General features: G+C 72.8%; 55 protein-coding genes and 1 tRNA gene (1 of these 56 only partly in view). 32 read left to right on the plus strand and 24 right to left on the minus strand.

The window, feature by feature from the left end:
• Nucleotides 1-230 precede the first annotated feature (230 nt).
• Complete coding sequence (locus tag ACK4LS_RS00005) at nt 231-1,517, minus strand: extracellular solute-binding protein (protein WP_409711820.1); 1,287 nt, start codon at nt 1,515-1,517, stop codon at nt 231-233.
• Nucleotides 1,518-1,738: 221 nt separating this feature from the next.
• Between ACK4LS_RS00005 and ACK4LS_RS00010 the strand changes: the two genes are divergently transcribed.
• The 3 genes from ACK4LS_RS00010 (at nt 1,739) to mmuM (ending at nt 4,350) form a co-directional block, all read left to right on the plus strand.
• Nucleotides 1,739-2,740 carry a LacI family DNA-binding transcriptional regulator gene (locus tag ACK4LS_RS00010; protein WP_409711822.1) on the plus strand — a complete coding sequence of 334 codons (1,002 nt, stop codon included), beginning with the start codon at nt 1,739-1,741 and terminating at the stop codon, nt 2,738-2,740.
• A 240-nt stretch (nt 2,741-2,980) separates the two neighbouring features.
• Nucleotides 2,981-3,487, plus strand: a complete 507-nt coding sequence (locus ACK4LS_RS00015) for a MarR family winged helix-turn-helix transcriptional regulator (RefSeq protein ID WP_409711824.1) — start codon at nt 2,981-2,983, stop codon at nt 3,485-3,487.
• Nucleotides 3,484-4,350, plus strand: a complete 867-nt coding sequence (gene mmuM, locus ACK4LS_RS00020; protein ID WP_409711826.1) for a homocysteine S-methyltransferase — start codon at nt 3,484-3,486, stop codon at nt 4,348-4,350. Before ACK4LS_RS00015 ends, mmuM begins: the two co-directional genes overlap by 4 nt.
• A 98-nt stretch (nt 4,351-4,448) precedes the next feature.
• On the opposite strand, the gene ACK4LS_RS00025 is transcribed toward mmuM, so the two are convergent.
• Both ACK4LS_RS00025 and ACK4LS_RS00030 read right to left on the minus strand, forming a co-directional pair.
• Complete coding sequence (locus tag ACK4LS_RS00025) at nt 4,449-5,363, minus strand: hypothetical protein (RefSeq protein ID WP_409711828.1); 915 nt, start codon at nt 5,361-5,363, stop codon at nt 4,449-4,451.
• Nucleotides 5,364-5,517: 154 nt separating this feature from the next.
• The gene (locus tag ACK4LS_RS00030; RefSeq protein WP_409711830.1) at nt 5,518-5,991 is read right to left on the minus strand and encodes an Lrp/AsnC family transcriptional regulator; all 474 of its coding nucleotides are present in this window, start codon (nt 5,989-5,991) and stop codon (nt 5,518-5,520) included.
• Between the two features lie 153 nt (nt 5,992-6,144).
• Between ACK4LS_RS00030 and ald the strand changes: the two genes are divergently transcribed.
• On the plus strand, nt 6,145-7,230 hold the full coding sequence (gene ald / locus ACK4LS_RS00035; RefSeq protein WP_409711832.1) for an alanine dehydrogenase: 1,086 nt from the start codon (nt 6,145-6,147) through the stop codon (nt 7,228-7,230).
• A 141-nt stretch (nt 7,231-7,371) separates the two neighbouring features.
• Here the strand turns inward: ald and ACK4LS_RS00040 are convergent, their stop codons facing one another.
• Together ACK4LS_RS00040 and ACK4LS_RS00045 are read right to left on the minus strand one after the other, a co-directional pair.
• Nucleotides 7,372-8,055: a response regulator gene (locus ACK4LS_RS00040; protein WP_409711834.1), complete on the minus strand. Its 684-nt coding sequence runs from the start codon at nt 8,053-8,055 to the stop codon at nt 7,372-7,374.
• On the minus strand, nt 8,052-9,656 hold the full coding sequence (locus ACK4LS_RS00045) for an ATP-binding protein (protein ID WP_409711836.1): 1,605 nt from the start codon (nt 9,654-9,656) through the stop codon (nt 8,052-8,054). Before ACK4LS_RS00045 ends, ACK4LS_RS00040 begins: the two co-directional genes overlap by 4 nt.
• A gap of 138 nt (nt 9,657-9,794) precedes the next feature.
• On the opposite strand from ACK4LS_RS00045, the gene ACK4LS_RS00050 reads away from it, so the two are divergent.
• Nucleotides 9,795-11,264 (plus strand): cation:dicarboxylate symporter family transporter, encoded by a 1,470-nt coding sequence (locus ACK4LS_RS00050; RefSeq protein WP_409711838.1) that lies wholly within the window; start codon nt 9,795-9,797, stop codon nt 11,262-11,264.
• The gene (locus ACK4LS_RS00055; RefSeq protein WP_409711840.1) at nt 11,261-12,091 is read left to right on the plus strand and encodes an aldolase/citrate lyase family protein; all 831 of its coding nucleotides are present in this window, start codon (nt 11,261-11,263) and stop codon (nt 12,089-12,091) included. Before ACK4LS_RS00050 ends, ACK4LS_RS00055 begins: the two co-directional genes overlap by 4 nt.
• Nucleotides 12,092-12,173: 82 nt before the next feature.
• Here the strand turns inward: ACK4LS_RS00055 and ACK4LS_RS00060 are convergent, their stop codons facing one another.
• From ACK4LS_RS00060 to ACK4LS_RS00075, 4 genes are all read right to left on the minus strand, one after another.
• On the minus strand, nt 12,174-12,749 hold the full coding sequence (locus ACK4LS_RS00060; protein WP_409711842.1) for a DUF1992 domain-containing protein: 576 nt from the start codon (nt 12,747-12,749) through the stop codon (nt 12,174-12,176).
• Nucleotides 12,746-13,678, minus strand: coding sequence for an oxygenase MpaB family protein (locus tag ACK4LS_RS00065; RefSeq protein ID WP_409711844.1), 933 nt, complete (start codon nt 13,676-13,678; stop codon nt 12,746-12,748). Before ACK4LS_RS00065 ends, ACK4LS_RS00060 begins: the two co-directional genes overlap by 4 nt.
• Before the next feature lie 75 nt (nt 13,679-13,753).
• On the minus strand, nt 13,754-14,284 hold the full coding sequence (locus ACK4LS_RS00070; RefSeq protein ID WP_409711846.1) for a hypothetical protein: 531 nt from the start codon (nt 14,282-14,284) through the stop codon (nt 13,754-13,756).
• Between the two features lie 2 nt (nt 14,285-14,286).
• The gene (locus tag ACK4LS_RS00075) at nt 14,287-14,697 is read right to left on the minus strand and encodes a DUF4383 domain-containing protein (protein WP_409711848.1); all 411 of its coding nucleotides are present in this window, start codon (nt 14,695-14,697) and stop codon (nt 14,287-14,289) included.
• A gap of 250 nt (nt 14,698-14,947) precedes the next feature.
• Here ACK4LS_RS00075 and ACK4LS_RS00080 point away from each other — a divergent pair, with 250 nt between their 5' ends.
• Nucleotides 14,948-15,376: a YdeI/OmpD-associated family protein gene (locus ACK4LS_RS00080; protein ID WP_409711850.1), complete on the plus strand. Its 429-nt coding sequence runs from the start codon at nt 14,948-14,950 to the stop codon at nt 15,374-15,376.
• Between the two features lie 43 nt (nt 15,377-15,419).
• Nucleotides 15,420-16,061 (plus strand): asparagine synthase, encoded by a 642-nt coding sequence (locus ACK4LS_RS00085; RefSeq protein WP_409711852.1) that lies wholly within the window; start codon nt 15,420-15,422, stop codon nt 16,059-16,061.
• A gap of 236 nt (nt 16,062-16,297) precedes the next feature.
• Here ACK4LS_RS00085 and ACK4LS_RS00090 read toward each other — a convergent pair.
• A tRNA-Arg gene (locus tag ACK4LS_RS00090) sits at nt 16,298-16,370 on the minus strand.
• Between the two features lie 147 nt (nt 16,371-16,517).
• On the opposite strand from ACK4LS_RS00090, the gene ACK4LS_RS00095 reads away from it, so the two are divergent.
• Entirely contained in the window at nt 16,518-18,014 is a 1,497-nt protein-coding gene (locus ACK4LS_RS00095) for an L-serine ammonia-lyase, iron-sulfur-dependent, subunit alpha (protein WP_409711854.1), read from the plus strand.
• A 33-nt stretch (nt 18,015-18,047) separates the two neighbouring features.
• Here ACK4LS_RS00095 and ACK4LS_RS00100 read toward each other — a convergent pair whose 3' ends face one another.
• The gene (locus ACK4LS_RS00100; protein WP_409711856.1) at nt 18,048-18,479 is read right to left on the minus strand and encodes a MarR family winged helix-turn-helix transcriptional regulator; all 432 of its coding nucleotides are present in this window, start codon (nt 18,477-18,479) and stop codon (nt 18,048-18,050) included.
• A 384-nt stretch (nt 18,480-18,863) separates the two neighbouring features.
• Here ACK4LS_RS00100 and ACK4LS_RS00105 point away from each other — a divergent pair, with 384 nt between their 5' ends.
• From ACK4LS_RS00105 to ACK4LS_RS00120, 4 genes are read left to right on the plus strand one after another with little or no spacing between them, the layout of a single operon-like run.
• Nucleotides 18,864-21,797: a hypothetical protein gene (locus ACK4LS_RS00105; RefSeq protein WP_409711858.1), complete on the plus strand. Its 2,934-nt coding sequence runs from the start codon at nt 18,864-18,866 to the stop codon at nt 21,795-21,797.
• A complete protein-coding gene (locus ACK4LS_RS00110; protein ID WP_409711860.1) occupies nt 21,794-24,307 on the plus strand; it encodes a hypothetical protein in 2,514 nt (837 codons plus the stop codon). Before ACK4LS_RS00105 ends, ACK4LS_RS00110 begins: the two co-directional genes overlap by 4 nt.
• A complete protein-coding gene (locus ACK4LS_RS00115) occupies nt 24,304-25,335 on the plus strand; it encodes an ABC transporter ATP-binding protein (protein ID WP_409711862.1) in 1,032 nt (343 codons plus the stop codon). Before ACK4LS_RS00110 ends, ACK4LS_RS00115 begins: the two co-directional genes overlap by 4 nt.
• Nucleotides 25,332-26,012, plus strand: a complete 681-nt coding sequence (locus ACK4LS_RS00120; RefSeq protein WP_409711864.1) for an ABC transporter ATP-binding protein — start codon at nt 25,332-25,334, stop codon at nt 26,010-26,012. Before ACK4LS_RS00115 ends, ACK4LS_RS00120 begins: the two co-directional genes overlap by 4 nt.
• A gap of 28 nt (nt 26,013-26,040) precedes the next feature.
• Here ACK4LS_RS00120 and ACK4LS_RS00125 read toward each other — a convergent pair whose 3' ends face one another.
• A complete protein-coding gene (locus ACK4LS_RS00125; RefSeq protein WP_409711866.1) occupies nt 26,041-26,661 on the minus strand; it encodes a histidine phosphatase family protein in 621 nt (206 codons plus the stop codon).
• A 354-nt stretch (nt 26,662-27,015) separates the two neighbouring features.
• Between ACK4LS_RS00125 and ACK4LS_RS00130 the strand changes: the two genes are divergently transcribed.
• Both ACK4LS_RS00130 and ACK4LS_RS00135 read left to right on the plus strand, forming a co-directional pair.
• Nucleotides 27,016-27,687, plus strand: a complete 672-nt coding sequence (locus ACK4LS_RS00130) for an excalibur calcium-binding domain-containing protein (RefSeq protein WP_409711868.1) — start codon at nt 27,016-27,018, stop codon at nt 27,685-27,687.
• 168 nt (nt 27,688-27,855) lie between these two features.
• The gene (locus ACK4LS_RS00135) at nt 27,856-29,178 is read left to right on the plus strand and encodes a flavin monoamine oxidase family protein (protein WP_409711870.1); all 1,323 of its coding nucleotides are present in this window, start codon (nt 27,856-27,858) and stop codon (nt 29,176-29,178) included.
• Nucleotides 29,179-29,183: 5 nt separating this feature from the next.
• Here the strand turns inward: ACK4LS_RS00135 and ACK4LS_RS00140 are convergent, their stop codons facing one another.
• A complete protein-coding gene (locus tag ACK4LS_RS00140; protein WP_409711872.1) occupies nt 29,184-30,044 on the minus strand; it encodes a sulfurtransferase in 861 nt (286 codons plus the stop codon).
• A gap of 17 nt (nt 30,045-30,061) precedes the next feature.
• Nucleotides 30,062-30,562, minus strand: a complete 501-nt coding sequence (locus tag ACK4LS_RS00145) for a DUF4188 domain-containing protein (RefSeq protein ID WP_409711874.1) — start codon at nt 30,560-30,562, stop codon at nt 30,062-30,064.
• Nucleotides 30,563-30,632: 70 nt separating this feature from the next.
• Between ACK4LS_RS00145 and ACK4LS_RS00150 the strand changes: the two genes are divergently transcribed.
• Nucleotides 30,633-31,241, plus strand: a complete 609-nt coding sequence (locus ACK4LS_RS00150) for a MerR family transcriptional regulator (protein WP_409711876.1) — start codon at nt 30,633-30,635, stop codon at nt 31,239-31,241.
• Nucleotides 31,242-31,287: 46 nt separating this feature from the next.
• Here the strand turns inward: ACK4LS_RS00150 and ACK4LS_RS00155 are convergent, their stop codons facing one another.
• On the minus strand, nt 31,288-31,578 hold the full coding sequence (locus tag ACK4LS_RS00155) for a DUF4287 domain-containing protein (RefSeq protein WP_409711878.1): 291 nt from the start codon (nt 31,576-31,578) through the stop codon (nt 31,288-31,290).
• Nucleotides 31,579-31,677: 99 nt separating this feature from the next.
• On the opposite strand from ACK4LS_RS00155, the gene ACK4LS_RS00160 reads away from it, so the two are divergent.
• Complete coding sequence (locus tag ACK4LS_RS00160) at nt 31,678-32,652, plus strand: GNAT family N-acetyltransferase (protein ID WP_409711880.1); 975 nt, start codon at nt 31,678-31,680, stop codon at nt 32,650-32,652.
• Nucleotides 32,649-34,433, plus strand: coding sequence for a S16 family serine protease (locus tag ACK4LS_RS00165; protein ID WP_409711882.1), 1,785 nt, complete (start codon nt 32,649-32,651; stop codon nt 34,431-34,433). Before ACK4LS_RS00160 ends, ACK4LS_RS00165 begins: the two co-directional genes overlap by 4 nt.
• 126 nt (nt 34,434-34,559) lie before the next feature.
• On the opposite strand, the gene ACK4LS_RS00170 is transcribed toward ACK4LS_RS00165, so the two are convergent.
• A complete protein-coding gene (locus ACK4LS_RS00170) occupies nt 34,560-35,342 on the minus strand; it encodes a siderophore-interacting protein (RefSeq protein WP_409711884.1) in 783 nt (260 codons plus the stop codon).
• Nucleotides 35,343-35,422: 80 nt separating this feature from the next.
• Here ACK4LS_RS00170 and ACK4LS_RS00175 point away from each other — a divergent pair, with 80 nt between their 5' ends.
• The 4 genes from ACK4LS_RS00175 (at nt 35,423) to ACK4LS_RS00190 (ending at nt 39,278) form a co-directional block, all read left to right on the plus strand.
• Nucleotides 35,423-36,391 carry a siderophore ABC transporter substrate-binding protein gene (locus ACK4LS_RS00175; protein WP_409711886.1) on the plus strand — a complete coding sequence of 323 codons (969 nt, stop codon included), beginning with the start codon at nt 35,423-35,425 and terminating at the stop codon, nt 36,389-36,391.
• 101 nt (nt 36,392-36,492) lie between these two features.
• Complete coding sequence (locus tag ACK4LS_RS00180) at nt 36,493-37,449, plus strand: ABC transporter permease (protein WP_409711888.1); 957 nt, start codon at nt 36,493-36,495, stop codon at nt 37,447-37,449.
• Nucleotides 37,442-38,458, plus strand: coding sequence for an iron chelate uptake ABC transporter family permease subunit (locus tag ACK4LS_RS00185; RefSeq protein WP_409711890.1), 1,017 nt, complete (start codon nt 37,442-37,444; stop codon nt 38,456-38,458). The genes ACK4LS_RS00180 and ACK4LS_RS00185 overlap by 8 nt, the downstream gene beginning before the upstream one ends.
• A 61-nt stretch (nt 38,459-38,519) precedes the next feature.
• On the plus strand, nt 38,520-39,278 hold the full coding sequence (locus ACK4LS_RS00190) for an ABC transporter ATP-binding protein (protein WP_409711892.1): 759 nt from the start codon (nt 38,520-38,522) through the stop codon (nt 39,276-39,278).
• 3 nt (nt 39,279-39,281) lie between these two features.
• Here the strand turns inward: ACK4LS_RS00190 and ACK4LS_RS00195 are convergent, their stop codons facing one another.
• A complete protein-coding gene (locus tag ACK4LS_RS00195; RefSeq protein WP_409711894.1) occupies nt 39,282-39,503 on the minus strand; it encodes a hypothetical protein in 222 nt (73 codons plus the stop codon).
• A gap of 74 nt (nt 39,504-39,577) precedes the next feature.
• Between ACK4LS_RS00195 and ACK4LS_RS00200 the strand changes: the two genes are divergently transcribed.
• The gene (locus ACK4LS_RS00200; protein ID WP_409711896.1) at nt 39,578-40,408 is read left to right on the plus strand and encodes a siderophore-interacting protein; all 831 of its coding nucleotides are present in this window, start codon (nt 39,578-39,580) and stop codon (nt 40,406-40,408) included.
• A 9-nt stretch (nt 40,409-40,417) separates the two neighbouring features.
• Here the strand turns inward: ACK4LS_RS00200 and ACK4LS_RS00205 are convergent, their stop codons facing one another.
• Nucleotides 40,418-41,407 (minus strand): DNA-3-methyladenine glycosylase family protein, encoded by a 990-nt coding sequence (locus ACK4LS_RS00205; RefSeq protein ID WP_409711898.1) that lies wholly within the window; start codon nt 41,405-41,407, stop codon nt 40,418-40,420.
• Nucleotides 41,408-41,528: 121 nt separating this feature from the next.
• Nucleotides 41,529-42,254 carry a winged helix-turn-helix domain-containing protein gene (locus ACK4LS_RS00210; protein WP_409711900.1) on the minus strand — a complete coding sequence of 242 codons (726 nt, stop codon included), beginning with the start codon at nt 42,252-42,254 and terminating at the stop codon, nt 41,529-41,531.
• A gap of 435 nt (nt 42,255-42,689) precedes the next feature.
• Between ACK4LS_RS00210 and ACK4LS_RS00215 the strand changes: the two genes are divergently transcribed.
• The 7 genes from ACK4LS_RS00215 (at nt 42,690) to ACK4LS_RS00245 (ending at nt 49,965) form a co-directional block, all read left to right on the plus strand.
• Entirely contained in the window at nt 42,690-42,989 is a 300-nt protein-coding gene (locus tag ACK4LS_RS00215) for a GNAT family N-acetyltransferase (protein ID WP_409711902.1), read from the plus strand.
• A gap of 92 nt (nt 42,990-43,081) precedes the next feature.
• Nucleotides 43,082-43,291, plus strand: a complete 210-nt coding sequence (locus ACK4LS_RS00220) for a hypothetical protein (RefSeq protein ID WP_409711904.1) — start codon at nt 43,082-43,084, stop codon at nt 43,289-43,291.
• A 1-nt stretch (nt 43,292) separates the two neighbouring features.
• A complete protein-coding gene (locus ACK4LS_RS00225; RefSeq protein WP_409711906.1) occupies nt 43,293-43,610 on the plus strand; it encodes a hypothetical protein in 318 nt (105 codons plus the stop codon).
• A 125-nt stretch (nt 43,611-43,735) separates the two neighbouring features.
• On the plus strand, nt 43,736-44,890 hold the full coding sequence (locus ACK4LS_RS00230) for an exonuclease SbcCD subunit D (protein WP_409711908.1): 1,155 nt from the start codon (nt 43,736-43,738) through the stop codon (nt 44,888-44,890).
• A complete protein-coding gene (locus ACK4LS_RS00235) occupies nt 44,887-48,030 on the plus strand; it encodes an AAA family ATPase (RefSeq protein WP_409711910.1) in 3,144 nt (1,047 codons plus the stop codon). The genes ACK4LS_RS00230 and ACK4LS_RS00235 overlap by 4 nt, the downstream gene beginning before the upstream one ends.
• 89 nt (nt 48,031-48,119) lie before the next feature.
• On the plus strand, nt 48,120-48,302 hold the full coding sequence (locus ACK4LS_RS00240) for a hypothetical protein (RefSeq protein WP_409711912.1): 183 nt from the start codon (nt 48,120-48,122) through the stop codon (nt 48,300-48,302).
• Between the two features lie 160 nt (nt 48,303-48,462).
• Entirely contained in the window at nt 48,463-49,965 is a 1,503-nt protein-coding gene (locus ACK4LS_RS00245; RefSeq protein WP_409711914.1) for an MFS transporter, read from the plus strand.
• A 182-nt stretch (nt 49,966-50,147) separates the two neighbouring features.
• Here the strand turns inward: ACK4LS_RS00245 and ACK4LS_RS00250 are convergent, their stop codons facing one another.
• From ACK4LS_RS00250 to ACK4LS_RS00265, 4 genes are all read right to left on the minus strand, one after another.
• Nucleotides 50,148-50,705, minus strand: coding sequence for a nucleoside phosphorylase (locus tag ACK4LS_RS00250; RefSeq protein ID WP_409711916.1), 558 nt, complete (start codon nt 50,703-50,705; stop codon nt 50,148-50,150).
• Nucleotides 50,706-50,816: 111 nt separating this feature from the next.
• Entirely contained in the window at nt 50,817-51,761 is a 945-nt protein-coding gene (locus ACK4LS_RS00255; protein ID WP_409711918.1) for an aldo/keto reductase, read from the minus strand.
• Between the two features lie 76 nt (nt 51,762-51,837).
• Complete coding sequence (locus tag ACK4LS_RS00260) at nt 51,838-51,972, minus strand: hypothetical protein (protein WP_409711920.1); 135 nt, start codon at nt 51,970-51,972, stop codon at nt 51,838-51,840.
• Complete coding sequence (locus ACK4LS_RS00265) at nt 51,969-52,163, minus strand: hypothetical protein (RefSeq protein ID WP_409711922.1); 195 nt, start codon at nt 52,161-52,163, stop codon at nt 51,969-51,971. Before ACK4LS_RS00265 ends, ACK4LS_RS00260 begins: the two co-directional genes overlap by 4 nt.
• A 101-nt stretch (nt 52,164-52,264) precedes the next feature.
• On the opposite strand from ACK4LS_RS00265, the gene ACK4LS_RS00270 reads away from it, so the two are divergent.
• Nucleotides 52,265-52,762 carry a DUF427 domain-containing protein gene (locus ACK4LS_RS00270; RefSeq protein WP_409711924.1) on the plus strand — a complete coding sequence of 166 codons (498 nt, stop codon included), beginning with the start codon at nt 52,265-52,267 and terminating at the stop codon, nt 52,760-52,762.
• Nucleotides 52,763-52,780: 18 nt separating this feature from the next.
• Here ACK4LS_RS00270 and ACK4LS_RS00275 read toward each other — a convergent pair whose 3' ends face one another.
• Entirely contained in the window at nt 52,781-54,841 is a 2,061-nt protein-coding gene (locus ACK4LS_RS00275; RefSeq protein WP_409711926.1) for an NAD(+) synthase, read from the minus strand.
• Nucleotides 54,842-54,951: 110 nt separating this feature from the next.
• Between ACK4LS_RS00275 and ACK4LS_RS00280 the strand changes: the two genes are divergently transcribed.
• Nucleotides 54,952-55,086: the 5' portion of a TM0106 family RecB-like putative nuclease gene (locus ACK4LS_RS00280; protein ID WP_409711928.1), read on the plus strand. 3,408 nt of this gene lie beyond the right edge of the window; the window shows 135 of its 3,543 coding nt (coding positions 1-135); the start codon lies at nt 54,952-54,954; the stop codon falls past the right edge of the window.

Consider the following 55,086-nt stretch of genomic DNA (forward strand, 5'->3'; position numbering starts at 1 on the left):
CTTGGGACAAGGCCTCGCGTAGGGTCATGCCCCCTCTTTACCCCAAGGCCGCATATCGGTCAAGTCTGGCTTCCCCCCCCCCGGGGGTGCGGGGGGGGGCGCCCGGCGGGACGGGGTGCCGGGGGAGCTGCACGAGCGGGGGAGGGGGGGGTGCGCCCCCGCCCCGGCGGGGCGGCGAGACCCCGCGTCGACCGCCGAAGCGGTGAGTTGGGTGGTCATGACCGGTGTCCTCAGCGGGAGGCGGCGGCGTTGACCGCGTCGACGATGCCCTGCGGGCTGCCCTTGCCGGCGAACATGTCCACGACGGCCACGTTCAGCGCGTTGCCGACGTTCTGGCCGTACAGGGTGTCGAGCCAGACCGAGACGTAAGGCGCCTCGGTGTAGGCCTCGAGCGCCGACTGCAGCGCGGGGGTGGTGACCGCCGCCGTCGCCTCGCTCGAGGCGGGGATGGTCTGGAACGCCTCGGCGTACGCTTCCTGGTTCTCCTGGTTCACGAGGAAGTTGAGGACGTCGGTGCACTGCGCGGGAGCGTCGACCCAGCACGAGTAGCCGTCGACGCCGCCCATGATGGCGCCGGGCTCACCGTCACCGCCGGGGACCTCGGGGAAGGGGAACCAGCCGAGGTCGGCCAGGGGCTGCTCGTCGGGGGTCAGCGAGGCGATCACGCCCGGGTTCCACGCACCCATGAGCTCCATCGCGGCCTGGTGGTTGGCGAGCAGACCCGCCGACGAGCCGGCGCCCTGCTGGGCGGCGGTGGTGAGGAAGCCCTCGTTGAACGGCTCGGTCGCGAGGAACGACTGCAGGTTCTCGCCCGCCTCGATCCAGCACGGGTCGTCGAAGCTGCGGCTCTCGGCGGCGGCGTCGAGGGTGTCCTTCGTGCACGCGCGGAGGGCGAAGTTGTAGTACCAGTGCGCGGCGGGCCACGCATCTTTGGCGCCCACGGCGATCGGGGCGACCCCGGTCGCGCGGATCTTGGCGTTGGCCGCTTCCAGCTCGTCGATCGTGGCGGGCGGTGTCGTCACGCCGGCGGCGGTGAGGAGGTCCTGCGAGGTGAAGATGCCCGAGGGGAGCACGGCGACCGGCATGCCGTAGTTCTTGCCGTCGACCTCGAAGGCGTCGAGCGAGGTGCCGAGGGCGGTCTTGACGTCCGCGGAGATCTTGTCGGTGAGGTCCATGGCCTGCCCGGCCGTGACGATGTCGGCGAGCTTGCCGCCGCCGCGCGCCATGAACAGGTCGGGGGCGTCGCCGGAGTTGAGGGCGGTCTGCAGCTTGCCGTCCATCTCCTCGTTCTGCACGGCCTGGATCTCGATCGTGACGTCGGGGTTGGCCGCCGTGAACGCCGCGGCGGTGTCCTCCCAGTACTTCTTGCCGTCGCCCGTGGTGGAGTTGTGCCAGAGCGTCAGGGTGACGCTGCCGTCGGCGTTCTGCCCGCCGCCGCCGCCCGCGGCGCAGCCGCCGAGCGCGAGGGTGCCGGCGACGGCGAGGGCCGCTCCGGCGATGATCTTGCGCGTGTTCATGTGATTCCCGTTTCTCTTCGTCGAGGTGCGTCGTCGCGGACGCGTCGGTTGTCCGGCCGCTCTGCCGTCGGTTCACTGCCGTGCGTTCACGGTCGTGCGTCACGGCCGTTCTTTCACTCGCCCCGGGGTCTGCTGCCCGCCGAGGTGTGAGCAGTGTCGCCCGGATCCCGCGGGGTCGTCAAACGTTTTCGAAAATGATTTCCACGCTAGGGTCGGATGCCATGACGAGGCGCGCCACCATCCACGACGTCGCCGCGGCGGCCGGTGTCTCGGTGGCCACGGTGTCGAAAGCCGTCAATGGTCGCTACGGCGTGTCGCCCGAGACGGTGGGGCGCGTGCTCGACGCCGTGAAGACCCTCGGCTACGAGTCCAGCCTCGTCGCGAGCAGCATGCGCTCGCGTCGTACCGGGGTGATCGGCGTTCTCGTGGCCGACATCGAGCCGTTCTCGGCCGAGATCCTCAAGGGCGTCGGTGGCGCTCTCAGCGACACCGGATACGACCTGCTCGCCTACACGGGCGCCCGCCGGGACGGCGACGGCTGGGAACGACGTTCGCTCAGCCGGCTCAGCGGCACGCTCATCGACGCGGCGATCATCGTGACCCCGACGGTGGTCAACGTCTCCAGCGACGTCCCGATCGTGGCGATCGACCCGCACACGGGGCGGGGAGACGTCCCCACGGTCGAATCCGACAGCTTCACCGGCGCGCAGCAGGCGGTGCACTACCTCGTGCAACTCGGGCACCGCCGCATCGGGTTCATCGCCGGCCGCCCCGACCTGCGCTCGGCGGTGGCACGCGCGTCGGGGTACCGCGCGGGACTGTCGGCCGCCGGCATCCCGTTCGATCCGGCCCTCGTCGGCGTCGGCCGCTACGAGCAGGACGTCGCGCGCGAAGCCGCTCACGCCATGCTTTCGCTGGCCGACCCGCCGACCGCGGTGTTCGCCGCCAACGACCTGTCGGCGCTGTCGATCGTGGAGGTCGCCACCGAGCGCGGACTGCGCGTGCCCGAGGATCTCTCGGTCGTCGGCTTCGACGACGTGCCCGAGGCCGCGCGCGCCCAGCCCGCCCTGACCACCGTGCGTCAGCCGATGAAGCGCCTCGGGGTCGAGGCCGTGCGCATCGTGCTGGCCCTGCTCGCCGGCGACGACCTGCCCGAGACGCACGTGCAGCTGCCCACGCGGCTGGTGGCGCGCGGCACGACGGCCCCGCCGCCCGCGCGCTGAGTCGCGGCGGCGCCGCCCGCATCCGGTGCGGCCCGCGGCGTGCCGGACTCCGGAGTCTTCCCGCCGTATCGAGTACCTGCCGCCGCGCTGACGCCCGGCCCGGCGGTTTTCTCCGGAGCCCGGCACACGGCCGGCGTCCGGTGCGCTCGAGCGGGGCGCGGTGCGTCGCGCGGGAGAGGGAAAGGGCCCGCACCGCCCGTCGCGCGCCGTGCGGCCCCGCGGCTCCGGTACCGTCGAAGAATGCCTACCGCCAGCAGCAAAGACGACGAGGTCGACCTCCTCATCGACGCGTGGTCGCAGTTGCTGCCCGAGGTCGACCTGACGCCCCTCGACGTGATGTCGCGCCTGCGCCGCGCGGCCTTCCACCTGTCGAAGCTGCGCGCCAAGGCCTTCGCCAGCGCCGACATCGCCGTGTGGGAGTTCGACGTGCTGGCCGTGCTCCGCCGAGCGGGCACCGAACTCAGCGCGACGCGGCTGATCACGGCCACCATGATCGGCAGCGCGGCGATGACCAACCGCCTCGACAAGCTCGCCGACCGGGGCCTCGTGCACCGCCGGCCGAACCCGTCCGACGGGCGGGCGATCCTCGTCGCGATCACGGCCGAGGGCATCGAACGCGTGGATGCCGCGATGACCGAACTCGTGCGGCTCGAGGCCGAGGCGCTGCGCGACGTCAGCCGCGCCGACCAGGCCCTGCTGGCCAGCGCGCTGCGCGTGCTCGCCGCGGGCGAGACGCACGAGGCGTGATCGACCTCCTCGATACGCTGGCGCGCCGGCCCGTCGTCCTCGACGGCGGTCTCGGGACCCTGCTGGCGGCCCGGGGCAACGACGTCACCTCCGAGCTGTGGTCGGCGCGGGTGCTGCGCGACGAGCCCGCCGAGGTGCGCGCGGCCCACGCCGCGTTCGTCGAGGCGGGCGCCGAGGTCGTGATCACCGCCTCGTACCAGCTCGGTTTCGGAGGGGCCATCCCGGATGCCGACGTCGAGACGCTCCTGCGCCGCTCGGTGACGCTCGCCCGCGAGGCGGGCGACGCCGTGGTCGCGGCATCCGTGGGTCCGGTGGGCGCGCTCCGCGCCGACGGCAGCGAGTACACCGGCGCGTACGGGCTCACCGTCGACGAGCTGCGCATCGCCCACCGCCGGCGTCTCGGTGTGCTCGCCGACGCGGGGGCCGATCTGCTCGCCGTGGAGACCATCCCCTCGCCCCTCGAGGTCGAGGCGCTCGCCCGCGAGCTCGCCGCCCTCGACATCCCCGCCTTCGTCAGCCTCTCCGCGGACAGCACCGGGTACGGCGAACCCGGGTCGCTCGCCGCGGCGCTGGACACCGCGGCATCCGTCGCGTCGGTGGTCGCGGTGGGCGTCAACTGCTGCGCGCCCGACAGCGTGCCCGGCGCCCTGGCCCGGACCCCCGGCATCCCGCTCGTCGCCTACCCTAACTCGGGGGAGCGGTGGGATGCCGAGTCCCGCGCGTGGCGTGGGGGAGCCGAGCCGCTGGCCGGGGCAGCCCCCGCCTGGGTGGCCGCGGGCGCGCGTCTGGTGGGTGGCTGCTGCCGCACGACGCCCGCCGACATCGCCGCGATCGCGGCGGCGGTCGCCGCCCCGGCGCGCTGAGGCGCGCCGACGGCCCGCGTTCTGCTTCCGCGAGCCCGCGCCGCGCGGTGGCGTGTGGGTCACGCGGTGAGGAGACACGCTGTGCGATCGAGCGGGGGTCAGGCGTCCGCCCGCGGGTGCCGCACGTCGGTGAGCAGCTGCAGCTCCTCGGGCGTCCAGCCGTGGGCGTCGCGCATGCGAGCGCGGAGGGTCGCTCCGGCGCGCGGCAGGGAGGTCTCGACGCCGTGCGTCGCCTCCACGACGTGCGGGTCGAGGTCCCGCGCCGCGCGCCGCAGCTCGACCAGCAGGGCGCGTACGCGATCGGTGCCGTAGGCCGCGGCCGCGAGATCCCAATCGCCGATGGCCACCCGGGTGCGCCGCGGAGAGGGAGTGGAGCGGATGCGTATCGCCGGGGCCCCCGCCAGGGCCACCGAAACGCCGACCGACAGCATCGCCACGACGGACACCCCCACCGCCACCGACGGTCCGAACGGCTCGCCCTCGGCGGCCACCCCGCCCGCGACACCGGTGAGAGCGATCAGATAGACGAGGCAGAAGAGCGCGTACCCGCTCATCGTCACGGAGAGGACCCTCATCGACCGACGGGGGATCGTGCGATCACGCGCGGCGAGCACGGCGCACGTCGCGCATGTCGCGGCCAGCAGCCCGGCCCTCACCATCATCGACGCGGCGGCGGGGAGCACCGCGGAACTGATCGCGGTGGTCGAGCCCGCGACGATCGCCAGGATCACCGTCGGGTCGACCCGTCGCGCCGTCGGCGGCCGGACGGCCACGCAGAGCAGGGCGCACGCCAGGACGGCCGACGTGTCCGAGACGATCAGGCTGGCCGGACCCCCGCCGTTGATCCGCACGACGTACATCGCCCCCGCGCCCACCGACAGCACCCCGGTCAACGCCGCCATGCGCAGGAAGGCGGCGGTCCTCGTCGGTTCGCCGATCCTCGGCAGGATGACGCCGAAAAGGCCGGCCGCCAGCCCGACGCACATGGCGATGAGCCCGAACGTCAGCATCATGATTCCCCCCGAGTGCCATCATGCGGGCTGGCCGTCGCGGAGCGCACCCGGACGGTCGCGCTTGACGGCGGGGGAGCGGGCGTGTGACGAGGGAGGCGAGGGGCGTGGATCCGCGGCCGGTCGCCGTTCTGCGCGGGAACCCCGCGGGGGCGCCTCAGTCGAAATCCGCCGCCAACGCGTTGCGGTGGTACTCGAAGATGATGCTGGTGCGCGTGGATGCCACGCTGTGTCGGGCCGAGAGATGATCGACGACGAAACGCCGCACCGCCGAGGAGTCGTCGACGGCGATGTGCACGAGGAAGTCATCGGCGCCGCCGAGGAAGAACAACTGGATGACGTCGGGATGCCGGCGCACCTCGTGCGCGAAGGCGCGGATGCTCTCCTGGCGTTGCCCCGGGCGCAGCGTGACGCCCACGATCGCCTGCAGGCCACGGCCGAGCCGGCTCTGATCCACGGCGGCGTGGAAACCCGTGATGAGGCCGCGCTCGACGAGGGCGCGCAGCCGCGCGTGCGCGGTGGACGGCGCGACGCCGAGGGCCTCGGCCATCGCCGCGTTCGTCATGCGGGCGTCGACGGCGAGCAGGTCGATGATCCGCGCGTCGAGGGGGTGCACATCGTCGTCGGGCATCGCAGATCCTTCGTCGGAGGGGCGCGAGATGGCTCTCGGCATCCGAGGATATCGGCATACCTCCGGTTGTCGCCGAAGCATCTTCGGGGAAACACCACGGAAACGCCCCATTCTGCGATTCTTCCCGCAACGCTGCCCGCTCGAGGAGGAACCATGCGCGTCTCCGTGCCGACCGAGATCAAGAACAACGAGAACCGCGTCGCGATGACGCCCGCGGGGGTCGATGCCCTCGTGCATCGCGGCCACGACGTCCTCGTGCAGGCCGGGGCGGGGGAGGGCAGCGGCTTCGCCGACGAGCAGTACCGCGCCGCCGGCGCCGAGATCGTCGCGACCGCCGACGAGACGTGGGCGCGCGCCGAGCTGCTGGTCAAGGTCAAGGAGCCCATCGCGCCCGAGTACGGCTTCCTCCGCCGCGACCTCACCCTGTTCACCTACCTGCATCTCGCCGCCGACCGGCCGCTGACCGATGCCCTGATGGCCGCAGGGACCACCGCGGTCGCGTACGAGACCGTGCAGACCGCCGATCGCGCGCTCCCGCTCCTCGCGCCGATGAGCGAGGTCGCCGGGCGCCTGTCGATCATCGAGGGCGCCCACCACCTGCTGCGCGCCTCGGGCGGCCGAGGCCTTCTGCCCGGCGGCGTCCCGGGCACTCCTCGGGCGAAGGTCGTGGTGATCGGCGGCGGGGTCGCGGGCGAGCACGCCGCAGCCAACGCCCTCGGCCTCGGCGCGAGGGTCACGGTCATCGACATCTCCCTGCCGAAGCTGCGTCAGCTCGAGGAGCGATTCGGCGGCGCGATCGAGACGCGGGCTTCGACGCGCCTCGAGATCGCGGAACAGCTCGCCGACGCCGACCTCGTCATCGGCTCGGTGCTCATCCCCGGCGCGGCCGCTCCGAAACTCGTGACCGACGACATGGTCGCGACGATGAAGCCCGGCGCCGTGCTCGTGGACATCGCGATCGACCAGGGCGGATGCTTCGAGGGCTCGCGGCCCACCACCCACGACGCTCCCACGTTCCGCGTGCACGAGACGCTGTACTACTGCGTCGCCAACATGCCCGGCGCGGTTCCGCACACCTCCACGCGCGCCCTGTCGAACGCCACCCTGCCGTACATCACGCGCATCGCCGACGCCGGTTGGGAGGCCGCGGCATCCGCCGATCCGGCCCTCGCGAAGGGCCTGAACGTGCGCGCCGGCGTCGTGGTGAACGAGGGCGTGCGCGCCGCGTTCGATCTCTGAGCGCGCGGGCGGAACGCGTCACTCTCTTCGCGTCACCCCGAGTGCACGTCCAGAACACCCGGAGGAGCATGAACGTCGTCCGGCTGTTCCGAACGCGCACGCGACTCCCGGCCGACGCACCGGTCAGGCGGGCGCAGCGGCTCAGCCCCGCACCCAGGCGTAGGTAATCTCGGGGCGGCCCTGGCCGCCGTAGCGCGGTTCGCGGCGCACGCGCCCGACGTCGGCGAGGTGTTCGAGGTAGCGACGGGCGGTGACTCGCGACATGCCCTCGCGCTCGCCCACCTCGGTCGAGGAGACGGCCCCGGATGCCGTGCGCACGCGCTCGGCCACGGCCTGCAGCGTCTCGTCGCTGAGGCCCTTCGGCATGCTCGGCGCCGCGACGGTGCGCAGCGACCCGAGAAGCGCGTCCACCTCCGACTGCGTCGCCTCTCCGGCGGCGCGGTCGAGCCCCTCCACGTACGCGCGATAGGCCTCGAGGCGTTCGCGGAACGCCGCGAAGGCGAAGGGCTTGATGAGGTACTGCACGACGCCGATCGACACCGCGGCGCGCACCGTCGCGGCATCCCGCACCGCCGTGACCGCGATGATGTCGACGCGCGACCCCATCGCGCGCACCCGGCGGGCGACGTCCAGGCCCGCGCCGTCGGGCATGGTCATGTCCAGCAGCACCAGGTCGAAGCGGCGCGCGGGATCGCTCAGGGCGGTGAGGGCAGCGCGCGCGCCGGCGGCCTGCCCGACGACCTCGAACCCCGGGATGCGGCCGACGTAGGCGGTGTGCAGCTCCAACGCCAGGGCGTCGTCGTCGACGACGAGCACGCGGATCACGAGGTCAACGCCTCGGCGTCGACCGGGAGGAACACCCGCACCGCGGTCGGGTCCGCCCCGAGCTGCAGCGAGCCCCCGCGCGCGGCGACGATGTCGCGGACGAGCGCGAGACCGACCCCGCGGCCGCCCGGGCCCTGCGCGCGCTTGGTCGATGATCCGAAGGCGAAGGGATCGACGAGGGCGGGGTCGAAGCCGGCCCCGCTGTCGGCCACCTCGATCACGACGTCGTCGGCGTTCGCGCGCAGCGTCGCGCGCACCCAGCGCGGTTCGGCGCCCGCGGCGGCGGCATCCAGGGCGTTGTCGACGAGATTGCCCACGATCGTCACCGCCTCCTCCGGGGCGAGCGGCAGCGCGGGCGTCGGCTCGGCGATGTCGAGGTCGAGGCGTACGCCCCGCTCGGCCGCTTCATCGAGCTTGCCGAGCAGCAGCGCCACGACGATCTCGCCTTCGTCGTGCGAGACGAGGCGGTCGGCGAGGTGCTGGCGTCCCCCCGTGGATGCCACGATCAACCGCCGCGCATCGTCGACGCGCCCGAGCTCGAGCAGCGCCAGCAGCGCGTGCAGGCGGTTGCCGTGCTCGTGCGTCTGCGAGCGAAGGGTCTCGCTCAGCGTGCGGACGCCCTCGAGCTCGCCGAGCAGCGCCTGCAGCTCGGAGCGGTCGCGCAGGGTCATCACCCGTCCGCGCTCCGGCGCACGACGACCGGTGAGATCCCGCGCCTCCTCCTGATTGATCAGCAGCGCGCGGTCGCCGTTGACCACGGTCTCCTCGACCATGCGGCGCCCCGTCGAGATGGCCTCGGCGAGAGCGGCGTCCATGTCGATCTCGCTCGGATCCAGCGACACCTGTCCCGTCGTCGCCGGAGGCAGGCCCAGCAGGTCGGCGGCCTCGTCGTTGTAGAGCACGATCCGGCCGTCGCGGTCGGTCACGACGAGCCCCTCGCGCAGGGAGTGCAGCACCGTCTCGTAGCTCTCGACCAGGCGCGACAGTTGCTCCGGCGTGTACGAGCCCGTCACGCGGCGGGCGCTGCGGCGCACGTACAGCGCCCCCAACACGCCGAAGCCGACGATGGCGGCGGATGCCGCGACGATCAGCGGCACGCGAGCGGCGAGGTCCTGCTGCACGGCGCCGAGCGTGACGCCGACCGAGACGAGGCCGACGATCTCCCCGTCTTCGCCGCCGCCCGCGCGGATGGGGGCGATCGTGCGCACGGACGGCCCGAGGGTGCCCTCGTAGACCTCGGTGTACGTGCGGCCCGCGAGTGCCTCCTCGCGGGAACCCAGGTAGGGCTCGCCGAGAGCCGAGCGGTTCCGGTGCGTCAGACGGATGCCGTCGGGCGTCATGACCGTCACGAACGACAGCGATGCCTCGTCGAGGATGTTCTCGATCATGGGCTGCAGCACGTCGGAGTCACGAGCGGCCGTGAGGGTGGCCACGTCGGGCTCGTGGGCGAGGGTCTCTGCCACCGACAGCGTGACCTTCTCGGCCTCGCGCTGCCCCGAGTCGCTGAGCTGCACAGACAGCAGGGCGGCCAGCACGCCGGCGATGAGCACCACGACACCGAGCGAGACCAGCGCCAGGCGCCCACCCACACTCAATCTCATGCCATCGCCCTTCGTCGCGCTCGTCGTGAACAATACGACCACAAATCGCGATCGCGTCGGCCCTCGACCACAGTCATGACATCCACCGGCGGCCCCGCCGGGAAAAACAATGACGTTAGGAAGAGGGGAAAGGCGCTGATGGCTCTCTCACTCCGCACCACCCGGGACGGTCGGCCCCGGAAGAAGATCGACCGCAACCACTGGCTCTACATCGCCGTCATCGTCGCCGTCGTGGCGGGTGTGATCGTCGGTCTCGTCGCTCCGGCGTTCGCCACGGCGCTCGAGCCGGTCGGCAAGGGCTTCGTCAGCCTCATCAAGATGATGATCGCCCCCGTGATCTTCTGCACGATCGTCGTGGGCATCGGCTCGATCGCCAAGGCCTCCACGGTCGGCAAGATCGGCGGCCTCGCGATGGTCTACTTCCTCGTGATGTCGTCGTTCGCGCTCATCATCGGTCTGGTCGTGGGCAACGTCATCCACCCCGGCGAGGGCCTGAACATCACGGGCGCCCAGTACGACGCGCCCGCCGAGGCGACCACCACGCAGGACTTCGTCCTCGGCATCATCCCGACGACGTTCTTCTCGGCGTTCACCGGCGGCAGCATCCTCCAGGTGCTCTTCATCGCCCTCCTCGTCGGCTTCGCGCTGCAGGGAATGGGCGAGCGCGGAGCACGCATGGTCGAGGGCATCCGCAACTTCCAGGTGCTCGTCTTCCGCATCCTCGGCATGATCCTGTGGCTCGCCCCGATCGGCGCCTTCGGAGCGATCGCCGCGGTCGTCGGCAAGACCGGATTCCAGGCGGTCATCAGCCTCGGCATCCTGATGGGCGCGTTCTACCTCACGTGCTTCCTCTTCATCGCCGTGGTGCTCGGCACCCTGCTCTACGTCGTGACCCGCGTGAACATCTTCACGCTGATGAAGTACCTCGGCCGCGAATACCTGCTCATCGTCGGCACCTCCTCGTCGGAGGCCGCACTGCCCCGCCTCATCGCGAAGATGGAGCACCTCGGCGTCTCGAAGCCCGTCGTGGGCATCACCGTGCCGACCGGATACTCGTTCAACCTCGACGGCACCGCCATCTACCTCACAATGGCCTCGCTGTTCATCGCGACCGCCATGGGCTCGCCGATGTCGATCGGTGAGCAGATCGGCCTCATGATCTTCATGATCATCGCCTCCAAGGGCGCCGCGGGCGTCACGGGCGCGGGACTGGCGACCCTCGCCGGTGGCCTCTCCGCCTACCGCCCCGACCTGGTCGACGGCGTCGGCGTGATCGTCGGCATCGACCGCTTCATGTCGGAGGCCCGCGCCGTGACCAACTTCACGGGCAACGCCGTGGCCACGATGCTGATCGGCGTCTGGACCAAGGAGTACGACGGTCAGCGCGTGCGCGAGGTGCTCGCCGGCACGATCCCGTTCGACGAGTCGATGCTGGCCGGCGACGGTCACGACGACTCCCACGGCCGGGCCGTGAACGCCGCGGCGGATGCCAAGCAGGACGCCTCGGTCGCCGCCGGCGCCGGGCCCGTGGGCGCCGTCGACACGCAGACGCTCAACGCCTTCCGTGCCCAGGCGGAGGCGGAGGAGTCGGCTCGGAGCCGCTCGTGAGCCTCGCGCACACCCCGGCGGGGGCGGCTCCGGCCGCCCCCGCCCCCGCGCGCGTGGACCTCGCGCGCACCTGGATGCTGCGCTCTCCGCTGGCGGGTGGGCTCGACACCGCCGCCGACGTGCTCGTGCTCGACCTGGAAGACGGCCTCCCCGCCGGGCGCAAGGCCGAGGGGCGCGACCGCGCCCGCCGCGCCGCCGCCGACGCGCCGGTGTGGCTGCGCATCAGCGCCGCCGGCACGCGCGACGGTCAGGCTGATCTCGCCCTCGGCCGCGAGCTCGACCGCAGCCTCGCCGGGGTCGTGCTGGCGATGTGCGCCGGGCCCGCCGACGTCGCGCACGTCGCCGCGGCCCTTCCCGCCGGCACCCCAATCGTCGCGATGGTCGAATCCGCCGCGGCGTTGCTGGCCGCACCGGCCATCGCCGCGCACCCAGCCACCCGTCGTCTGGCGTTCGGAACCGGTGACTTCCGTCGCGACACCGGAATGGCCGCCGATCGGCTCGCGCTGTCGTGGCCGCGCGCGCAGTTGGTGGTCGCCTCGGCGGCGGCCGGCATCGCCGGCCCCATCGACGGCCCCTGCGGCCCCGTCGACCAGGCCCGGGAGGCCGCCGTGCACGCCGTCGCGATGGGGTTCACCGGCACGCTGGCGCTCCAGGATGCCGCCGTCGCCGGCGCTCACGCCGGCTTCACGCCCGCGCCCGACGAGGTCGAGTCGGCGCGCGCTCTGCTGTCGTCGACGCCCGACGGCCCGGTCGACGGCTCCTACGCCCCGACCCTCGCCCGCGCGCGAGCCCTGGTCGCACGTGCCGAGGCCCTCGCGTCCCTCTGATCCGCGGTTCCGCCCGGCCGTCCTGCCCTAGGTCCGCGAGCCTGTCGAGGGGACGGCGCCACCCGAGGGCGCTCAGCGCCCCTCACACCGCGCCCCACCCGTCGCCGCGTCGACGGAACCACCGCCGTCGCGGGACCGGGGCGTCGATCGCGGCCGCGGCTTCGCGGGCCCGCCGCCGCTCGTTCCACGCCGCTACCTCGGCCCCCACGTCGACCGTGGGGGTGACCACGGGTGGGCCGCCCAGCAGCTGCCTCCGCGCCTCGATCACGCGCCGGTTGAAGTCCTCGACGGCCTCGCGCACGTCGGCTTCCCGCGCGATGGCGTCCAGGCGCTCGGCCATCTCGGCGTGCTCGACCCGCAGGGTCAGGGCGGGAGGGCCGAGACCGGTGAGCTTCTCGGTCTCGATCTTGCGGCGGATCCACCAGTCGGGGTCGTGCGCACCGCCCAGATCGGGCAGGGGCTTGCCCGCCCCGGGGAGGCGGTCGAAATCACCGCGGCGGATGGCCTGCTGTAGCGAGTTCTCGACGAAGGCCGCGCGTTCGGCGGCCGTGGATCCGCGTGCCTGCCCCTCGTCGGCGGGCGGGGGTTCGAGGCCGCTCGCGCGCAGCTGCCGTTCGAGGCGGTAGCGCTCCGCCGACTGCCGGGGATCTTCGCTCACGCGTTGCTCCTCGGCTCACGCTCCAGGCGCTGCAGTCGCTGTCGCGCCATGTCCTGGGCGCGTGGGCCGGAACCGAGGGCGCGCTCGGTGATCCGCAGGATCACGCGCGTGAGCGTCAGCACGGGGAGGGGCCAGCGCCGCACGCCGAGCATCGCGCGGTACGGGCGGGGGATCGTGGCGACGGCGGCGGCGAACAGCACGCGGTACGACAGGCCCATGACCCCCGGGAACGGGGGTTTGCGCAGGAACCGCACCACATCGGCCACGCGCTCGTCGCCGCGCAGCTCGCCCCGTTCGCGGAAGCCGTCGATCTCCGCCCGCAGGGCGTCGCGCGTGAGGGGCGGGTCGACGACCCGCATGAGGCGTCCGGCCGTGGCCCAGTCGGCCACGTAGGCGTCGGCACCCCCCGGGATGGGCAGGCGCGACACCTCGTGGCCGGCGAGGAACGCATCGGTGAAGGCCAGATGCACCCAGCGCACCAGGTCGGCGGCCTCGGCGGAATACGCCCGCTCCGCGCCGTCCCCGGCGCGGTACTCGCCCTTCACGCGCTGATGGAACCGCCCCACGCGCGCGGTCTCGGCATCCGCCTGCGTCCGCGATCCGTACGTCAGCGTGATCACCCAGCGCACGGTTCCGGTGAGGCGGCCGATGGGGTCCTCGCGGTAGCGCGACCAGTCGTGCACCCCCGCGAGAGCGCCGGGGTGCAGGGCCTGCAGCAAGAGGGCCCGGATGCCGGCCACCAGCGTGCCCATCCCGGCGTGGACGGTCCACGCGGGACCGTTCTCGACGAAATAGCCGGTGTCGTCGCCGTCGGCGATCGCGCGCACGTACGGGGCCATGCCGGTGGGATCACCGGCGAGGGCGACGAGGATCTTCCCGCGCAGCGACTGGATCCAGTCGGGCGCGGAGGAGGAGGTCGCGTCGGTCACCCCTCCAGCGTGCCACCGTTCGCGGGCACGGGCTCCGGGATGCTTCGGCGCCGTGAGGACCGCCGGGTCGAGGGGTCAGTGCCCGTCGTGCGTGACGACCGGGACGGTGCCGTCGTCGCGCAGCAGCACGGCATCCTGTGTCGCGCCGAGTGCGGGGGTGACCAGCACGGCGATCACCGCGGCGGCGACCAGGAGGCCGACGACGCTGATGGGCTGGGCCGTACGCTCCGGCGAGCCGGCGCGGCGACGGCGGCGCAGATGCACCGCGACCGTGGCGCCGACGACGACGAGCAGAACGGATGCCGCGGCCACACCGATGATGCTGGTGTGCGCCGGGGCGACGAACATCAGGGCGGCGGTCGCGACGAGCGCCACGAGAGCGCCCGCGAGGGTCGCCCGAGGGACGACGAGTCGCCCGGTGGACAGGGCCGCCGCCCCCCATGCGAGGGAGGCGAGGCCGAGGACGACCATCCCGATTCCGAGGCCGCTTGCGGCGACCCCGGAATCGGCATGGACGATCGCGCCCGCGCCGAGGGCGGCGATGATGAGGCCGGCCCCCCACGCGGATACGGAGGGCCACGACCGCACGAAGGTCGCGGCGTTCACGCTCAGACCGCCGCGGTGCGGGGGACGTTGCGCTCGGTGCCGAGGCCGACACCCAGCAGCACGACGGCGCTGGCGAGGTGCAGGAAGTGGTCGGCCGTGTTCAGCGCGAGGATGTTCGCGGCCGTGCCGACCAGGAAGAAGCCGACGATGCCGAGCAGCAGGTAGACCGCGCCGACGGTGGTGTTGACGCCCTTGGCCGCGCGAGCGTTCGCGAGACCCGCGATCAGCAGTGCCGCACCGATCAGAAGGTGGGCGATGTTGTGCAGCGGGTTGACCTCGAAGATGCCGAGGAGCAGGCCGCCCTCGTTCGCGATGAATCCGACGCCGCCGGTGACGGCGAAGCCGAGCAGACCGACGAGAAGGTAGACGGCACCGAAGACGGTGGCCACGATGCGGTTGGGTGATGAGCTCACGATGAACCTCCCAGAGTGTTGGCAGCGACCGTCCGGCCGCCTTTCCACATCTTCGGAGACAATGCGCCCATCGGATTGGCCTTTGCGCCTCCCCCCGCCATCCGGTAGAACCCGGAAACGACAGAAGGCCCCCGAGTACTCTCCGAGGCCCTCCGCAACATCCCCGACGATAAACAGGCGCACAGCGCCGCCGTCGGGGATTGCATTTCGCGCACTGTTCGCCTAGGTCGCGTTCTGCCACACTCTGCTCATGCGTTTCGAGACGACCCTCCTCCAGATGGGCAACAACACCGGGATCGAGGTACCCGCCGAGGTCGTCGAAGCCCTGGGGGGAGGAAAGCGCGCTGCGGTCACGGTGAACGTGAACGGGTACGTCTTCCCGAGCACGCTCGGGGTGATGGGCGGTCGCTCGCTCATCCCCTTCTCCGCCGACAAGCGCACGGCCACCGGGCTGTCGGGCGGCGATCCCCTCACCGTGGAGCTGACGCGGGACACCGCCCCGCGCACGGTCGAGGTGCCCGACGACCTCGCGGCGGCCCTCGGCGAGGCCGACGTGCGCGGCGCCTTCGACGCGCTGGCCCCCAGCGCCCGCAAGGCGCACGTCACCGCCGTCGAGAGCGCGAAGGCCGTCGAGACCCGCTCGCGCCGGATCGCGGCGATCGTGTCGAAGCTCGCCTGACCACGCCGTGCGCCCCGGGCGATAGCCTGGAGCGGGAGGTCTTGTGGGGCGCACGAAAGAGGCCATCGCCGAAGGGCTGTCCATCGCGACAGCGGCGGCGCGGTTGGCCGTGCGCAATCGCATCCTGGTCGACACGATCGCGCGCGGCGGTCACTTCGACGGCGAGGTGTTCGCGCAGTTCGCCCGGTCCACGCTGAGCGCCCTCGCCGACGAGCAGGACCAGGCCGCCGAGCGCGTGACGCACCAGCGCAAGCGGGCGTGGGGGCGTTTCTCCGATTCCTCCGGCACGCACGACTACCGCGACCGCGACACGCGCAACCTCCGACGCCGCGCCAAGCAGTCGCGCGGGGTCGCGAAGGAGTTGCGCGCCCTCGCCGACGACCCCGAGCGGGTGAAGGCCCTCGTCGCCGACGCGCGAATCGCGGCGTGGGGCGATGTCGAGGCGAACCTCAGCAAGCGTCTCGACGTCGAGGGCATGACCGCCGACGCCGATCCCGACTACGCCACGATGCGTCGGGCGCGCATGGACGCGCTGCGCATGGTCGACCTCGCCCGCCTCGCCTCCCAGGCCAAGCGCAAGGCGAAGGACCGAGCGGCCGCCGACGAGGAGCTCGCGGCATCCGCTCCCGAGGCGACGACCGGCGGCGGCAAGAGCGGCAAGAAGAAGAAGTCCCCCGCGCGCTGATCGACGACCTCCCCCTGGCGGGGAGCTTCGGGCGCACGACGCGGATCCCCGGCCCGCACTCCACGCGGGCGGATTCCGCGCCGTCGGAATGCCGCACGCGAGATGCCCACGCGTCCGTGAGACGTCTCACCCTGATCGGCACGCGCGATGGGTGTCCGTAGGTGGGGTCGGAGACAGAAAAAGGCCCCGGCCGGAGTTTCCTCACGGCCGGGGCCAGTCACTGTCTCAACACAGTGTGCGCCCGAAGGGACTCGAACCCCTAACCTTCTGATCCGTAGTCAGATGCTCTATCCATTGAGCTACGGGCGCAGGGCCTCCGCGCGAAACGGCGCGCAGGCCGTGGTCCAGCATAGCCGGGACAGTGGGAGACGTCTAATCGGCTCAGGACAGAATGCATCCCGGGCGTGGCGACCCGATGGCCGGCAGGTGTCGCGGAGGGAGACGTACGCTGGCGGAATGAGCGCATACACCTCCGCGTTCGAGCTGTTCTCCATCGGGATCGGACCCTCGAGCTCCCACACCGTCGGCCCCATGAGGGCCGCTTTCTCCTTCGCCGCCCGACTCCAGGGCGCCGGTGCCCTCGAGCGGGTGGCCTCCGTCTCGTGCGCCCTTTACGGCTCGCTCGGTGCGACCGGCATCGGCCACGGCACCCCCGACGCCGTCGTCGCGGGTCTGCAGGGCCTGGAGCCCGAGACCGTCGACCCGGATGCCGTGCGCCGGGCGTGGTCGGACTGGCCCGACGGCCGGGCGCTCGCCCTGGCGGGCACGCACGAGATCCCGTTCGCCAAGGCCGACATCGCGCTCGAGCCGCGCACGCGCCTTCCCGGCCACCCCAACGCGATGACGCTCGTCGCGCGTGACGCGGCGGGGGAGGTGCTCGCCGAGGAGACGTTCTACTCGGTCGGCGGAGGATTCATCCGTCGCGAGGGGGAGTCGGCGCGCGTGGCGTCGGCGCCCATGCCGCTCGCCTTCGACGATGCGGCGACGCTCCTGCGGCTGTGCGACGAGCGCGGCATCACGATCGCCGAAGCCGCGCGCCTGAACGAAGAGGCGCTGCGCTCCGACGACGAGATCGCCGCGGGGCTCGATCGCATCTGGGACGCCATGGCGGCCTGCGTGAACGCCGGACTGAACAACGACGGAGTGCTGCCCGGCATCCTGAGGGTCAAGAGGCGGGCCGCCGTCATCCGCGAACAATTGGATGCCGTCGAGGCCGAGGGGCGTCGAGAGCTTCCGGGGGAGTGGCTCGGGGCTTTCGCGCTCGCGGTCAACGAGGAGAATGCGGCGGGCGGTCGCGTCGTCACCGCCCCCACCAACGGGGCCGCGGGGATCCTGCCGGCCGTCGCGATGTACTGGTGGCGTTTCCTCGCCGACTCGGGTCTCGGCGTCGGCAACGCCGTCACTCCGCACGGCGAGCTGGTGGGCAGCGCCCTGCTCGGTTACGACGGGCACGCGGTCACGCGCTCCGAGGTGTCGCACTGGGACGACGACGACGTCGCCGAGGCGAACCGCCGACGCGGCATCCGTCGGTTCCTGCTGACGGCCGCCGCTCTCGGCTCCCTGTTCAAGGCGAACGCGTCGATCTCGGGCGCGGAGGGAGGATGCCAGGCCGAGGTCGGTTCGGCCTGCGCGATGGCCGCGGGCGGACTCACCGCGGTCATGGGCGGCACGAACCGCCAGATCGAGAACGCCGCCGAGATCGCGATGGAACACCACCTCGGACTCACGTGCGACCCGGTCGGCGGTCTGGTGCAGATCCCGTGCATCGAGCGCAACGCGATCGCGGCGTCGACCGCCGTGACCGCCGCCCGCCTTGCGCTGCGCGGCGACGGAAGCCACTACGTCTCCCTCGACGCGGTGGTCGAGACGATGCGTCAGACGGGCATCGACATGTCGACCAAGTACAAAGAGACGAGCGAGGGCGGGCTCGCGGTCAACGTCATCGAGTGCTGAGCGGCCGAGCGGCCGGTTCCGTCGTCCCGCGCTTCAGCGGCCGGTGCGCAGCTTCGCGGTCAGCGCGTGCAACTGCGTCAGTTCGGCGTCGTCCAGTCGCGCCATGCGCTCCGCGATCGACCGGCCGTGTGCGGCGGCGAGACGACGGAAGATGACCGCCCCTTCCTCGGTGGCCGTGACGAGGGAGCCGCGGCCGTCCTCCGGGTCGGCGCACTTGGTGAGGAGGCCGCGCGAGACCATGCGCTCCACGAGGCGCGAGACGCTCGGCTGGCTGATCAGCATGTTGCCGGTCACGTCGCGCAGTCGTGCCGTCATGCGCGGGGCGCGCGTGACGGTGAGGAGCACGTCGTACTCGGCCTGGCTGAGTTCGGTGCTGACGAAGTCCGACCGGATGTCCTCGAAGACCTCGTGCTGCGCGCGGAAGAGGCTCTCCCAGGCTTGCACGGCGAGGCGTCGATCGGTCATGCACTCAGCGTAGGGGAGCGGCGTGCGGCCGAGGCGGCGTGGGTCCGCGGCCACGCCGCGGGTCGGCGGAGCGAGGGCGGCGTCCGCCGACAGAGTAAGGGCCGGTCGGAGAGGCTTCCGACCGGCCCTTGTCCCTGCACCAAGAGTGTCCTGCAATCACATGTCGGTAGCTGCCACAGCAAAACAACTACCGTGCGAGCACTCTATAACGGTGAGGTAACGGAGGGGAAGACCTCGTCGTTATATTTTCGTGATTTCTCACGAGGGCGGTTCCCCGGCCGCGCCCTGCGGCATCCGGCCCGCCACCGGCGCGTCGTGGCGGGGGCGGTCGGCCCGCCGCGGCCACGGAGTAGGGTCGGCACATCCTTCTCGTTTAGGGACGCCGTGCGCCTTCTGCCTCCTTCGTCGCGCGCCGTCTTCGAGGGCATGGTCGCCCTCGTCGCGGCCGTCACCACCGCCCTCACCGTGATCGTCCCCGCGCTCACGGTGGCGGCCGCCGACGCCGGCGCGCGCAGCATTGTGTCGTCGGGATCGGGTGCCGACACCGGGCTGGACCTGGCGCTGCCGGCATCCGACGACCCGGGTGGTCAGGACGAGCGGGTGCGGGCGGCGATCGTCGAGGTCATGCCCGCGGCGGCGCGCGTGACGGTCGAACGCGTCGAGATCGCCGGCCTGCTCGACCTCGGCGACGGCCGCGGGTATCTCGCCGGCGTCAGCGCCGACGACCTCGAGGCGCTGCCGATGGCCGAGGGGCGCCGGCCGTCGGATGCGAACGAGGCGGCGCTGCCGGCGACGGCGGCCGAGGCGCTCGGGATCGCCGTGGGCGACGACCTCGACCTCGGTGCGGCGCGCGTGGAGGTGACCGGACTGTGGTCGTCGTCACGTGCCGCGGCCGACCGGTGGTTCGGTGTGCGGGCCGCCTTCGCCGAGGGCGGCGGAGAGGGGCCGCTCGCGGTGGCGCCCGGGGTCGTGGATGCCGTGGCCGAGGCCGACGGCCTCGACCGCTCGGTGCACTGGACCCTGCACCCGGATGCCGCGGCCCTCGACCTCGCGACCCTTCAGGGCATGGCGGCGGGGTGGCGGGCGCTGCCCGACGCTCTCGCGGCGTCGGGGGAGGACACCTCCGCCCTCGAGACCGCGGGCGCGCTGGTGCCGACGACGCAGATCGCCACGACGCGCGCCGCGGTGCTCGAGGCGGCCGAGCCGGTGGCGCTCCTGGCCGCTGTCCTCGCCTCCGTCGGCGTCACCGCGCTGTTCGCCGCGCTGCTCGTCGGAGCGGGGGGAGCGGAGCGTCGCATCCGCTGGGCGCGCGGGCAGTCGTCTGCCCGCATCGTGGGCCGGGAGGCCGCACGGGCCCTGATCCCCGGCGTGGTCGGCGCCGTGGCCGGGGCCGGGGTCGCGGTGCTCGCCGTGCCACCGCCCCTCGCCCTCGTCCCCGCGATCGGCGGTGCGCTCGTGCTGGGGGCCGCGGCTCCCGTCGCCCTGGTCGCGCTGCTGGCCGCCGACGACGTGCGGGCGCTCACGCGGGTCGAAGGCGGCACCCCCGCGGCCCGGCGCTGGGGTGCCGTCATCGCGGCATCCGTCTTCCTCCTGCTCGCGGCGGCGACCACCGCCCGCCTGCTGTCGCTCGGCTCGACCCTCGGGCAGGGGCGGAGCGGCACCGCCCCGGATCCGCTCGCGGTGCTCGCCCCCGCCGCGCTGTTGCTCGCTCTGGTGCTGGTCGGTGCCGCGGTGCCGCTGTGGGCGACCCGCCGGCTGCGCGAACGATGGGGTGCGCGCGGCGACGCCGGACGGTTCCTGTCGGCGGTGGGGGCGACGCGGCGCCCGCTGGCCCTCGGCGCCACCGTCGTGCTCGTGGGCGCCGCAGCCGGGCAGCTGCTGTTCGCCGCGATGTACCAGACGACCTGGGAATCCGCCTCGCGCACCGCCGTCGCGCTGCAGGAGGGGGCGACCCATCGCATCGCCGGCGACGGCGACGATCTCACCCCGGCGGTGCTCGACCGCGTGGTCGCCGTCTCGGCGGGTGCAGGAGCGGCGCCGGTGTGGAGCGCGAACACCTCGATCGCCGCGCGCTCGGCGTCGCTGGTGACGGCGGCTCCCGCGGCTCTCGCGGCACTCGCCGATCCGGCGGTACCCGACCTCGATCGCCTCGTCGCCGCCCTGCGCGCGGAGGCCCCCGGCGCGGAGGTGGCGCGTGGTGCGACGACGCTGCGCGTCGAGGTGGGGGCGACGGACGCCGAGTCCGCCGCGGCATCCGTCGTGCTCCTCGACGACTGGGGGAGGATCACCGCCGTCGCCCCCGGTGCCGACGGGGCGTTCACGATCCCGCCGGTGACGACCGGTGCCGAGGGGCGGTGGCGCGTGGCCGCCGTGGAGCTCGCGGTGCAGACACCCGCCGCGTTCGGCGCCCTCGTCTCGATCGATGCGATGACGGCCGACGGCGATCCGCTCGATCTGGGGACGGCGGTCATGCCGGTCGACATCACGGGCGACGCGATCGACATGCAGCCCGACGCCGGCCCGCCGGTGGTCGCGGTGAACAGCGACATCACGCGCGTGCGCTTCGTGCCGGTCGCGGGAGCCGCCTCCGCCGTGGTGTCGCGCGCATTCGCCGAGGCGGCGGGCGTCGACGAGGGCGACACCCTTCCCCTCGCGCTCGTGCCGGGAGCCGACGCCCGCGGCGCGCGCATCTCCGCCATCGTCCCGGCCGTGCCCGGGGCGGCGCTGCCCTCGGCGGTGCTCGTCGACGCGACGGCGGTGACGGCGGACCGTCTGCGCGCCTTCTCGTCGCTTCCGGGCGCGGCGTCCGCGTGGCTCCCGGCCACCGCCGACCCCGCGGCCGTGGCCGCCGTGCTCCCCGACGGCGCGCGCCTGGCGGGCACCGCGCGCGACGACGGGCGCGCCGTGCTGTCGACCGTGTCAGCGCTGCTGTGGAGTGGGGCGGTGGGGACCGGCGTGCTCGCGGTCGCCGGGCTCGCCGCGGTGGCGCTCGGTGCCCGTCGCGCGCGCCGATCCGAGGCGGTGTCGTTGCGCGCGATCGGATGGGATGCCGCCGCCCGTCGTCGCCTCCGCGTGCGGGAGGCGGCCGGGGGAGCGGCGGCCGGGGTGATCGTCGGCGTCGCGTCGGCGGCCGTGACGGGCGTGCTGCTGCTCCCCGCCGTGGTCACCGGAGCGCTGTCGCGCGCGGTCGGGGTCGTCGTGACGGTGGATCCGATCGGGGCGACCGCGGCGATCGTCCCGTTCGCGCTGGTCGCCGTCGCCGGCGCGATCGCGTTCGCCATCGCCGACGACGTGCCCCGGCGGGGGAGCGAGCGATGAGACGGCGGTGGCGGACGATCGTGCCGCACGTCGGTGCGCTCGCCCTGGTGGCGGCGGCGACGGCGGTGCTCGTGGCATCCGCCGTGCTCGTTCCGCGGGTGCTCGAGACGGTCGCGGATCAGCGTCTCACCGCGGCGCTGGTCGCGGGGCAGGATGCCGCGACCGTCGTGCTGAGCGCCGACCTCGACGGCTTCGCCCTCGGCGCCGACACGGTCGACGACATCGCCCGGACGCTCGAGAACTACCCGGGGTCGGTGGACGCCCCGCTGGCCGCGGCGCTCGGTGAGCCGTCGTGGGTGGTGACCTTCCCCGATCTCACGGCGGTGACATCCGGGGGAACCCTGGTGCGGCTGCGCCTCGGGGCGGTACCCGGATCCCCATCGTCGCGGACCGTGATCGAGGGGACGGCGCCCCGGCCGTGGGTCACGGGCGAGCCCGTGGAGGTCGCGTTCGAACAGGCGGTGGCCGCCCGCGTCGGCGCGGTGGTGGGGTCGGCGTACGACGGGCCCGACGGGCGCATCGTCGTGAGCGGCATCGTCGCCGACGACGATGGCGGACCGTCCGCGCAAGACGTCTTCCACCGTGCGCAGTCGGAGCGAGGCTCCGGCGGTCTCGATCTCGTGACCGCCGGAGCGTATGTCGATCCGGGCTCGATCGCCACCCTCGGCCCGCAGCTCGCACGCGCACAGGTCGTGGCCACCCTGCCCGTGCGAGCGGTCGATCTGGGCGCGGGCGACATCGCCGCTCTCGAGCGCGCCGCCAACAAGACCTCGGCGCAGGGCACGACGCTGTCGAGCGGCTACCCGGTGACCGTGTCGACCCGGCTCCCCGCGCTCCTCGCGGGTCTGGTGGGGGAGCAGAACGCCCTCGTCGCCCTTGCCGCGCTGCTGGGAGCGGCCCCCCTCACCGCGGCGGCCCTGGTCGCCGCCCTCGCCGTGATCGCCGCCGAGCGTCGTCGGGCGCCTGAACGCGTGCTGGCCTCGGCGCGCGGCGCGACCACGACGCGACTCGCGCTCTCCGCGGCCTGCGTCGCCGCCGTCGCGGTGCTCGCGGGCGCCGCGATCGGATGGGGTGTCGCGGTGGCCGCCACCCCGGATGCCGCCTCCGCAGGGTTCGGAACGGTCGCGGCCGTGGTGGTCGGCGGGGCCGCGATCGCTGCGGCGGGCGGGCGTCGGGCGGTCGTGGCATCGCGGATTCCCCCGGTCGTGCGCACGGCCGCGGGGATCGTGGTGCTCGCGACGGCCGCCGTCGCCGTCTCTCTGCTGCTGGTGCGCGGTCTGCCCGACACCGGCGCCGATCCCCTGCTCAGCGCCGTGATCCCCCTGGTCGGCTTCTCGGCGGGACTCGTGTTCGCCCGCGCGTTCGGGTGGGGGCTCGCCCCGGTGGCCCGCGTGCTCGCTCGCGGGTCGCGCGTGGGCGCGGGCCTGGCCGTCGCGCGCCTGGCGCGCGGATCGGGGCGCGTGTTGCAGATCACGGGGGTGACCATCGCGGTCGCCACGGCCACCCTCGCGCTCGGTCTCGCGCACCTCACCGGCGACGGACTGTCCGCCGCGGCGTACCGGAGCGTGGGCGCCGACGTGCGCGCGTGCGGCGACGGGGTCGCGACCGCGGAGCTCGCGGGGGATGCGCCCGACGGCGTGACGGCCCTCGCCGAGGTGCGTCGACTGGGCGGCATCCCGGTCACCGTCGACGGGCGCCTGCGCGCCGTGACCGTTCTGTCCGCCCCGACGGCGGAGCTGAATCGCGTGCGGGCCGACGTGCCGGTACTCGCGCCGTCGTCGCCCGTCTCGGCGATCGTGTCGCGGTCTGCGGCCGGTCTGCTCGCGGGCTCCGCGGTGGTGGGCGGGATCGAGGTGTCGGGTGTGACGGCGGTCGACGACGAGGTGCTGCCCGCCGACACCGAGGCCTGGGTGCTGCTCGACGACCGGGATGCCGCATCCCTCGCCGCCCCCGCCGACACCGCGTGCGTGCTGATCACGGCGACCGACGTCGGCGTGGTCGCCGCCCGCGTTCGCGACGCCCATCCCGCCCTGGATGTCGTCGACACGGCATCCGAGACCCTGCGGCGCGAGTCCGCCCCCACCGTGACGACGCTTCTCCTGCTGTTGGCCGGGGCGGCCGTCGTCGCCGCGCTCGCCGCGCTCGCGATCGCCGCAGTCACCGAGGTCGCCGCCGGCGGGGAGCGCCGGCGCACGCGGGCCGTCCTCCGGATGATCGGCGCGGGTCGCGTGCGCGGCCTGGTCGCCGCAGAGGTCGTGCCGCTGGCGACGGTGTCGGCGGGGGTCGGGTGGGGCGTCGGCTGGGCCGGAGTGGTCGTGGTCGCGGGCGCGGGCGGCCTCGCCGACCGCCTCGGCATCACGGCCCCCGTCGAGCCGTCGGCGTGGGTGGCGACGGCGGGTGTGGCGCTGGGGATCGTGGCGCTCATCGCGATCACCTCGACCGTCGCCTCGGCGGCGAGGGGAACGGGCCGCCGCGCGCGTCGCGGCGAACGAGAGGGAGAGCACGGATGACCGAGGACGCCGTCGAGATCGAGTGCGTCGACCTGGTGCGCATCTTCCGCGGAGCGGGGGTGGAGGTGCAGGCGCTGCAGGGCTTGAACCTGCGCGTCGAGCGCGGAGAGCTGACCGCCATCGTCGGGGCTTCGGGGTCGGGCAAGTCGACGCTGCTGTCGATCCTGTCGGCGCTCGACACCGCCAGCGCCGGGCGCGCGAGCGTGGCCGGGCGCGACCTGCTCGCCCTCAGCCCGCGTCAGCGCGCCGAATACCGGCGCACGGTCGCCGGCTTCGTCTGGCAGCAGACCGGCCGCAACTTCTTGCCCACGCTGACCATTGCCGAGAACCTCGACCTCACGCTCTCGGTCGGCCGCGTCCCCCGCAGCCGTCGCGCCGCGCGCGCGGCCGAGGTGTTGTCGCTGCTGGAGGTGACCGCGGTGGCCGATCGACGCCCGGGGCAGGTGACCGGGAGCGAACGGCAGCGCGCGGCGATCGCGCTGGGGCTGGCGAATGGATGCCGTGTGCTCTTCGCCGACGAGCCCACCGGAGAGCTCGACGACGCCAGCAGCGCTCAGGTGCTTGAGGCGATGCGCGCGGTCAACGAGGAGTCGGGGGTGACGGTGCTGATCGTCACGCACGACGCCGGCGTCGCCGATCACGTGCGCCGCACGGTCGGCATCCGCGACGGACGCACCTCGGTCGAGGTGTGGCGTGACGCGGTGGGCGGCGGTGGCGACGCGCGCGAGTACGCCGTGCTCGATCGCGCCGGTCGCCTGCAGCTTCCGCGCGAGCACATCGAGCGGCTGGGCATGCGGGATCGCGTGCGCCTGCAGCTCGAGAGCGACCACGTGCGCGTGCAGGCCGCCGGGACGGCGGAGGGGGCCGGGATGCGCGCGGCGTCCGACGCGACGGCCCCGGAGCATCGCGGAGCGGGCCCGGATGCCCCGCGCGACGCCGCGGGACGCACCCCCGGCGCGGCGCCCGTCGTGGACGAGCCGATCACCCTGCCCGCGAGACCCCTCACCCGACGGGAGCGCCGCTCATGACCACCGACACCGTGATCCGACTCGAGGGGTTGTCGCGTGTCTTCGGCGCGGGGGCCGCGCGTACGCTCGCGCTGACCGGTGCCTCGCTCACGGTCGCCGCGGGGGAGTTCGTGGTGCTTCGCGGGCCGTCGGGGTCGGGCAAGACGACCCTGCTGACGATCGCGGCCGGACTCGACGAGCCCGACGAAGGAGCTGCCTGGATCGCCGGGACTCCCCTCACCGGCGCGGCGGAGGCCGAGGCCGCGCGCGTGCGCCGCGAGGTGATCGGCTACGTCGACCAGGACTTCGCGCTCGTGCCGTTCCTCACCGCCGCCGAGAACATCGAGCTCCCCCTTCGGGTGGCCGGGACGGGCGCTCGCGAGCGTCGCGCGCGGACACGCGAGATGGTGGATGCCGTCGGCCTGGCCGATCACGCCGCACAACGCCCCGACGAGATGTCGGGCGGGCAGCAGCAGCGCGTCGCCGTGGCGCGGGCACTCGTCCGCCGTCCGCGCGTGCTTCTGGCCGACGAGCCGACCGCGCAGCTGGACAGTGCCACGGCGGCGTCCGTGATCTCGGTGATCGTCGAGCACGTGCGTCGTGACGCCATGGCCGCCCTCGTCGCCTCGCACGATGCGACGGTCGCCGAGCGGGCCGATCGCGTGGTCGAGATCCACGACGGGCGGCTGCGCGGCTGACCTCGCCCGGACCGACTCGGGTCGCGCGTCAGCGCCCGCGCACGTGGTTCCACTGCGTGATGACCTCGGAGCCGTGCTCGAAGCCGAGCTCGCTGACCGCCGAGGTGCCGAGGACGAAGTAGCGGCCACCCGCCGCGGTCAGACCGAGCCAGGTCCCGGCGAGGGCGCGCAGGAAGTGCGAGTGCGAGAACAGCAACACCTGCTCCCCGGCCCGCACCCGCGGGCGCAGATCCGCGATCAGCGAAGACGCGCGCGCGGTGACCTGCTCGACGGTCTCGCCGGGGGTCGCGCCGGCCGGGGCGCCCGCCTGCCAGATGGTCCACGGTCGCCCGAGCTGCTCGATGATCTCGGGCGTCGTCAGGCCCTCGTACGCGCCGTAGTCCCATTCGACCAAGCGCGCGTCGGTCGACACGCTCGGATACCCGGCGCGCGCGGCCGTCTCGGTGGCGCGCGTCAGGGGGCTCGACAGCACGAGGTCGTACCGGCGGGTCGCCAGCAGCGTACCCGCGAGCTCGGCCTTGTACGCCCCGGTCTCGGTGAGCGGGATGTCGGTGAGGCCGGTATGGCGGCCCGTTCGGCTCCACTCCGTCTCGCCGTGCCGCACGAGCACGATGCGTCCGTCGGGTTCGGTCAGGTCTTCGTCCTTCACGTCCTCATCCTCCCCCCGCCGCGGGTCCTCGGCGAGTTTCCGACCGAAGGGCCGGGAATGCAGAAGGGCCGGTCGGGAGAATCCCGGCCGGCCCTGTCTGCACCAGAGTGTCCTGCAATCACATGTCGGTGACCGCCACAGCAAAACGATCACCGTGCACTTACTCTATAACGGTGAGGTAACGAAGTGGAAGAGGTGGCCGCGATGATTCGGTCGTCTTCGCTGCGGAGCGACGCCGTGCGGGTGAGCGATGTCGTCTCATTTGCTCCATGCGCATGCGGTCCGCGATAATCACCTCGTTGTGCGGGGGCGCACACAGATGGCGACGCCGGTGTCGCCGCGAAATGGGGGACCATGTCCGACTCGAACGTGCCCGCTGCCGGGTGGTACCCGGCAGCTCATGCCGGCGGAGAGCTGCGCTATTGGAACGGCTCGACGTGGGCGGAACCGGTGGTCGCCACAGCCCGGGTCCCCTTCTCGAAGAAGACGGTGACGCGCAGAACGGGTGCGATCGTGGCGGCCTCCACGCTCGTCACCGGAATTCTCCTGGGGGCGGGACTGGGTTCTTCGACCGCCCAGACGCAACTGGCCTCGCTGTCGTCGGAGGTCTCCTCGTTGCAGACAGAGGTCAGCGCAGCTGCCGAAACGGTGACGGATGCGGGTGCCGACGTCGAGGCCGCGGCAACGGAGCTGGCCGCGGCGAAGGCGGAGGTGCAGAAGGTCAGGGGAGAGCTGGCCTCGTCCACCGCTCGCGTCGCCGAGATGGAAAGCGCGGCGACGGCCGCCCAGGCGGAGCTCGACGCGCGCGCGGCGCAGATCGTCGACCTCCAGGGACGCGTCTCCGTCCCCGTGGCGCCCTCCGTGCCGGCTCCCGCTCCCGTTCCCGCGCAGCCATCGGTGCCGACCGTCACGTCGTTCGAGAACTGCTCGGCGGCCCGCGCCGCCGGAGCGGCACCCGTGCGCCGTGGTGACCCCGGCTACGGCAAGCATCTCGACCGCGACGGAGACGGCGTCGGCTGCGAATGACCTCCGGTCCGCGCTGATCCGGGGCGGTTCGCGTCGAGTCGTCGCGCGCGGGCGCCGACGGTGCTGTACACAGCGGCCATCGATCCCGCCCGGGCGCGACAGAACGGCGGATGCCGTGGCATCCGGGTCCGCAGTAGCGTCGCGGAACCACGAGTTCGCGGAGGCCCCATGGACCAGTTCGACACCGTCGTCGTCGGGGCCGGGATCTCCGGCCTCGCCGCCGCCCGGCTGCTCACGCGTGCGGGTCGCCGCGTCGTCGTGCTCGAAGCCCGCGACCGCGTCGGCGGCCGCGTCTTCACCGACCGCAGCGGCGGTCACGTCACCGACCGCGGGGCCTCGTGGATCCACGGCATCGACGACAGCCCCGTCGCGGCGGCCGCGCGGGCGTTCGGGATGCCGATGGTGGAGTTCACCGTCGGCGGCTACCAACCGGCCTCCCGTCCGCTGACGTACTTCGACGCCGAGGGGCGGCGCCTGGACGCTGTGGCCGTCCGGCAGTATGCCGACGACGTGCGCACCCTCAACGCCGCCCTCGTCGAAGTGATCGCCGCCGCGGCGCCCGACGCGACCTACGCCGACGTGGTCGAGCGCGCGCTCGCCGCCCAGGACTGGGACGCGGAGCGCCGCGAGCGCGTGCGCGAGTACAACGACCGCCGGGCGCAGGAGCAGTACGGCATCGGCATGGACGGACTCGGCGCGCACGGCCTCGACGACGACACCGTCGACGGCGACGAGGTGGTCTTCCCCCGCGGCTACGACGAACTCGCCACCCGTTTCGCCGACGGCCTCGACGTGCGCCTCGAGCACGTCGTCTCGCACGTGCGTTGGGGGTCGGATGGGGTCGAGGTCGAGACCGACCGGGGGACGTTCGCCGCGGCGGACGCCGTGGTCACCGTCCCGATCGGCGTGCTGCACGCGGGCGATCTCGTGCTCGAGCCCGCTCTCCCCGAGGGGCACCGGCGGGCTCTCGACCTCCTCCGCATGAACGCCTTCGAGAAGGTCGTGCTGCGCTTCGCCGAGCGCTTCTGGGAGCCCGGGGTGTACGGCATCCGCCAGCTCGGCGACCAGGGTGAGTGGTGGCATTCCTGGTACGACCTGGGACGCCTGCACGACGAACCCGCGCTGCTCACCTTCGCGGCCGGCCCCGCCGCTGTCGCAACCCGCACGTGGAGCGATGCCGACATCGCGGCCTCGACGCTCGCGCAGTTGCGCCGACTGTACGGCGACGCCGTCCCCGAGCCGGAGAGCGTCGTGGTCACCCGCTGGCAGGACGACCCCTTCTCGCGCGGCTCCTACGCCTACATGCTGCCGGGGTCCGTCGGCGCCGACCACGACGACCTCGCGGTCCCGCTGGGCGGCGTCCTGCACCTGGCGGGCGAGGCGACCTGGGGCGACGACCCCGCCACCGTTCCCGGCGCCCTGCTCTCGGGTCACCGGGCGGCGCAGAACGTGCTCGGACGCCACATCCCGGTCGACGACCTCTGGACCTGACGGGTCTAGCGGGGCTCCGGCCCCGTCGCCACGGGGAGCTCGGGGTGGTTCGACCACTGGCTCCACGACCCCGGGAACACCCGCGGCTCGAAGCCCGCGAGAGTGAGGGCCACCGCCTGGTGCGCCGCCGTCACGCCCGACCCGCAGTACACGCCGACGCTCATGCCGTCGTCGGCGCCCAGCAGGCGGAACCGGGCGCGCAGTTCCTCGGGCGAGCGGAACCGTCCGTCGTCGCCGACGTTGTCGGTCGTCGGTGCGCTCACGGCGCCCGGTACGTGCCCGGCACGCGGGTCGATCGGTTCGACCTCCCCGCGGTAGCGCTCGGCGGCGCGGGCGTCGAGCAGCAGGGCGTCATCGGCGAACGCGGCCACCGCGTCGAGCTCGAGCACCGGCAGGGCGCCGTAGGCGAGCGTGATCGACCCGGGCGGCGGGCTGTCGGCATCCCCCGTCTCGAGGGTGAAGCCGGCGTCGGTCCAGGCGCGCAGCGAGCCGTCGAGCAGGCGGACGTCGGCGACGCCCGCGAAGCGCAGGAGCCACCAGGCGCGGGCGCTCGACATGTTCTTCAGGTCGTCGTAGACGACGACCGTGTCGCCCTCGTCGATGCCCCAGCGGCGCGCGGCCTCCTGCAGGACCTCGACCGGGGGGAGGGGATGCCGCCCCTCACCGGGTGCGCCGTGCGCGGCGAGATCGTGGTCGAGGTCGACGTACTGCGCACCGGGGAGATGCCCGTCGCGGTACTCCGGTCGTCCGTCGGGTCGGTCGAGTCTCCAGCGCACGTCGAGCACCCGCACCGGTCCGCCGTCGGGGAACGCCCCCGCGGCCATCGCGGTGTGCAGCTCGGAGGGCGTGGTGAGGAGGGAGGCCATGTCCCCAGTCTGGCCCCTCACTCCGCGGCGCGGTCGGCGCGCGTGCGCCCGTCGGCCGCTCGGGCCCGCGCCCGATCGTGGCGCGAGGCGACGGGGGCGATCTCGGTCGCTTTCGGCAGGCCCATCGTCGGCGTGGAGACGTAGATGGATTCGGCGCGGTCGACCACGAACGTCTCGTGCCAGACGCCCACCGCGCCCGCGACCTTGCGCGCGCGTGCATTGAAGCGCGTCCAGGCGGGTCGGTGCGCCTGCGACGGCGCGGAGGCGTAGGTGTACAGCTTGTCGAGCGACGACCAGTACTGCACCAGGTACGGCCCGCGCGCTCCGAGCAGCATCGTGGAACCGAGCAGACCCGACGCCGGGTCGGCACTCAGCTCGCGCAGCATCCTCGGCATGTCGCCCATGAGCGGCATCCACTGGTCGAACCGCCACCAGCGGTTCACTGTCATGCCGATGTGGAAGACGACCAGTTCGCCGTTCCAGCGGTGGGTCATCCGACCCGGATTGATGGATGCCATGGACCGTCCTTACTCGATAGCGTCACTATCCAGTGTTGGATAGTATCGGTATCGAGTCAAGGGAGAAGCCGTGCGGATTTCGGAGCTGGCCACCCGCAGCGGCGTGCCCGTCGCCACCATCAAGTACTACCTGCGCGAACGGCTCCTCCCCGAGGGGGAGCGCTCGTCGCCGACCCAGGCCGCCTACGGCGAAGCCCACGTGCAGCGCCTGGGCATCATCCGCGCTCTCGTCGATGCGGGCGTCGGGATCGCGGGGGTGCGCAAGGTCGTCGGCGTACTCGAGGACCCGCCCGAGAATCCGTACGACCTGCTCGGCGCCGCCAACGCCGCGGTCACGCCGGCTGTCGCGGCCGACATCGACCTCACCGCGGCGCTGGCGCTGCTCGAGCGGATGGGGGGCAGCGCCGAGCAGTGCTTCCCCGATCAGGTGGCCGCCGTCGCGCACGCGCTCGCGACGCTCGACCGCGCGGGCTTCGCCGTGCCCGATCCGGTGATGGACGCCTACGTCGAGCACCTCGGCGCGCTCGCCGAGGCGGAACTCGCCGCGACCCCGGAGACCTCGATCGAAGACGCCGTGCGGTACGTCGTGCTGGGCACGGCGCTGGTCGAACCGCTCATCCTCGCGCTGCGGCGCGTCGCCGAGCAGGTCGCCGCGTCGCGTCGCTTCGGAGCGGGGTAGCGGGTGCCACCCGGGCCGACTCCGACACCGACGGGCCGGGGAGTCGTCACGGGTTCGGGTTCGAGGCCGCTCCGTCGAGCCAGAGCTCGTCGCTCCTGTCGCCGTGGGGGCCCGCCCGGCCGACGTGGGTGTCGCCGATGCGCGGACCCTTCGTGATCACGTGAACGAGCGCCATGCCGTGCCCGCGGCCGAGGTCGTAGTCGTCTTTCAACCACTGCAGGATCGGCGTCGCCTTCGTGCCCGGCCCGAAGCCGCGATCCTCGGCGAGGGCGATGAACTGACGCGGGGTGAGACCGGTCTTGGTCTCGATGGTGTCGAAATACGCCTGGAACGACATGGCACGAGGGTAGCGCCGGCCTCCGACACCGGGCCACCACCCGGCGCGCGGGGCGGGATCGGGGCCGAGCGCGGGCCTTCCGCGAGGTAGCGTCGGAGGATGGCCGTCACCTTCCACCGGGCGCCCGTCGCCGACATCGCGCCCCTCACGCTCTACCGCATCCTGTGGATGCGCGTCCTGGTGTTCGTGGTCGAGCAGGATGCCGCGTATCCCGAGATCGACGGCCGCGACATCGAGCCCGGAGCCGAGCTTCTCTGGGCGAGTGAGGGCGACGAGGTGCTCGCCACCCTCCGCCTGCTGCGCGAACCCGCGAACACCCGTATCGGCCGGGTCGCGACCGCGCCGCACGCCCGCGGGCGCGGCATCGCCGCCGACCTCATGCGCGAGGCCCTCGAGGTCGTGGATGCCGAGGCATCCGGCATCCCGGTCCTGCTCGACGCGCAGGCGCACCTCGCCGGCTGGTACGGCCGCTTCGGCTTCGTGGTCTCCGGCGCCCCCTTCGCCGAGGACGGCATCCCGCACGTGCCGATGCGCCGCACGCGGCTGGCCACCGACCGTCTCGTGCTCGGGGAATGGACCCGCTCCGACGAGGACCGGGCGTTCCTGTTCGACATGTACCGCCGACCCGAGGTGCGCCGTTTCCTGGGCACCGGCCAGGTGATGACGGATGCCGCCGAGGTCGACGCGTTGCTCGATCGCTGGAGGGGGTTGGCCGACGGCATCCTGGGAGTGCGCGCCGTCTCGACGCCCGGCGGGCGCCGGCTCGGTTCCGTGCTCCTCAAGCGCATCCCCTGGTCGAGCGGGGTGGCCGCGGGGCGCGACGACGACGTCGAGATCGGCTGGCACTTCCACCCCGATGCGTGGGGCGAGGGGTACGCGACCGAGGCCGCGGCGGCCGTGCTGGCCCTGGCCCACCGCCACGGCATCCGGCGCGTGGTGGCGGTCACCAACCCGGCGAACGCGGCCTCCGGTGCGGTGGCCGAGCGCATCGGGATGCGTCTCGAGGGGAGCACCCGCGACTACTACGACGCGGAGTGCGTGCTCTACGTCTCGGACGACGCGTCCCGCGCATGAGACGCCTCCTGCCGACCGTGGGCCTCACGCTCGCGTGCGCGCTCGCGCTCGCGGGTTGCGACGTGAAGTTCTCCCTGGGCTTCGGCACCGGCTCCGACGGCACGTTCGAGGGGTCCGAGCTGACCGTGCCCGTGCTGTTCGCGAGCGGGAAGAAGGGCGGGGTTACGGCGCAGCGCATCACGGCCCAGTCCGCCGACGGCGGCGATCTGAGCATCGACATCACCGAGAACGACGTCAGCGGCGTCGATCCGGTGACACAGTCGGCGACCTGGACCGCCGTCACCGCGGCGACGCTGCTCACCGGCGCACGGGCCGACACCGCGTACACCTTCGGCTTCGACGCGCGCATCGCCACCCCCGCCGCGGGCGCCGTCACGGCGGTCGGTGTGCTCGCCCTCTATTACGGCACCGAGGTGCAGCCCGGGGTGGCGCTGGCCGGCGGGGTCACGCCACTCGGCACGGTCAGCCCCGTGGCGGGACTGCCCGAACAGGTGTCCGCCGCCATCGAGGCGGGCGGCATCGACACGATCCTCGTCCCCGCCGGGCAGCGCACGGCGGTGGACGCCGAGGGTGCGGCCGTCGACCTCGACCAGCTGGCGGCGACGGGCGGGATGACGATCACCGAGGTCGCCGACATCGCCAGCGCCTATGCCGTGATGACGGGGGAGGACCTGCCCGAGGCCGCCTTCCCCACTCCGGCGGCCTCGCCCACCGCGTTGCCGACGGCCGTGGACGCCCCCGCCGACGGCGCGTCCACCGCCTCCGAGGTCGACGACACCCTCATCGCGGCGGTCGACGACGCCCTCGACCGGGCCCGGGCGTCGTCCGAGACCGCGGGCGACTCCGTCCTCGCCGATCGCGCCCGCACCGCGCTCGCCCGCGCCGAGTCGCTCCGCGGCGCCGGTGACGTGGCGGGGGCGCTCGCCGCGGCGCTCTCCTGCGCCGACCTCTCCGCCGCGGCGGCCGCTCCGGCGATGACGGCGGCCGAAGCGGCCGCCCTCGCCGACGACACCTCGGCGGCGGCCGACGCGATGCTCGCCGACCTCACCGACGCACCCGGTTCGCTTGACGACGCCGACGCGCTGCTGGCCACCATCGGATCGGCCGCGGAGGCGTGGGCCCTCGCCTCCGCGGCGCAGGCGGTGCTCGCGGTCGACGCCGACCCGTCGCTCGTTCCCGCAGGGCTCACCGCGGCGGCCCTGGCATCCTCGTCACTGGAGGCGGCCCGCTCCCTCGGCGGTCTGCGCGATGCCGCGCCGGGAGCGGGCCCGCTCGCGACCGACGCCGATCTGGACGGGCTCGCCTCGCTGCTGCGCCGGGCCGCGATCGCGGCGACCGACGCCTACGACGCCCGCGCCGGCGACACCCCGCCGGCCGCGGACGATCCCGCCCTCATCCGCCTGCGCGCCCTCGAGGCGGCACGCGACGATTTCTCCGCCCGGGCCGACGACGGGGGCGTCTGGGTCGCCCTCGGCCTCGCGAGTACGACCTTCGCGCGCAGTTCCGCCCCGCTCGCCGCTCTGCAGGCGGTGCGCGTGCCCGAGGGCGTCGATCCGAGCGGGGCCGTCGCGCAGCGCATCGCGATCGGCGACGAATACGCCGTGCGTGCGGTCGACGCGCTCACCACGGCCGGTGCGGAGGTGCCCCTGCTGCGCGGCGCGCTGGCGGATGCCGCCGCCGCGGCATCCGCCGACCCGGTGCCGGGGGCCTCGGCGGTGTTCATCCCGCCCTTCCTCCGCGCGCGCGTGCTCGCCTTCGCGGGCGGAGTGGAGCGCGACTGACCGTGCGTGCGCAAGCGGGTTGTCCGCTGCGCGGGCGCTGTTTCCGCGGCGCCGTGGGGGCCCGCGCGGCGCGGGGCGCGGCCGCGGTTGCACGCCCGCGGAGGCGCCGTCATCGCCCGCCGACCGTCAATGCGGGGCGTGGTACTCGGCCGTCCCCCGCTTCCAGTAGCCCTTGACGATCGTCGCCGCCGGATCGCCGACCCAGCGCTCGAGCAGCAGGGCGCGGCCCGCGCGGACGACGGACTGCTCCGCGGCCACGAATCCGAAGACGCAGCCGTCGGGTCGTTCCTCCACGTCGAGCGCGTCGAGCCAGTCGCCGAGCTCGGCACCGGCGGGCCGCTCGCCTCGGTGCAGCTGCACCACCTCGATGCCCGCGGGGGCGGCGACCGGCAGATCGTAGGCCGCGGAGGGCACCTCGACGGCGATGCGCCCGGTGGCGTCGTCGTCCATGCCCGCGGCGAAGCGGCGGATCGCGGGGACGGCGGTCTCGTCGCCGGCGAGGAGCCACGCGTCGGGGCGACCCGCGAGCACCATCGACCCGCGCGGTCCGCCGACGCCGACGGGGGCGCCGATCGGGGCCGCCTCGGCCCACCGGCTGCCGACACCGTCGCCGTGCAGCGCCACGTCGATGTCGAGCCACCCCGCGGCGGCGTCCCACGTCACCGGCGTGTATTCGCGGCTCGGCGCGGAGCGCAGATCGCCGGGGGCACCCGGCTCGCCGGGGAAGAAGACGCGGACGTGGTCGTCTGCTCCGGGGGAGTCGAAGCCGCGCAGATCGGAGCCCACCAGGCGCAGGCGCACGTAGGCCGGGGTGAGGAACGTGCGCTCCGCGAGGGCCGCCGAGCGGAACTCGAGCTCGTGGCGACGGGGTTCGAGACGGGCTCCGTGAGCCGGGTTCGACAACTTCATTAGCTAAGGCTAACCTAACTTTCCGAGCCACCGGAGACCCCCGGGCGGCTCGTCCTCGCCCCGCACTGGAGAGATATCGCATGCACCCTCGCTCGTTCCGTCCCCTCGCCCTGGTCTCGCTCGCCGCCGCCCTCGTGCTGGCCGGGTGCGCCTCCGGTCCCGCCGCTCCGGCTGAGAAGGCCGACGCCGCGACCACCGTGACGGTCGAAGACAACCACGGCGCGATCGAGGTCCCGGTCGCGCCCGAACGGGTCGTCGCGCTCGACAACACGACCTTCCAGACGCTGAGCGACTGGGGCATCGCGCTCGTCGCCGCGCCCAAGTCGTTGATGTACGACCTCTGGCCCTCGCTGTCGGGCGGCGACGAGGTGCTCGACGTGGGCCTGCACCGCGAGCCCGACATCGAGGCCGTCGTCGCGAGCGACCCCGACCTCATCGTGGGCGGTTACCGCTTCCGCGAGATCTACGAGCAACTGAAAGACATCCAGCCGGCCACGATCGAGACCAGCCCGCGTGACGGTGAGGACCACACCGCCGAGCTCAAGCGTCAGGTGGCGATCCTCGGCAAGGTCTTCGGCCGCGACGACGAGGCGGCCGCGCTCGCCGCCGACCTCGACGCAGCGATCGCCGACGCCCGCACGGCGTATGACCCGACCCAGACCGTGATGGGTCTCATCACCTCGGGCGGCAAGATCGCCTACGCCGCCCCGGGGGAGGGTCGCGGTGTGGGAACGCTGTTCCCGACGCTCGGGCTGACCCCCGCGCTCGAGCGGGCGGCCGAAGACGCCTCCCACGGAGACGACATCAGCGTCGAGGCGATCGCCGCGGCGAACCCCGAGTGGCTGTTCGTGCTCGATCGAGACGCGATGTTCGGCGAGGACGGATACGTCTCGGCGAAGGACCTCGTCGAGAACTCCGAGGCGCTGAAGAACGTCCCCGCCGTGCAGAAGAACCAGATCGTCTACCTCGACGGCAGCTTCTACCTCGACGAAGGCATCCAGGCCTACACGAAGCTCTACCGCTCCGCCGCCGAGGCCTTCGCCTCCTGACCCCCCGCCGCCCACCCGCGCGAGGTGCCGGAGATCGCCGCTTCGGGGCACCGCCGAGCGACGATTTCCGGCGCCTCGCGCGCGGAGCGGGAACGGATGCCATGACCACCACAGTCAGACGTACCGGAGCGCTGGCGGGCGCCGCGCTCGGCGTCGCCGGCCTCGTCGTGCTGTCGCTGTTCGTCGGCGTGTACGACATCGCCGATCAGGGCTTCGGCGGCGAGATGTTCCTCATCTCGCGCGTGCCCCGCACGCTGGCCCTCGTGCTCGCCGGCTGCGCCATGGCCGTCTCGGGCCTGATCATGCAGCTGCTCACCCAAAACCGCTTCGTCGAACCATCGACCACCGGCACGTCCGAGTGGGCCGCCCTCGGCCTGCTCGTCACGGTGCTCGTCGCACCGGCGGCCCCGCTCGCGGTGCGCATGATCGCGGCGTCCGTCGCCGCCTTCGTCGGCACGATGGTGTTCCTCGGCATCCTCCGCCGGGTCTCGCTGCGATCCTCGCTCGTCGTCCCGCTCATCGGGATCATGCTCGGGTCGGTCGTCTCGGCTTTCACCACCTACCTCGCGGTCTCGACGAACGCGCTGCAGATGCTCGGCACGTGGTTCATGGGCAGCTTCACCTCGATCGTGCGCGGACGCTACGAGGTCCTGTGGGTCGTCGCGATCGTGGTGGTCCTCGTCTTCCTCTCCGCCGACCGCCTCACCGTCGCCGGCCTCGGCCGCGACATCGCCACCTCGGTGGGCGTCGATCACGCCCGGGTCCTGCTCGTGGGCACGGGGCTGGTCGCCGTCGCCACGGGCGTGACCACCGTCGTCGTCGGATTCCTCCCCTTCCTCGGCCTCGTGGTGCCGAACGTCGTGTCGATGTGGCGGGGCGACAACGCCCGATCGAACCTCCCCTGGGTGTGCCTGGGCGGGGTCGCGATCGTCGTCGTGTGCGACATCGTCGGCCGCGTCATCCGGATGCCGTTCGAGGTGCCGGTGTCGATGGTCCTCGGGGTCGTCGGAGCGGTCGTCTTCCTCGCCCTGCTGCTGAGGATGCGGGCTCGTGACTGAGGTGGCGTCGCCTCCGGCCGGCGCGATCGCCGTCCGCCGCCCGCGGGTCGGCTGGCGGTTCGGCGTCCTGGCCGTGGCCGTGGTCGTGGTCGTCGCCGCGGTCGCCGTGCTCACCTGGGACGTGCCGGGCGTCCCCGGTTCGCGGGGGTTCTGGATCGCGGTCAACCTGCGCGTGGTCAGCGTTGCCACGATCGCGCTCGTCGCGTGCTGCCAGGCGGTGGCGACGGTGCTGTTCCATACGGCGACCGCGAACCGCATCCTGACCCCGTCGATCATGGGCTTCGACGCCCTGTACGTCGTCATGCAGACGGCCCTGGTGTTCTTCTTCGGCAGCGCAGCCCTCTCCGCCACCGACGGCCTGATCAAGGTGATCGTGCAGAGCGTGCTCATGGTGGGCTTCGCCACCCTGCTCTACGGGTGGCTCTTCGCCGGACGCCGCGGGAACCTGCACATCATGCTGCTCGTGGGGGTGGTTCTCGGCGTGGGCTTCGGCTCCCTCTCGACCGTCATGCAACGGCTCCTCACTCCCAGCGACTTCGACATCCTCTCCGCGCGCCTGTTCGGCAATCTCTCGAACTCCGATGCCGCGTACCTCCCGTGGGCAGCGCTCGTCGTCGCGGCGGTGCTCACGGTCGTCTGGCGACGGCGCCACCGTCTCGACGTGCTCGCCCTCGGACGCGAGACCTCGCTCACCCTGGGTCTGTCCTACCGTCGCGAGGTCGTCGCCCTCCTCGTGCTCGTGGCGGTGCTGATCTCGGTGTCGACCACGATGGTCGGTCCCCTGACCTTCTTCGGCTTCCTCGTGGCCACGCTCGCCTACCAGCTGGCGGGATCGTCGCAGCACCGCATCGTGCTGCCGTTCGCCGCGCTGCTCGGCATGGCGACCCTGCTCGCGGGGTACTTCGTGCTCCGGCACGTGTTCTACGCCGCGGGGATGCTATCGATCATCATCGAGTTCGCCGGCGGCCTGTTCTTCCTCGTCTACCTGCTCCGAAAGGGCGCGCTGTGACCACTCCCGATCCCTCGTCTCCCGTTTCCTCGTCGTCGACCGTCCCGTCCGGGATCACCCCGTGATCTCTCTCACCGACGTCACCATGACCTACGCGGGTCTGACGGTGCTGGGACCCGTGACCTTCGACATCCCCGCCGGGGGTGTGACGGCCCTCGTCGGACCCAACGGCGCGGGGAAGTCGACGCTGCTCACCATCGTCGGGCGACTGTCCACCGCGACCAGCGGGCACGTCAGCATCGCCGGCAACGACGTGGCCACCACCCCGGGGCGCGAGCTCGCCAAGATCGTCTCGATCCTGCGGCAGGAGAACCACTTCGTCACGCGGCTCACGGTGCGCGACCTCGTCGGCTTCGGGCGCTTCCCCCACTCGCGGGGCCGCCTCACCGCCGTCGACCACGCCAAGATCGACGAGGCCCTCGCCTTCCTCGACCTCACCGACCTGGCCGGGCGCTACCTCGATCAGCTCTCCGGCGGTCAGCGTCAGCGCGCGTACGTCGCGATGGTGCTCGCGCAGGACACCGATTACATCCTCCTCGACGAGCCGCTGAACAACCTCGACATGAAGCACGCGGTCGCGATGATGCGGCAGCTGCGGCGCGCGGCCGACGAGCTGGGCAAGACCGTCGTCGTCGTCGTGCACGACATCAACTTCGCCGCCGCGTACGCCGACCGGATCGTGGCGCTCGCCGAGGGCCGTGTGGTGCACGTGGGCACGCCGAGCGACCTGATGACCCCGGCGATTCTGCAGCAGGTGTTCGGCACCCCGGTCGAGGTGCGCGCCGACGGACCGTACCCGCTCGCGGTCTACTACCGATGAGCTCTACAGCTGGATGCCGTTGTCGGGATCGTTCACGCCGACGTTGCGACCACGGCTCGACTCGTACGCGATCAGCCAGCCGACCGAGACCGCCGCGGCGATGACGACCCCGAGCCACACGTTCTGCCAGACCAGTCCGAAGAGCACGCCGAGGCCCAGCAGCAGCAACGAGCCGAGGATCCAGTACGTGCGGCCCCGCGGCCATCCGGTTCCGGTCTGCGTCATGCGTCCAGCCTAGACGCGCGCCGCCCACCCACCCCAGACCCCGCCCCTTTCCCGATGACGATCCGGAGGAACCCATGGCCCGCACCAACGCCGCGCAGACGCGCATCACGCCCGAGAAGAGCGAACTGCTCACCGTCCGCGTCGTGCGACGCGAACGGCTCTCGCCCTCCTTCATGCGCGTGACCCTCGGAGGGGATGAGCTCACCCGCTTCTCCCCTCTCGGACGCGATCAGTGGTTCCGTCTCTTCCTGCCGGTGGCGGAGGGATCGCTGGCCCGGCTCCCGCACAAGCTCGACACCCTCGCGTATGTGCGGTACCTCGCGATCGCCAAGACCCAGCGACCGGTGCTGCGCAATTACACGGTGGCGGGCTTCCGGGCCGAGGGCCGTGAGGGGCCGGAGATGGACGTCGACTTCGTCCTGCACGGCTCCGCCGAGAAGGGAGGGGTGGGCCCGGCGGCCAGATGGGCCGAGAGCTGCTCCGCGGGCGACGCCGTCGCTCTGATCGACGAGGGTGTGATCTTCTCGCCCCCGGCCGATCGCGCGCGCCCCATCGTGCTCGTCGCCGACGAGACCGCGCTGCCCGCGCTCGCCGGCATCCTGGCATCGCTCCCGGCGGATGCCGTCGGTCACGCCCTCGTCGAGGTGCCGGACGCGGGGGACGTCCGCGAACTCCCGGGCCCGGGTGGTGTCGCGGTGCGGTGGATCGTCCGCCCCGATTCCGGGGCCGCACCCGGGTCAACGGTGCGCGAAGAGGCCTGCGCTCTCCCGGTGGATCCCGCGGCGTTCGGATGGGTCGCGGGGGAGCAGGTGTTGGCGACGTCGATGCGTCGTCACTGGGTGCGGTCGGGACTCGACAAGCGGGCGGTGTCCTTCACGGGGTATTGGCGCGCGCCCCGATCGTGACGCTCGCGGTCACCGGTCGCGGTGATCCTCGGGGTGCAGGCGCGGACCCCGGCGCGGCTCGAGGGCGGAGCCCGCGTAGATCAAGCGGATGACGCGCTGTCGGTGGCCCGCGAACGGTTCGAGCAGCTCCAGCATGCCGTCGTCGTCGGTGCGGTGACCCGTGAGGGCGAAGCCCACCTGGTGAGCGAGATGGTAGTCGCCCACGCTCACGGCATCCGGGTCTCCGAAGGCGCGGATGCGCGTCTCGGCACTGGTCCAGATGCCCACGCCGCGCAGGCTGATGAACACGCGGTCGCGCGCCTCGCCGTCGACGGCCGCGCTGGCGGCCCGGACGATGGTCGCTCCCCGGCGGGCCGTCTCCACGATCGTGCGCGACTGCGGGGGCTCGAGCCCGGCGCGATGCCACGCCCAGGAGGGCACGTGCCGCCAGCCCTCGACGTCGGGCGGGGCGAACATCGGTCGCGGGGTGGGACCGGGTGCTCGTTCGCCGTACCAGGAGACGATGCTGCGCCAGGCCGAGAAGGCCTGCAGGCTCGTGACCTTCTGCTCCATGATCGCGCTGACGAGGGCGTCGAAGACGAGATCGGTGCGCCCGATGCGCAGGTCGGGGTGACGGCGGTGCCACTCGGCGACCGAGGGATGCCGTGACGCGTCGAAGTCGTCGGGCTCGTCGAGTGCGCCGCACAGGGCCGGCAGCTGGTCGAGGGCCCATTCCGCACCCGCGCCCCAGGCCGCCGCGCGAACACCGCCGCCGAGGCGTTGTCGCAGGGCGAGCGTGGCCACGCCGAGCGGCGTGCGGCTGACGCGCCACACGACGCCCCCGGCCGACAGGGGGGCCGTGGCGAAATACGTGGGGTCGTTGGCGCCGTGGCGCTGAGCCGAGACGGTGCGGCCGATGTCGACGGGCGCCCTCGGCCGGTACTCCGCCTCGATCGGGGCCGTGACGGGGGCGGCGGCCGGTGGCATCGCGTGCCGTGCGCGCACCCCGGTCGACCTCATGCCGACACCCTACGTGGTCCCGCCGACATCGGCCCGTGGACGGCCCACCGGCATCCCGGCATCCGGCGACGTGGTGGACGTCGGCGGGACGAGGGGCGTCGCTGCACCCGGGTCGTGGCGGTCAGAAGCGGTCGGGCGAGGGGGTGCCGTGCCCGTACCGGATCGACACGTCGGCGTGACGGTCGAAGCGGTACCCGACGCCGCGGACGGTGCGCACGATGTCCTCGTACACGCCGAGCTTCGCGCGCAGACGACGCACGTGCACGTCGATGGTGCGCTCGCCGGGGGCGTCGTCGTCGGTCGACCCCTCCCACAGGGATGCCACGAGCTCGGCGCGCTCGATCGTGCGCCCCTCGCGCAGGACGAGGTATTGCAGCAGCTCGAACTCCTTGAAGGTGAAGGCAGCCGACTCCCCGTCGATGAACACGCGCTTGCGCGAGATGTCGACGACGACACCGCCGGGGCCGCGGTCCTCTTCGACGGGTTCGTCCTTCGTGCGGGCGACGGCGGAGGGCTCGTGCAGCGCGAGACGCACGACGTCGACGTCGCGACCCCCCGAGCCCGCGGGCGCCAGCGCGACGGTGGCGTAGGTCTCGGCGGCGGGGGCGAGTTCCCCGAGCGTGCGGCGGAGGGCCTCCACGAGGGTGCCGAGGCTCACGCCCGCGGCCGCGGCTTTCGCCTCGTCGATGCCGACGTAGAGGGCGAAGCCGCGCGGGGTGGTGGTGGGGGCGGCGACGGGACGGGGGCCGTCGGCGGTCGGCGAGGCGGGAGCCGGGGAGGCGGCGCGGGGGGCCTCCGGGCGGGCGGCAGTGGCGAGCGGGCGGTCGAGGACGGCGGAGAGCGACATGGGAGAAGTCCTTGGGTGTGTGAACCCGGGCGTCGTCAGGAGGCGGGGTTCGACGGGAGGAGAGGGCCGATGGGCCGGAGCGCGGTGTCGGGGGACGCGTGATCGACGCGGACGCCTGACGACCGGGGGACGACGACGGCGTTCAGAAGCACGGGGTCGTCCGGGCGAGGGGTCGCTGTTAGCGGCACATTCGACAGCACATGACAACGCGGCCGGGCATCATCATGCCGGCAGTCCCGTTCGCCTCCCGGGCGGACAGAGAACGCGCATCGTCAGTCATGGGGGCGATTATTACCTACCGGGTCCAAGAAGGTCAAATCCCCGCAGAGGCGGGCGATACGAACATTCTGGTCGCTTTCCCGGGTGATCTCGTGCCGGAGGTGGGCATTCTGCACCTTCGGCGCCCGCACGCTCGAAGCGGCGTACCCTTCCGGCATGTCTGCTCTGCATTTCGCCGACGACAAGACGGCATCCCGATTCACCCTCCATCGGGGCGACGACCTCGTCTCCGTGCTCGATTACCGCGACGACGGGAAGACGATCGCGCTCACCCGCGCGTTCACCATCCCGACCTTCCGCGGGCACGGGTACGCGGCGGTCGTGACCGAGCGCGCGGTCGACGCGATCGAGGCGGAAGGCGACCGGGAGGTCCTTCCCGTGTGCTGGTACGTGGGCGAGTGGTTCGACGCGCATCCCGAGCGTGCCGGCATCCTGCGCCGGCGGCCTTCGTCCTGAGGTCGCCGTCTAAGCGCGGACCCCGCGGGCGTCAACCCCCGCCTCGGCGCCGCGGTGCGCGGCCAAGCTGAAGACCTCGAAAGGGGAAAGTCATGACTGACGACCGCGATCTGCCCGAAGGTGTCATCAACGCCGACCCGCCCGGTGCGTGGGAGAGCGGTGCCGTCGCAGACGGCGAGACCGCCGAGCGCAACGAGAACGCGAAGGGATCCGCCGGTCTCACCGATGCGGCCCCCTCGGACCCGATCGAGGGTGATGCCGGGAGCCAGGGCATCGATCCCGACCTGAGCACGGAGGAATGACATGACGGATGACACCCGGGCCCCCGAGCCCTCCCGAGAGACCGACAGCGGTGCCGGCGCGGCGGATTCCGTCGGCGGTGCCGTGCACCACGACCGCCAGGCCGCCTCGCCCGACGCGCAGTCCGAGCCGGCGATGGATCTGCACCCCACCGACGACGGTGCGCGCATCCAAGGCGTCGTCGTCCAGACGCGCGCCGACGTGGGCGACAAGAGCGAGGACCGGATCGCCGACGTCCTGCGTCAGCGCTTCGCCGACATCGGCCTCGAGCTCGGTGACGACCGCATCCGCGCCCTCGCCGCCGAGGTCGCCGGGGCCTGAGCCCGCGGTCGAACGCCCCGCCCCCGCTCGTGGGGCGGGGCGTTCGCGCGTCCGGCCCCTCTTCGGCACGGGCGTCCGGGCGTTTGCTGCGGGCCGATGTCGGAGGGGCGACGTACCGTGTCTGCATGCGGATCCTGCACACCTCCGACTGGCACATCGGCCGCTCGTTCCACGGTCATCCGACCCTCGACGCCTTGAGCGGCGTGCTCGACGTGCTCGTGTCGCAGGTGCGCGAGCACGCGGTCGACGTGGTCGTCATCGCGGGTGACGTGTTCGACTCGGCCGCACCGTCGGCCGCGTGCTATCCCCTTCTCTCGCGCAGCCTCGCCGCGCTGGCAGACGCGGGTGCACGCGTCGTCGTCACCAGCGGCAACCACGACTCGGCGGCACGGCTCGGGTTCCAGTCCGCTCTGCTGCGACCCGAGATCACGGTGATCACCGACCCCACGACGGTCGGCACCCCGGTGACGTTCTCCGACCGACACGGTCCGGTGCACTTCTACGGCATCCCCTACCTCGAGCCGGCCATCGTCCGCCATCTGTGGGACGGCGTCGAACTGCGCAGCCAGGCGCAGACCATGGCCCACGCGCTCGATCTGGTGCGCGCCGACCTCGCCGAGCGCGGGGGGCGCTCGGTGGTCGCGGCGCACTGCTTCGCGGCAGGGGTCGAGGCGACGCCGGGGGTCGAACGCGAGATCCGCCAGGGTGGGCTCGATGTCGTGCCGCTGCCCGCGTTCGACGGCCCCGATTACGTGGCCCTCGGGCACATCCACGGCCGCCAACGGCTCTCCGAGCGTGTCCGGTATGCGGGTGCCCCGTTGCACTACAGCTTCGGCGAGGCCGGCAAACCGCGAGGATCGTGGCTCGTCGACCTCGACGCGGAGGGCCTCGCCTCGGTCGAGTGGCTCGACCTTCCGACCCCCCGCGCGCTCGTCACCCTGCGCGCGTCCCTCGACGATCTCCTCTCCGACGAGCGCTTCGACGAGCACGTCGAGCACTGGGTACGCGCCGAATACACCGACGCGACCCCGCAGCCCGACCCCATGCGTCGGCTGCAGGCGCGGTTCCCCTGGTGCGCGACGGTCGCCCATGTGCCGCAGGCCTCCCGGATCGACGACGGCGAAGGCTATGCCCGGCGCGTCCGCGCCGCGCGCGACGACGGCGAGATCATCGACGCCTTCCTCGCCCACGTCCGCGAGGGGGAGGGCGCGTCGGATGCCGAGCGCGACCTCATCCGCGAGGTGCTCGACTCCCGGCGCGTCACGGAGGCCCACTCGTGAAGCTGCACCGTCTCGAACTCGAGGGTTTCGGACCGTTCCTCGACGCGCAGGAGGTCGACTTCGACGCCTTCGCCGACGAGGGCATCTTCCTCATCACCGGCCGCACCGGGGCGGGCAAGTCGAGCGTCCTCGACGGCGTCTCCTACGCCCTCTACGGAGCGGTTCCCCGCTACGACGGCGCCGAGCGCCGACTGCGCAGCGACCACTGCTCGCCCGACGACCCCACGCGCGTGACGCTGGAGTTCAGCGCCGAGGGGGAGCGATGGCGTGTCACCCGCTCACCCGAGTTCGAGCGCCCCAAGCGGCGCGGTGGCGGCACCACTCGCGAGCCGCACCGCGCCCTGCTCGAGGTCCTCGCCGCCGAGGGGTGGACCGGCGTCGCAGCGCGCCCCGTCGACGTCGCCGCCCGGCTCGACGAGATCCTCGGTCTCACGCAGCAGCAGTTCCTGCAGGTCATCCTGCTCGCCCAGAACAGGTTCGCCCGTTTCCTGCTCGCCAAGAACGACGAACGCCTGAGTCTGCTGCGCACGCTGTTCGGGACCCGCTCGTTCGAGCAGTATGCCGCCGACCTCGACGACCGGCGCAAGCGCGCTCAGGAGCGCCTCGCAGCTGAAGGGGTCGAGGTCGCGACCCTTCTCGCCGAGGCCGAGCGGCTCGCGGGTGAACTCGACGAGGCAGCGGGCGCCGAGGGGGCGTCGGATGCCGGAGCGGCGGACACGGGTGACGACGCGACCGGTGGCGACGCGAGCGGAGGGGACGTGCCCGATGCCGTGATCGTGGACTCGGCGGCTCGAGACGACGGGACGGGCGCGCTCGGGGTGACGGAACGGCTCGCTCGCGTGATCCGCGCCGTCGAGCGCGCCGCCTACCGCGTAGAGACGCTGGCCCGCGAGCGGGAGGAGAGCGACGCGCGCCTTGACCGAGCGCTCGACGCGCAGCGGGAGGCCGGCGCTCTGCACGAGCGTCAGCGCGAGAGGCTGCGGGTGCGCGGCGAGCTTGAGACCCTCGAGGCCCACGACGAACGGATCGCCGGCTTTCGAGCCGAGGCCGCTCTCGCGGCCGCGGCGGAGGCCCTCCGCGGCGCGGTCGACATCGCTGCCGCGGCCGAGATCGCGCTGGCCGACGCCGAGACACGTCGAGCCGCCGCCGCGCACGTCGCCCTCGATCTCGGGGAGACACCCGCGGTCGACTCCGCGCCGGGCGAGAAAACGGAGGCGCTCGACGACGTCCTCGCGCGCCGGGACGACGAGCTCACGGCGGCCCTCGACCGGGGAGAGTCGGCGCTCGTCGATGAGGACCGACTGACCGAGGCACGCGCGGAGGTCGAGCGACTCGCCGCCCGTGTGGCACGGACGGATGACGAGCGTCAGACCCTCGTCTCGCGGCGCACCGACCTTCCCGAGCTCCTCTCGGCGCTCGACGACCGACTCTCCGTGCTCGCCGGCGCACCGGCCCGACGCGACGCCGCGGCCGCTCTCCGCGACGACACCCGGCGGCGTCTCGACGCCGCGACCGAGGCCGCCCGGCTTCTCGAGCGGCGCGATCAGGCTGATCTCGCGTCCCTCGTGCGAGCCGACGCCCTCCAGCGCGCCGTCGAGGCGTGGGCGAGCCTCCTCCGACGCCGTCTCGCCGGGGCGGCCGCCGAGCTCGCGCACGACCTCGTGCCCGGAGAGCCCTGTTCCGTGTGCGGATCGCGCGAGCACCCGCACCCGGCCGTCGGTGGTGACGAGCCCGTCTCCGACGCCGAGCTGGCGGCGGCGGAGGAGCGCAAGAACACCGCGGCCGACGACGACCGGCTGGCCTCCGACGCCGCCCGGGTCGCTCGTGACACGCATGCGCTCGCGGCCGCCCGTGCCGGGGGAGAAGACGTCGAGACCCTGACCGCGCGTCTCGGGGCCGCCGACAAGGCCGTGGCGGAGGCCTCCGCCGAGGTGACGGAGTACGACCGGGTGCGATCCGAGAGGACCGCGGCCGCCGACCTCGACGCCACGCTCACGCGACGCATCACCGTGCTCGACGCCGACCTCGTCGAGGCTCGTCAGGATCTCGCTCTGCGTCGTCAGCGCGCCGAGGCGCTCGAGGCCTCCGTGGCCGAAGCGCGCGGAACGTTCGACAGCGTCGCCGCCCGCCAACGCGACCTGCGGGGGCGACGTGACGCCGTACGCGAGCTCCGTCTCGCGCACGCCGATCTCGCCGCGGCGGTCCGAACGCGCGACGCGGCGACGGAGTCCCTCGAGGCCCTCCTCGCCGACAGCACGTTCGTCGACGCCGAAGCCGTGACGGCCGCCCTCCGGCCCGCCGCGGAGCGGCGGCGACTGGACGCAGCCGTCGCCGAGCACCTCGCCGCCGTCGCCTCGGCGCGGCAGCGTCTGCTCGAGCTCGAGCTGCTCCTCGTCGAGGCGGAGGAAGAGCCGATCGACCTCGAGCCCTTCGCCCAGGAAGTCGCCCTCACGCGCGAGGAAGTGCGAGCAGCGGCGGCCGCTCACGCGGCGGCCCGCGCTCTCGCGGAACGGCTGCGAGCGTTGGCCGAGCGGGCCGACGCCGGTCATACGGCGGTGGCGGCCCTCGCCGACGAACACGCGGTCGTCGCTCGTCTGGCCGACACCGTCGCCGGTCGCGCCCCCAACACGCGCCGCATGACGCTCGAGACCTTCGTGCTGGCGGCCGAGCTCGAAGAGATCGTCGCCGCGGCCAACCTCCGACTCGATCACATGTCATCGGGTCGCTACCGCCTGCAGCACACCGATGCCCTCGCCGCGCGGGGTGCGTCCAGCGGTCTGGGCCTCGAGGTGATGGATGCCTTCACCGGGCAGTGCCGACCGCCGCAGTCACTGTCGGGGGGCGAGACCTTCCTCACCTCCCTCGCCCTCGCCCTCGGCCTCGCCGAGGTGGTCACGGCCCGTGCGGGTGGCATCCGACTCGACACCCTCTTCATCGACGAGGGCTTCGGCTCTCTCGACGACGAGACGCTCGATCTCGCCATGCGCACGCTCGACGAGCTGCGTCAGGGCGGCCGCACGGTGGGGATCATCAGCCACGTCGCGTCGATGAAAGACCAGCTCCCCGCGCAGCTTCAGGTCACGGCGACGCCCGGTGGCCCGAGCGTCGTGCGTCAGGACGCCGTTCCGATACCGGCCTGAGAACACGAGACCGCCTGGGCGCGAGGACGGCGCGGGCGCCGTCACCGCCCGGGGAGGCGGTGCCCCGGTGTCGCGTCTAGGCTGGCGACATGCGCAAGAGCACACTGTGGACCGTCCTCGGCGTCGTCGTCGCCGTGATCATCGCCTGGGTGCTCGTGAACGTGCTCTTCTCGCTGATCGCCTTCGTCTTCCGCCTCATCGCCGTCGCGATCGTGGCCTTGATCGTGTTCCTCGTGCTCCGCGCGGTCTTCGCCCGCCGAGACGTCGATTGATTCCGGGACGCCGATGGGGCGACCCCGGCGCGAGACCCTCCCGGGCAGGTCGACGCGGCGCGTGAAGCCGGTGCTTGACCGGCCGCTGCGCCGGTAGCCGCTCAGCCGCACCACGCAAGCCCGGCCATGGTGTCCGAGGCCCGGAGTAGCGTCGCACGCGATGTCTGATCACCCGCCCGCGTCCGCCGACGCCGCCCACCCCGCCACCCGCGACATCGTCTTGTCGCCGAAACACCGGTGGCGGGCCTACTGGGTCGCCGTGTCCGTGGCTGCGCTGACCATCCTCGACCTCACGAAGGTCAACGTCGCCCTGCCGTCGATCGAGCAGGCGCTCGGGGCGGGGCCCACCGAGCTGCAGCTCGTCGTCTCGGGGTACATCCTCACCTTCGGCCTCGTCCTCGTGCCCGCGGGGCGGCTCGGCGACCTGCGCTCGCGTCGCGTGCTCTTCCTCGTCGGGTTGTCGCTGTTCCTCGTCACCAGCCTCGCGTGCGCTCTCGCCCCCAACACCACCGTGCTGCTCGCGGCGCGGCTGCTGCAGGGCGTGGCCGCCGGCATCCAGATGCCGCAGGTACTGGGTCTGGTGCAGCAGTTGTTCCAGGGCAAGGAGCGCGGACGCGCCTTCGGCCTGTTCGGTGCGACGATCGGTATCGCCACGGCTTTCGGGCCCACCCTGGGCGGACTGCTGATCGCCCTCGGCGGCGACACCGACGGCTGGCGCCTGATCTTCTGGATCAACATCCCGCTCGTCGCCGTCGTGATCGCCCTCGCGGCGTGGCTGCTGCCGAACACCCGCGAGAAGTCGCGTCGGCGTCTCGACCTCGACCCCGTGGGCGTTCTGCTGTTCGCCCTGACGATCCTTGCTCTGATGTGGCCTTTCCTCTTCACTACCGGCAACCCCGACGACGATCCGAACCGCTGGTGGCTGCTCGTGGTCTCCGTGGTCTTCGCCGCCGCCTTCGTGTTCTGGGAGCGCCGGTACGCCGACCGTGGACGGATGCCGCTGATGCCGTTCTCGATCTTCTCGCTGTCGTCGTATCGCAACGGGGTGCTGATCTCGACCGCCTACTTCTCGGCGGTGCCGGCGATGTTCCTGCTCGGCACCCTGTTCCTGCAGGGCGGACTGGGGCTGGAGCCGGTCTTCGCCGGGATGGTCACGATCGGTTTCGCGGTCGCTTCGGCGTGGAGTTCGTGGATCGGCGGCAATCTCGTGACACGCCTCGGGCGCCCCCTGGTGGTGTGGGGGATCCTCGGCATGGTGGCGACCGCCGGCGGCCTCGTGCTCGCGGCCCTCTTCACCGCCCCCGAGTGGACGCCGTGGGTGATGGCCGGGGTCATGGTCGTCGGCGGGTTCGCCGGCGGTCTCGTCATCTCGCCCAACCAGACGTTGACGCTCGCCGACATCCCCGTGCGAAGCGGGGGTGTCGCCGGATCCGTCGGACAGCTGGGTCAGCGCATCGGCACGGCCGTGGGCACGGCCATCGCGCTCGCCCTCTTCTACGCCACGGTGTACCGCGAGCAGGCGACCGTCGACGACCCGGCCGTGCTGTACCACGACGCGTACGCGTCGGGCATGATCACGGTCGGCGTCTTCCTCGGGCTCGCCCTGATCGTGGGCGTCGCCGACCTGGCGGGACGAGCGCGTTCGGGATCGCAGACGCCGTGAGTCGGGCCGCTGCGCCTCCCATCCTCAGCTGCCGGATGTCCTCCGCGTCGACCACCCCGCGAACGGGGTCCGCCCTGCCGGCCCGCACGTGACGTCGGTTCCTCGAATCCTGGGGCCGTAGCCCCGAACGCGCCTGGGGATGCGGCGCGCGGTCGCCGGCTCGCGCCGCGGCGGCGGCCCGGTCAGACCCCGTAGCGCGCGCGGAACTCGGCGCGCAGCTCGTGGCTGCATCGCTCGACGACGACGTCCCACAGCTCCGTCGCACCGTCCTGCGCGCGGTCCGAGACGGCGCGCAGCACACGGATCGGGATGCCGAACTGCTGGGCGACCCAGATCAGCGCGTAGCTCTCCATGTCGACCAGCTGCGCACCGAGACCTCGGATCAACCGCACCGCCTCGGCGTCGTCGACGAAGTGGTCGCCGGTCGCGATGATGCGGCCCTCGACCCCGGTCTCCACGCGCGAGGGGAGCTCCACGTGTTCGCCGAAGGTGCCATCGAGGCCCTTCGCGTCGTGCTGGATCGCCGCGGCGATGTCGTAGATCCCACCCTCGAGCTCGTCGTCGATGGCGCCGGCGGTGCCGACGACCACGATCTCGTCATAGGTGCCTCCGCAGAGCGCACGCGTGAGGGCGTAGGCGGCGGGGATCTTGCCGACGCCGGTGAGCACCCGCTCGAAGCCGGGGATGTCGTCCTCGAACGCGACGAGTTCGGATGCGTGGGCGGCGACCAGGAGTTTCACCCCACCATTCTCGCCCGGGTCGGGGCGCGCTCCGTGCACGTCGACGCGGACACGGAACGGGCCGGACCCCGCGACGACGGAGCCCGGCCCGCGGACGCGGATGTCGCGCGGTCAGCCCTGCGCGGGCTCCGAGGCCGAGGTCAGACGCGCGATCTCGTCGGGCGTCAGCTCCAGCGAGGCGCTGGCGAGCAGGTCGGCGACCTGCGAGACCTTCGAGGCGCTGGCGATGGGCGCCGCGACCGTCGGCTGCGCACGCAGCCAGGCGAGTGCGGTCGTGGCGATCGAGGCACCGTGGGCCTCACCGACCTCCTCGAGGGCGTCGATGAGGGCGAGACCGGCGGGCGTGGCGAGCTTTGCGGCACCCTCCGCGCGGGGGGAATCGCCCGCGGCATCCGTCGAGCGGTACTTGCCCGTGAGGAAACCGCTCGCCAGCGCGTAGTAGGGCACCAGCGACATGCCGTACTGGTCGGCCACCGGCACGATCTCCTGCTCCACCTCCGCGCGGTGGACGAGGTTGTAGTGGGGCTGGACGGCCACGGGCAGATCGGCGCCGGCCGCCTCGGCGAGCGAGATCCACTCGCGGATCCGCGCAGCGGTGTAGTTGGACACCGCGACGTAGCGCACCAGCCCGTCCGACACGAGGTCGGCGAACGCGGACACGGTCTCTTCGAGCGGCGTGTCGGCGTCGTCGAAGTGGGCGTAGTAGAGATCGATCGTGTCGATGCCGAGGCGCTTCACCGATGCCTCGGCCGCGGCGCGGATGTTGGCGGCGCGCAGCCCTCGGAACTCGGGGTGGGTGCTCACCTTGGTCGCGACGACGACGTCGCGCGGCTTGCGGGAGGCGAGCCATTCGCCGATGAGCGTCTCGCTCTCACCGCCCGAGTTGCCGGGAACCCAGGCGCTGTAGCCGTCGGCAGTGTCGATGAAATCACCGCCGCCGTCGCGGAACGCGTCGAGAACCGCGAAGGACGTGTCGCGGTCGGCGGTCCAACCGAAGACGTTTCCGCCGAGCGCGAGGGGGAGGATGTCGAGGTCGCTGCGTCCGATACGCGTCATGATGCCCTTTCGTCAGAGGTCCGTTGACCTCCAGGACAACCGTTCGCGCCCGCGGGCATTCCCGCGACGCGCCGGTTCAGCTGCCGCCGGAGAGGATGCCGACGAGGCCGCTGATCAGCAGCCACAGGCCGATGCCTGCGCCCGCGATCCAGATGACGACCGTTCCGGCCGGGTACTTCTTCTTGCCGTCGGGGCTGCCGGGGACGCTCACGAGCGCACCATCATGAGGATCGAGACGGTGAGCACAGCGAGACCTCCGATGACGGCGATGGCGGCGATGACGGGTCCGCCACCGGCGACGAACGCCGCGACGCCGAGGGCGAGGAACAGCACGGCGACCACGATGCCGCCGACCTGGTACGCACGGTACCGCCCGGCGCTCGACGTCTTCTGATCGGTCACGCTGCCCCCTTCCGTTCCAGGCTACCCAAAACCCACGCCTCGCCTGAGCCGGAATGCCGGGAACGGTCCCTTGCGGGCCCACCTCGGCGTAGCGTATGCGCATGGTGCGTCCCATTCCCGCCCCCGTCCGCCCCGGCCAGGAGTCCGTGTGGGACTACCCGCGACCACCCCGAGTGGAGCACGTGCGCAAACGCGCGCAGATCGACTTCGGCGGCGTGCGCATCGCCGACACCGACGACGTCGTGCGCGTGCTCGAGACCAGCCACCCACCCGTCTACTACCTGCCCATCGCCGCGTTCGGCGACTTCCTCACGTTGGGGGAGGGGGCGTCGTTCTGCGAGTTCAAGGGCGGGGCGCGGTACTTCGACGTGCACGGGGGCGGGGATGCCGTCGCTCCCCGCGCCGCGTGGAACTACCCGCACCCGATGCCGGGCTACGAGATCCTCGAGGATCGCGTCGCCGTGTACGCCGGCCCCATGGACCGCTGCGTCCTCGGGGGCGAGACCGTCGAACCCCAGCCGGGCGGCTTCTACGGGGGGTGGGTCACGAGCGATCTGGCCGGTCCCTTCAAGGGCATCCCCGGCTCGATGGGCTGGTAGCGCCGCCCGGCGGGCGTGTCAGTCGGCGGCGAAAGCCTGCGGCACGGCGGCGTGGAGCTCCGCGAGCCAGGCCCGCGCCGTGCCGTCGGACGGAGCACGCCAGTCGCCCCGCGGTGAGAGCGACCCCGCGGGGGAGACCTTCGGGCCGTTCGGGATGGCGGTGCGCTTGAACTGCGCGAAGCCGAAGAACCGCTGCAGGAACACCTCGAGCCACTTCGCCACGGTTTCCAGGTCGTACGCCGGGCGCTCGCCCTCGGGATAGCCGGGAGGCCACGACCCGGCATCCGGATCGTGCCACGCTTTGGCCGCGAGGAAGGCGATCTTCGACGGGCGGAACCCGAAACGCAGCACGTGGTAGAGCGTGAAATCGTGGAGGTTGTACGGGCCGATGCGGTCTTCCGTCGACTGCATCCGTCCGTCCTGACCCGCGGGGACGAGTTCGGGGCTGATCTCGGTGTCGAGCACCGCCCGCAGCACCTCGACGGTCTCTGCGCTGAGTTCTCCGGAACCGATGACCCACCGGATCACGTGCTGGATCAGGGTCTTCGGCACCCCCGGATTGACCGAGTAGTGGCTCATCTGGTCGCCCACGCCGTAGGTCGACCAGCCGAGGGCGATCTCGGACAGGTCGCCCGTGCCCACGACGATGCCGCCGTTCATGTTCGCGAGGCGGAACAGGTAGTCGGTGCGGAGCCCCGCCTGCACGTTCTCGAACGTCACGTCGTGCACCGGCTCACCGGCGGCGAAGGGGTGCCCCATGCGCGAGAGCATCTCGGACGCGGCGGGCCGGATGTCGATCTCCTCGATGGTGGCCCCGATCGCCTCGGCGAGGGCGATCGCGTTGCGCTTGGTCCGGTCGCTGGTCGCGAACCCGGGAAGCGTGTAGGTGAGGATGTCGCTGCGCGGGCGCCCCATCCTGTCCATCGCGCGGGCGATCACGAGGAGGGCGTGGGTGGAGTCGAGGCCCCCGCTCACGCCGAGCACGGGCTTCGGCCGGCCGATCGCCTCGAGACGCTGCACGAGGCCCGACACCTGGATGTTGAACGCCTCGTAGCAGTCCTGGGCAAGGCGGGTCGGATCGTCGGGCACGAAGGGGAAGCGGTCGAGCGCGCGGCGCAGACCGATGTCGGCCGCGGGTGGCGCGAGCTCGAAGTGAACGGTGCGGAACACCGGGCCCACCGTGCGCCGGTTGTCGTCGAAGGTTCCCTGCCGCAGGCGGTCCTGACGCAGGCGATCGAGATCGACGTCGGCGACGCTGCACCGGGGGCCGTCCGGGAAGCGCTCGGTCGTGGCGAGCAGCTGACCGCCCTCGTAGATCATGGTCTGGCCGTCCCACGACACGTCGTTGGTGGACTCGCCCTGCCCCGCCGCGGCGTAGACGTAGGCGGCGATACACCGCATCGACTGCGACTGCGACAGGAGGTTGCGGTCGTCGGCGCGTCCGATCGTGATGGGGCTGCCCGACAGGTTCGCCAGAACCGTCGCCCCGGCCAGTGCCGCTCCGGAGGAGGGGGGGATCGGCACCCAGACGTCTTCGCACACCTCCGCGTGGAGTGTGAGGCCCGGGACGTCGACCGCGGCGAAGAGGAGGTCGGGACCGAACGGCACCGTCTCACCGGCCACCGCGATGTGCTGCCCGACCTGGTCGTCGCCCCGCGCGTACCACCGGTGCTCGTAGAACTCGCGGTAGGTGGGCAGGTAGGCCTTCGGTGCGACACCCAGCACGCGACCTCGATGGATGACGACCGCGCAGTTGAACAGCCGGCTGCCGTGGCGCAGGGGCGCCCCCACGACCAGCACGGGGAGAAGCTCCGCGGATGCCGCGACCAGCCGCGCCACGGCCGCCTCGGCGGCGTCGAGCACGGGGTCCTGCATCACCAGGTCGTCGATGGCGTACCCCGTGAGGCACAGCTCGGGGAAGACGGCCACGGCGACCCCCTCGTCGTGGCAGGCGCGAGCCGCGGCGAGCACGGCCTCGGCGTTGGCGACGGGGTCGGCGATCGCGACGGGGATGGTGCACGCCGCCACGCGCGCGAACCCGTGCCGGTAGACGCTCTCGAACGGCAGGTCGGTGATCACCCGTCCAGTCTGGCAGGCCCCTCCGACACCGCGCCCGTCGCGGAGGCGTTTCGCCCGCGCTGTGGATGCCGGACGACCGATGTCGGTGGTCCCGATTAGCGTGGGACACCATGCGGTACATCGAGCAAGACGGGCGGATCGTCTGGAGCGCCAGCGACCTCAAGGCGGCGGCCGAGTGCGAATTCGCGTGGCTGCGCGCGATCGACGCGAAGATCGGCCGGGTCGCCCCCGTCGACGACCCCGAA

The organism is Microbacterium sp., from assembly GCF_046295495.1.
Classification (GTDB): domain Bacteria; phylum Actinomycetota; class Actinomycetes; order Actinomycetales; family Microbacteriaceae; genus Microbacterium.

Excerpts from the sequence above, each read along its gene's own strand:
- ACK4LS_RS00005 (WP_409711820.1), bottom strand. The coding sequence starts at position 1,517 with ATGAACACGCGCAAGATCATCGCCGGAGCGGCCCTCGCCGTCGCCGGC.
- ACK4LS_RS00010 (WP_409711822.1), top strand. The coding sequence starts at position 1,739 with ATGACGAGGCGCGCCACCATCCACGACGTCGCCGCGGCGGCCGGTGTC.
- ACK4LS_RS00015 (WP_409711824.1), top strand. The coding sequence starts at position 2,981 with ATGCCTACCGCCAGCAGCAAAGACGACGAGGTCGACCTCCTCATCGAC.
- ACK4LS_RS00025 (WP_409711828.1), bottom strand. The coding sequence starts at position 5,363 with ATGATGCTGACGTTCGGGCTCATCGCCATGTGCGTCGGGCTGGCGGCC.
- ACK4LS_RS00030 (WP_409711830.1), bottom strand. The coding sequence starts at position 5,991 with ATGCCCGACGACGATGTGCACCCCCTCGACGCGCGGATCATCGACCTG.
- ald (WP_409711832.1), top strand. The coding sequence starts at position 6,145 with ATGCGCGTCTCCGTGCCGACCGAGATCAAGAACAACGAGAACCGCGTC.
- ACK4LS_RS00045 (WP_409711836.1), bottom strand. The coding sequence starts at position 9,656 with ATGAGATTGAGTGTGGGTGGGCGCCTGGCGCTGGTCTCGCTCGGTGTC.
- ACK4LS_RS00050 (WP_409711838.1), top strand. The coding sequence starts at position 9,795 with ATGGCTCTCTCACTCCGCACCACCCGGGACGGTCGGCCCCGGAAGAAG.
- ACK4LS_RS00080 (WP_409711850.1), top strand. The coding sequence starts at position 14,948 with ATGCGTTTCGAGACGACCCTCCTCCAGATGGGCAACAACACCGGGATC.
- ACK4LS_RS00095 (WP_409711854.1), top strand. The coding sequence starts at position 16,518 with ATGAGCGCATACACCTCCGCGTTCGAGCTGTTCTCCATCGGGATCGGA.
- ACK4LS_RS00100 (WP_409711856.1), bottom strand. The coding sequence starts at position 18,479 with ATGACCGATCGACGCCTCGCCGTGCAAGCCTGGGAGAGCCTCTTCCGC.
- ACK4LS_RS00110 (WP_409711860.1), top strand. The coding sequence starts at position 21,794 with ATGAGACGGCGGTGGCGGACGATCGTGCCGCACGTCGGTGCGCTCGCC.
- ACK4LS_RS00115 (WP_409711862.1), top strand. The coding sequence starts at position 24,304 with ATGACCGAGGACGCCGTCGAGATCGAGTGCGTCGACCTGGTGCGCATC.
- ACK4LS_RS00120 (WP_409711864.1), top strand. The coding sequence starts at position 25,332 with ATGACCACCGACACCGTGATCCGACTCGAGGGGTTGTCGCGTGTCTTC.
- ACK4LS_RS00130 (WP_409711868.1), top strand. The coding sequence starts at position 27,016 with ATGTCCGACTCGAACGTGCCCGCTGCCGGGTGGTACCCGGCAGCTCAT.
- ACK4LS_RS00135 (WP_409711870.1), top strand. The coding sequence starts at position 27,856 with ATGGACCAGTTCGACACCGTCGTCGTCGGGGCCGGGATCTCCGGCCTC.
- ACK4LS_RS00140 (WP_409711872.1), bottom strand. The coding sequence starts at position 30,044 with ATGGCCTCCCTCCTCACCACGCCCTCCGAGCTGCACACCGCGATGGCC.
- ACK4LS_RS00145 (WP_409711874.1), bottom strand. The coding sequence starts at position 30,562 with ATGGCATCCATCAATCCGGGTCGGATGACCCACCGCTGGAACGGCGAA.
- ACK4LS_RS00155 (WP_409711878.1), bottom strand. The coding sequence starts at position 31,578 with ATGTCGTTCCAGGCGTATTTCGACACCATCGAGACCAAGACCGGTCTC.
- ACK4LS_RS00160 (WP_409711880.1), top strand. The coding sequence starts at position 31,678 with ATGGCCGTCACCTTCCACCGGGCGCCCGTCGCCGACATCGCGCCCCTC.
- ACK4LS_RS00165 (WP_409711882.1), top strand. The coding sequence starts at position 32,649 with ATGAGACGCCTCCTGCCGACCGTGGGCCTCACGCTCGCGTGCGCGCTC.
- ACK4LS_RS00170 (WP_409711884.1), bottom strand. The coding sequence starts at position 35,342 with ATGAAGTTGTCGAACCCGGCTCACGGAGCCCGTCTCGAACCCCGTCGC.
- ACK4LS_RS00175 (WP_409711886.1), top strand. The coding sequence starts at position 35,423 with ATGCACCCTCGCTCGTTCCGTCCCCTCGCCCTGGTCTCGCTCGCCGCC.
- ACK4LS_RS00180 (WP_409711888.1), top strand. The coding sequence starts at position 36,493 with ATGACCACCACAGTCAGACGTACCGGAGCGCTGGCGGGCGCCGCGCTC.
- ACK4LS_RS00195 (WP_409711894.1), bottom strand. The coding sequence starts at position 39,503 with ATGACGCAGACCGGAACCGGATGGCCGCGGGGCCGCACGTACTGGATC.
- ACK4LS_RS00200 (WP_409711896.1), top strand. The coding sequence starts at position 39,578 with ATGGCCCGCACCAACGCCGCGCAGACGCGCATCACGCCCGAGAAGAGC.
- ACK4LS_RS00205 (WP_409711898.1), bottom strand. The coding sequence starts at position 41,407 with ATGAGGTCGACCGGGGTGCGCGCACGGCACGCGATGCCACCGGCCGCC.
- ACK4LS_RS00210 (WP_409711900.1), bottom strand. The coding sequence starts at position 42,254 with ATGTCGCTCTCCGCCGTCCTCGACCGCCCGCTCGCCACTGCCGCCCGC.
- ACK4LS_RS00215 (WP_409711902.1), top strand. The coding sequence starts at position 42,690 with ATGTCTGCTCTGCATTTCGCCGACGACAAGACGGCATCCCGATTCACC.
- ACK4LS_RS00220 (WP_409711904.1), top strand. The coding sequence starts at position 43,082 with ATGACTGACGACCGCGATCTGCCCGAAGGTGTCATCAACGCCGACCCG.
- ACK4LS_RS00225 (WP_409711906.1), top strand. The coding sequence starts at position 43,293 with ATGACGGATGACACCCGGGCCCCCGAGCCCTCCCGAGAGACCGACAGC.
- ACK4LS_RS00230 (WP_409711908.1), top strand. The coding sequence starts at position 43,736 with ATGCGGATCCTGCACACCTCCGACTGGCACATCGGCCGCTCGTTCCAC.
- ACK4LS_RS00240 (WP_409711912.1), top strand. The coding sequence starts at position 48,120 with ATGCGCAAGAGCACACTGTGGACCGTCCTCGGCGTCGTCGTCGCCGTG.
- ACK4LS_RS00245 (WP_409711914.1), top strand. The coding sequence starts at position 48,463 with ATGTCTGATCACCCGCCCGCGTCCGCCGACGCCGCCCACCCCGCCACC.
- ACK4LS_RS00255 (WP_409711918.1), bottom strand. The coding sequence starts at position 51,761 with ATGACGCGTATCGGACGCAGCGACCTCGACATCCTCCCCCTCGCGCTC.
- ACK4LS_RS00270 (WP_409711924.1), top strand. The coding sequence starts at position 52,265 with ATGGTGCGTCCCATTCCCGCCCCCGTCCGCCCCGGCCAGGAGTCCGTG.